General features: G+C 62.0%; 46 protein-coding genes (2 of these 46 cut by a window edge). 14 read left to right on the top strand and 32 right to left on the bottom strand.

Going from position 1 to position 57,671, the window contains the following annotated elements:
* A protein-coding gene (gene pdxJ / locus EGJ09_RS14490; protein ID WP_218176392.1) for a pyridoxine 5'-phosphate synthase crosses the window boundary here: on the top strand, nt 1–447 show its 3' portion. Its footprint begins 276 nt before the window's first position; the window shows 447 of its 723 coding nt (coding positions 277–723); its start codon lies beyond the left edge, outside the window; the stop codon is at nt 445–447.
* A 99-nt stretch (nt 448–546) separates the two neighbouring features.
* On the opposite strand, the gene cmoB is transcribed toward pdxJ, so the two are convergent.
* The 7 genes from cmoB to EGJ09_RS14455 all read right to left on the bottom strand — a co-directional run bounded on the left by cmoB (nt 547) and on the right by EGJ09_RS14455 (nt 11,436).
* Nucleotides 547–1,503, bottom strand: coding sequence for a tRNA 5-methoxyuridine(34)/uridine 5-oxyacetic acid(34) synthase CmoB (cmoB, locus tag EGJ09_RS14485; RefSeq protein ID WP_125924239.1), 957 nt, complete (start codon nt 1,501–1,503; stop codon nt 547–549).
* Complete coding sequence (gene cmoA / locus EGJ09_RS14480; RefSeq protein ID WP_046787789.1) at nt 1,500–2,243, bottom strand: carboxy-S-adenosyl-L-methionine synthase CmoA; 744 nt, start codon at nt 2,241–2,243, stop codon at nt 1,500–1,502. The genes cmoB and cmoA overlap by 4 nt, the downstream gene beginning before the upstream one ends.
* An 89-nt stretch (nt 2,244–2,332) precedes the next feature.
* Nucleotides 2,333–2,725: a protease inhibitor I42 family protein gene (locus EGJ09_RS14475; protein ID WP_046787788.1), complete on the bottom strand. Its 393-nt coding sequence runs from the start codon at nt 2,723–2,725 to the stop codon at nt 2,333–2,335.
* 108 nt (nt 2,726–2,833) lie between these two features.
* Nucleotides 2,834–5,254, bottom strand: coding sequence for an endopeptidase La (lon, locus tag EGJ09_RS14470; protein WP_046787787.1), 2,421 nt, complete (start codon nt 5,252–5,254; stop codon nt 2,834–2,836).
* Between the two features lie 134 nt (nt 5,255–5,388).
* Nucleotides 5,389–7,800, bottom strand: coding sequence for a glucose/quinate/shikimate family membrane-bound PQQ-dependent dehydrogenase (locus EGJ09_RS14465; RefSeq protein ID WP_125924238.1), 2,412 nt, complete (start codon nt 7,798–7,800; stop codon nt 5,389–5,391).
* 28 nt (nt 7,801–7,828) lie between these two features.
* Nucleotides 7,829–9,175: a carbohydrate porin gene (locus EGJ09_RS14460; protein WP_125924237.1), complete on the bottom strand. Its 1,347-nt coding sequence runs from the start codon at nt 9,173–9,175 to the stop codon at nt 7,829–7,831.
* A 215-nt stretch (nt 9,176–9,390) separates the two neighbouring features.
* The gene (locus EGJ09_RS14455) at nt 9,391–11,436 is read right to left on the bottom strand and encodes a TonB-dependent receptor (protein ID WP_125924236.1); all 2,046 of its coding nucleotides are present in this window, start codon (nt 11,434–11,436) and stop codon (nt 9,391–9,393) included.
* Between the two features lie 169 nt (nt 11,437–11,605).
* Between EGJ09_RS14455 and EGJ09_RS14450 the strand changes: the two genes are divergently transcribed.
* Nucleotides 11,606–11,827 carry a VF530 family DNA-binding protein gene (locus tag EGJ09_RS14450; RefSeq protein ID WP_046787783.1) on the top strand — a complete coding sequence of 74 codons (222 nt, stop codon included), beginning with the start codon at nt 11,606–11,608 and terminating at the stop codon, nt 11,825–11,827.
* A gap of 1 nt (nt 11,828) precedes the next feature.
* Nucleotides 11,829–12,509, top strand: a complete 681-nt coding sequence (locus EGJ09_RS14445; RefSeq protein WP_125924235.1) for a Pr6Pr family membrane protein — start codon at nt 11,829–11,831, stop codon at nt 12,507–12,509.
* Nucleotides 12,510–12,518: 9 nt separating this feature from the next.
* Here EGJ09_RS14445 and EGJ09_RS14440 read toward each other — a convergent pair whose 3' ends face one another.
* From EGJ09_RS14440 to EGJ09_RS14430, 3 genes are all read right to left on the bottom strand, one after another.
* Entirely contained in the window at nt 12,519–13,277 is a 759-nt protein-coding gene (locus EGJ09_RS14440) for a siderophore-interacting protein (protein WP_125924234.1), read from the bottom strand.
* The gene (locus EGJ09_RS14435) at nt 13,270–13,815 is read right to left on the bottom strand and encodes a PadR family transcriptional regulator (protein WP_039603315.1); all 546 of its coding nucleotides are present in this window, start codon (nt 13,813–13,815) and stop codon (nt 13,270–13,272) included. Before EGJ09_RS14435 ends, EGJ09_RS14440 begins: the two co-directional genes overlap by 8 nt.
* Nucleotides 13,816–13,904: 89 nt before the next feature.
* Nucleotides 13,905–17,042, bottom strand: a complete 3,138-nt coding sequence (locus EGJ09_RS14430) for a transglycosylase domain-containing protein (protein WP_125924233.1) — start codon at nt 17,040–17,042, stop codon at nt 13,905–13,907.
* 392 nt (nt 17,043–17,434) lie between these two features.
* Between EGJ09_RS14430 and EGJ09_RS14425 the strand changes: the two genes are divergently transcribed.
* Entirely contained in the window at nt 17,435–18,853 is a 1,419-nt protein-coding gene (locus tag EGJ09_RS14425) for an amino acid permease (RefSeq protein ID WP_115273707.1), read from the top strand.
* A gap of 114 nt (nt 18,854–18,967) precedes the next feature.
* On the opposite strand, the gene EGJ09_RS14420 is transcribed toward EGJ09_RS14425, so the two are convergent.
* Complete coding sequence (locus tag EGJ09_RS14420) at nt 18,968–20,587, bottom strand: FMN-binding glutamate synthase family protein (protein WP_046787779.1); 1,620 nt, start codon at nt 20,585–20,587, stop codon at nt 18,968–18,970.
* 101 nt (nt 20,588–20,688) lie between these two features.
* Entirely contained in the window at nt 20,689–24,963 is a 4,275-nt protein-coding gene (locus EGJ09_RS14415; protein WP_125924232.1) for a DEAD/DEAH box helicase, read from the bottom strand.
* A 115-nt stretch (nt 24,964–25,078) separates the two neighbouring features.
* Between EGJ09_RS14415 and EGJ09_RS14410 the strand changes: the two genes are divergently transcribed.
* Nucleotides 25,079–25,492: an NUDIX domain-containing protein gene (locus tag EGJ09_RS14410; RefSeq protein ID WP_125924231.1), complete on the top strand. Its 414-nt coding sequence runs from the start codon at nt 25,079–25,081 to the stop codon at nt 25,490–25,492.
* Here the strand turns inward: EGJ09_RS14410 and metR are convergent.
* A complete protein-coding gene (gene metR / locus EGJ09_RS14405; RefSeq protein WP_012313012.1) occupies nt 25,476–26,393 on the bottom strand; it encodes a transcriptional regulator MetR in 918 nt (305 codons plus the stop codon). The two genes, EGJ09_RS14410 and metR, sit on opposite strands and share 17 nt — an antisense overlap.
* 196 nt (nt 26,394–26,589) lie before the next feature.
* Here metR and EGJ09_RS14400 point away from each other — a divergent pair, with 196 nt between their 5' ends.
* The gene (locus EGJ09_RS14400) at nt 26,590–27,585 is read left to right on the top strand and encodes an alpha/beta fold hydrolase (RefSeq protein WP_119688358.1); all 996 of its coding nucleotides are present in this window, start codon (nt 26,590–26,592) and stop codon (nt 27,583–27,585) included.
* A 30-nt stretch (nt 27,586–27,615) separates the two neighbouring features.
* On the opposite strand, the gene EGJ09_RS14395 is transcribed toward EGJ09_RS14400, so the two are convergent.
* The 6 genes from EGJ09_RS14395 to EGJ09_RS14370 all read right to left on the bottom strand — a co-directional run bounded on the left by EGJ09_RS14395 (nt 27,616) and on the right by EGJ09_RS14370 (nt 34,124).
* Nucleotides 27,616–28,944 (bottom strand): sigma-54 dependent transcriptional regulator, encoded by a 1,329-nt coding sequence (locus EGJ09_RS14395; RefSeq protein WP_046787775.1) that lies wholly within the window; start codon nt 28,942–28,944, stop codon nt 27,616–27,618.
* Nucleotides 28,941–30,845: an ATP-binding protein gene (locus tag EGJ09_RS14390; protein ID WP_125924230.1), complete on the bottom strand. Its 1,905-nt coding sequence runs from the start codon at nt 30,843–30,845 to the stop codon at nt 28,941–28,943. The genes EGJ09_RS14395 and EGJ09_RS14390 overlap by 4 nt, the downstream gene beginning before the upstream one ends.
* A 69-nt stretch (nt 30,846–30,914) precedes the next feature.
* Nucleotides 30,915–31,649, bottom strand: coding sequence for an amino acid ABC transporter ATP-binding protein (locus tag EGJ09_RS14385; RefSeq protein ID WP_119688360.1), 735 nt, complete (start codon nt 31,647–31,649; stop codon nt 30,915–30,917).
* Nucleotides 31,646–32,317, bottom strand: a complete 672-nt coding sequence (locus EGJ09_RS14380; protein ID WP_012313017.1) for an amino acid ABC transporter permease — start codon at nt 32,315–32,317, stop codon at nt 31,646–31,648. Before EGJ09_RS14380 ends, EGJ09_RS14385 begins: the two co-directional genes overlap by 4 nt.
* On the bottom strand, nt 32,318–33,064 hold the full coding sequence (locus EGJ09_RS14375) for an amino acid ABC transporter permease (protein ID WP_046787772.1): 747 nt from the start codon (nt 33,062–33,064) through the stop codon (nt 32,318–32,320).
* A 142-nt stretch (nt 33,065–33,206) separates the two neighbouring features.
* Nucleotides 33,207–34,124 carry a glutamate/aspartate ABC transporter substrate-binding protein gene (locus EGJ09_RS14370; protein WP_115273713.1) on the bottom strand — a complete coding sequence of 306 codons (918 nt, stop codon included), beginning with the start codon at nt 34,122–34,124 and terminating at the stop codon, nt 33,207–33,209.
* Nucleotides 34,125–34,465: 341 nt separating this feature from the next.
* On the opposite strand from EGJ09_RS14370, the gene EGJ09_RS14365 reads away from it, so the two are divergent.
* On the top strand, nt 34,466–38,590 hold the full coding sequence (locus tag EGJ09_RS14365; RefSeq protein WP_125924229.1) for an NEL-type E3 ubiquitin ligase domain-containing protein: 4,125 nt from the start codon (nt 34,466–34,468) through the stop codon (nt 38,588–38,590).
* A 36-nt stretch (nt 38,591–38,626) separates the two neighbouring features.
* Here the strand turns inward: EGJ09_RS14365 and glpD are convergent, their stop codons facing one another.
* From glpD to EGJ09_RS14345, 4 genes are all read right to left on the bottom strand, one after another.
* Nucleotides 38,627–40,156, bottom strand: a complete 1,530-nt coding sequence (glpD, locus tag EGJ09_RS14360; protein ID WP_125924228.1) for a glycerol-3-phosphate dehydrogenase — start codon at nt 40,154–40,156, stop codon at nt 38,627–38,629.
* A 173-nt stretch (nt 40,157–40,329) separates the two neighbouring features.
* Nucleotides 40,330–41,085, bottom strand: coding sequence for a DNA-binding transcriptional repressor GlpR (glpR, locus tag EGJ09_RS14355; protein ID WP_115273715.1), 756 nt, complete (start codon nt 41,083–41,085; stop codon nt 40,330–40,332).
* 113 nt (nt 41,086–41,198) lie between these two features.
* Nucleotides 41,199–42,698 carry a glycerol kinase GlpK gene (gene glpK / locus EGJ09_RS14350; protein ID WP_046787768.1) on the bottom strand — a complete coding sequence of 500 codons (1,500 nt, stop codon included), beginning with the start codon at nt 42,696–42,698 and terminating at the stop codon, nt 41,199–41,201.
* 41 nt (nt 42,699–42,739) lie between these two features.
* Nucleotides 42,740–43,591 (bottom strand): MIP/aquaporin family protein, encoded by an 852-nt coding sequence (locus tag EGJ09_RS14345; RefSeq protein ID WP_046787767.1) that lies wholly within the window; start codon nt 43,589–43,591, stop codon nt 42,740–42,742.
* Nucleotides 43,592–43,891: 300 nt separating this feature from the next.
* Here EGJ09_RS14345 and ybaK point away from each other — a divergent pair, with 300 nt between their 5' ends.
* Complete coding sequence (ybaK, locus tag EGJ09_RS14340) at nt 43,892–44,362, top strand: Cys-tRNA(Pro) deacylase (RefSeq protein ID WP_039601812.1); 471 nt, start codon at nt 43,892–43,894, stop codon at nt 44,360–44,362.
* A gap of 38 nt (nt 44,363–44,400) precedes the next feature.
* Here the strand turns inward: ybaK and EGJ09_RS14335 are convergent, their stop codons facing one another.
* Together EGJ09_RS14335 and argF are read right to left on the bottom strand one after the other, a co-directional pair.
* The gene (locus EGJ09_RS14335; protein ID WP_046787765.1) at nt 44,401–45,510 is read right to left on the bottom strand and encodes an ABC transporter ATP-binding protein; all 1,110 of its coding nucleotides are present in this window, start codon (nt 45,508–45,510) and stop codon (nt 44,401–44,403) included.
* Nucleotides 45,507–46,427 carry an ornithine carbamoyltransferase gene (argF, locus tag EGJ09_RS14330; protein ID WP_046787764.1) on the bottom strand — a complete coding sequence of 307 codons (921 nt, stop codon included), beginning with the start codon at nt 46,425–46,427 and terminating at the stop codon, nt 45,507–45,509. The genes EGJ09_RS14335 and argF overlap by 4 nt, the downstream gene beginning before the upstream one ends.
* 362 nt (nt 46,428–46,789) lie before the next feature.
* Between argF and EGJ09_RS14325 the strand changes: the two genes are divergently transcribed.
* Together EGJ09_RS14325 and grxD are read left to right on the top strand one after the other, a co-directional pair.
* Complete coding sequence (locus EGJ09_RS14325) at nt 46,790–48,898, top strand: molybdopterin-dependent oxidoreductase (RefSeq protein ID WP_125924227.1); 2,109 nt, start codon at nt 46,790–46,792, stop codon at nt 48,896–48,898.
* Nucleotides 48,899–48,989: 91 nt separating this feature from the next.
* Complete coding sequence (gene grxD / locus EGJ09_RS14320; RefSeq protein ID WP_012313029.1) at nt 48,990–49,325, top strand: Grx4 family monothiol glutaredoxin; 336 nt, start codon at nt 48,990–48,992, stop codon at nt 49,323–49,325.
* Nucleotides 49,326–49,382: 57 nt separating this feature from the next.
* Here the strand turns inward: grxD and bfr are convergent, their stop codons facing one another.
* Together bfr and EGJ09_RS14310 are read right to left on the bottom strand one after the other, a co-directional pair.
* Nucleotides 49,383–49,856 carry a bacterioferritin gene (gene bfr, locus EGJ09_RS14315; RefSeq protein ID WP_046787762.1) on the bottom strand — a complete coding sequence of 158 codons (474 nt, stop codon included), beginning with the start codon at nt 49,854–49,856 and terminating at the stop codon, nt 49,383–49,385.
* 200 nt (nt 49,857–50,056) lie between these two features.
* Nucleotides 50,057–50,278: a bacterioferritin-associated ferredoxin gene (locus EGJ09_RS14310; protein ID WP_039601808.1), complete on the bottom strand. Its 222-nt coding sequence runs from the start codon at nt 50,276–50,278 to the stop codon at nt 50,057–50,059.
* A gap of 213 nt (nt 50,279–50,491) precedes the next feature.
* Between EGJ09_RS14310 and EGJ09_RS14305 the strand changes: the two genes are divergently transcribed.
* Nucleotides 50,492–51,094: a peroxiredoxin gene (locus EGJ09_RS14305; RefSeq protein WP_012273884.1), complete on the top strand. Its 603-nt coding sequence runs from the start codon at nt 50,492–50,494 to the stop codon at nt 51,092–51,094.
* Nucleotides 51,095–51,215: 121 nt separating this feature from the next.
* Here the strand turns inward: EGJ09_RS14305 and rnt are convergent, their stop codons facing one another.
* Entirely contained in the window at nt 51,216–51,890 is a 675-nt protein-coding gene (gene rnt / locus EGJ09_RS14300; protein WP_046787761.1) for a ribonuclease T, read from the bottom strand.
* Nucleotides 51,887–52,933 carry a dihydroorotase gene (gene pyrC, locus EGJ09_RS14295; protein ID WP_125924226.1) on the bottom strand — a complete coding sequence of 349 codons (1,047 nt, stop codon included), beginning with the start codon at nt 52,931–52,933 and terminating at the stop codon, nt 51,887–51,889. The genes rnt and pyrC overlap by 4 nt, the downstream gene beginning before the upstream one ends.
* A 130-nt stretch (nt 52,934–53,063) precedes the next feature.
* Between pyrC and EGJ09_RS14290 the strand changes: the two genes are divergently transcribed.
* Nucleotides 53,064–54,038, top strand: coding sequence for an OmpA family protein (locus EGJ09_RS14290; protein ID WP_125924225.1), 975 nt, complete (start codon nt 53,064–53,066; stop codon nt 54,036–54,038).
* 127 nt (nt 54,039–54,165) lie between these two features.
* Nucleotides 54,166–55,383, top strand: coding sequence for an argininosuccinate synthase (locus EGJ09_RS14285; protein ID WP_046787758.1), 1,218 nt, complete (start codon nt 54,166–54,168; stop codon nt 55,381–55,383).
* Between the two features lie 294 nt (nt 55,384–55,677).
* Here the strand turns inward: EGJ09_RS14285 and EGJ09_RS14280 are convergent, their stop codons facing one another.
* Entirely contained in the window at nt 55,678–56,136 is a 459-nt protein-coding gene (locus EGJ09_RS14280; protein ID WP_115273718.1) for a hypothetical protein, read from the bottom strand.
* Nucleotides 56,137–56,498: 362 nt separating this feature from the next.
* On the opposite strand from EGJ09_RS14280, the gene EGJ09_RS14275 reads away from it, so the two are divergent.
* On the top strand, nt 56,499–57,125 hold the full coding sequence (locus EGJ09_RS14275; RefSeq protein ID WP_046787756.1) for a response regulator transcription factor: 627 nt from the start codon (nt 56,499–56,501) through the stop codon (nt 57,123–57,125).
* Between the two features lie 45 nt (nt 57,126–57,170).
* Here EGJ09_RS14275 and EGJ09_RS26575 read toward each other — a convergent pair whose 3' ends face one another.
* On the bottom strand, nt 57,171–57,347 hold the full coding sequence (locus EGJ09_RS26575) for a PA3496 family putative envelope integrity protein (protein ID WP_046787755.1): 177 nt from the start codon (nt 57,345–57,347) through the stop codon (nt 57,171–57,173).
* 104 nt (nt 57,348–57,451) lie between these two features.
* Nucleotides 57,452–57,671, bottom strand: the final stretch of a protein-coding gene (gene nth, locus EGJ09_RS14270) for an endonuclease III (protein ID WP_046787754.1). It continues 419 nt past the right edge of the window; only the last 220 of its 639 coding nucleotides appear in the window; its start codon lies beyond the right edge, outside the window — the gene reads right to left on this strand; its stop codon occupies nt 57,452–57,454.

The following is a 57,671-nucleotide window of genomic DNA, read 5'->3' as shown; positions in this document are numbered from 1 at the left end:
GAAACACGCCAGGAACTGACCACCGAGGGCGGCCTCGATGTGGCTGGGCAGGAGGCACGCATCAAGGCTGCGGTAGAGCGCCTGTCGCGCACTGGCGCCGAAGTGTCGCTGTTCATTGACGCCGACGAGCGGCAGATCGAAGCCTCGCGCCGTGTGGGTGCCCCGGCCATCGAGCTGCATACCGGTCGTTATGCCGATGCCCAGACGCCGACTGAGGTGGCTGAGGAGCTCAAGCGGATCGTCGACGGCGTCGCTTTTGGCGTCGGTCAGGGGCTGATCGTCAATGCCGGGCATGGCCTGCATTACCACAATGTCGAGGCGGTGGCGGCAATCAAGGGCATCAATGAATTGAACATTGGCCACGCTTTGGTGGCCCATGCACTGTTCGTAGGTTTCAAGGCGGCGGTGGCAGAGATGAAGGCGCTGATCGTCGCAGCTTCGCGCTGATCATCTGCGCTGCGTTATGCAGGCGGCCAATCGCCGGCAAGCTTGCTCCCACAGGTACAGCGCAGGCCTCAAGAGCTGCGCAGTCCCGGTGGGGGCTTTTCATTTGCGCGCCAACAGCGTGGCGCGGCGTGGGGCGGGCAACCCCTCGATGGTCTTGCTATGGTCGTTCGGGTCGAGGAAGTCCCCCAGCGACTGGTAGCGCATCCATTCGGTGCTGCGCTGCTCCTCGACGCTGGTCACACTGACATCCACGCAGCGCACATCGCTGAAACCCGCACGGCGCAACCAGCGCTCCAGCGCCGGGACCGACGGCAGATACCAGACATTGCGCATCTGCGCGTAGCGGTCTTCAGGCACCAGTACCTGCTGCTCGTCGCCCTCGACCACTAGCGTCTCCAGTACCAGCTCACCCCCTTTGACCAGGCAGTCCTTGAGCGCCAGCAGGTGCTCGATGGGGGAGCGGCGATGGTAGAACACCCCCATGGAAAACACCGTGTCAAAACCTTCCAGGCTGGCTGGCAGTTCCTCCAGCGCAAACGGCAGGTGCCAGGCCGGCAAGTCGGGCAGGTACCGCTGCACGGCCTGGAACTGGCAGAAGAACAGCCAGTTGGGGTCAACCCCGATGACCATGTCGGCGCCTGCACCGAGCATGCGCCATTGGTAATAGCCGTTGCCGCAACCGACATCGAGCACACGCTTGCCCTGCAGGTCCAGGTGCGGAGCCACGCGCGACCACTTCCAGTCCGAGCGCCACTCAGTGTCGACATGCACGCCGAACAGGTCGAACGGCCCTTTGCGCCAGGGCGACAGGCCCATCAGGGCCTGGCGCATCTGCGCGCGGGTGGCGTCGTCGCAGTCACAGTCCAGACGCAGGCCGTCGGCCAGGTCGATTTCGCTTGGCTGCAGTGCCGGCAGGGCGTCCAGCGCACCGCGCCAGCGCTCGAGGTCGCCGTGGCCTTTCTCCAGCTTGGCTTGAAGTTGTGCTTGCAGGCCTTGCGACCATAAAGCCAGTGGGGTGCCCGCCAGGCGGCGGACGAGGGGGGACAGATCGATCATGGCAGGGCTATCAGCGAGGCGAAATTAAGGCATTGGAACCAAGGCACCACCTTGCTGAAGCCCGCCGCGCGCAGGCGCTCGGTGTGGGTGTGCAGGGTGTCGGGTTTCATCACGTTCTCGATGGCGCTGCGCTTCTGGGCGATTTCCAGTTCGCTGTAGCCATTGGCACGCTTGAAGTCCAGGTGCAGTTCATTGAGTAGGGTCTGCTCCTGGTCATCGGCGAAATGCAGTTTCTCCGAGAGGATCAGCGCGCCACCGGGCAGCAATGCCTGACGGATGCGGCCGAGCAACGCCAGGCGCTGTTCAGGGGCGATGAACTGCAGGGTGAAGTTCATCGCCACCACCGAGGCGGGCTCGAAGGGCAGGGCCAGGATGTCGGCGTCCAGTACCTGAACCGGCAGCAGTTCCTGGAACATCGAGTCCTGCGCGGTGAGGTACTGGCGGCAACGTTCGACCATGGCCGCGGAGTTGTCCACCGCGATCACCCGGCAGCCCTCGCTGCGCACATGGCGGCGCAGCGACTGGGTAACGGCGCCAAGGGACGCGCCGAGGTCATACAGGGCGGTATCGGGCTGGGCGAAGCGCGCCGCGAGCACACCAAGGTTCTCGACGATGGTCGGGTAACCGGGCACCGAGCGCTTGATCATGTCCGGGAACACGCGCACCACGTCTTCGTTGAACACGAAGTCGGGAACTTGCTCCAGAGGCTGGGCGAAAAGGCGGTCGGGTTGTTTGCTCACGGTGAATCCAGGCGGCTGACAATTGGCAGGGCCGGCATTCTAGCCAAACCGCGCCAAGGATGCATGGTCGGCTGACCAGCGCTGTGCGTTCAGTTGACCTGCACCGCGCAGTCGAAGGTCTGTACAGGCCGAACTTCCGGGGCCCAGGGCTGCTGATAGACCAGCACCAGATGGCCTTCGCCTGCGGCACGGGCTTCGAAGCGCCAGGTGGAAATGCCCGCGCTGCCGACGATGCCGGCTTCCTCGGGGGCGCTGTAGACCTCGGGGCCGAGGCTGCGCAAGATGTTCGAGGCCGGGTTCTGCACCAGCCAGCGGTAGCCGGTGGAGGGGTTGCTGGGCAGGGTCAGGGTGAGCGCCTGGCCGACCTGCATGCGCTTTGGGCATTCGCTTTCAGCGTCCAGTTCGACGGTTTGCCTGGGCTGCTGGGCGCAGGCGGTAAGCAGGACGAGGCTCAGGGGAACGAGCAGACGAGGGACAGTCATGGTAGCTCCAGAGGCTGGCGAAGGCCTGAGGATAACCGATGATAGACGGGTTTTGTGCTATCAGTGCCGCCCTCATCGCCGGCTTGCCGGCGATGAGGGCGTTGCGGGTCAGAACAGCACTTTAGCCACGTCGGCAAAGCGCTTGGCAAAGTGCACGGTCAGCCCTTCACGCAAGTACTCAGGCAATTCTTCGAAGTCCCCGCGGTTGGGCTCGGGCAGGATGAGTTCGAAAATCTTCTGCCGCCGCGCTGCGATGACCTTCTCGCGCACACCACCAATCGGCAGTACCTGGCCGGTGAGGGTCAGCTCGCCGGTCATGGCCACCCCTTTTTTCGGTGCCTGGTCACGGGCCAGCGACAGCAGTGCGCTGGCCATGGTGATACCGGCGCTCGGCCCATCCTTGGGCGTGGCGCCTTCTGGCACGTGCAGGTGAATGAAGGCTTCGTTGAAGAAAGCCGGATCACCACCAAATTGCTTGAGGTTGGAGCTGACGTAGCTGTAGGCGATCTCGGCAGATTCCTTCATCACGTCACCCAGCTTGCCGGTGAGCTTGAAGCCGCGATTGAGCGTGTGGATGCGGGTTGCCTCGATCGGCAATGTCGCGCCACCCATGCTGGTCCAGGCAAGGCCGGTAATCACGCCTTTGCCTGCCAGCACCTGTTCACTGCGGAACACGGGTATGCCGAGTGCGGCCTCCAGGTCTTTGGTGCCGATCTTGAGCTTGGCATCCGGGGCTTCGAGCAGCTTGACCACGGCCTTGCGCACCAGTTTGCCCAGCTGTTTTTCCAGCTGGCGTACGCCGGCTTCGCGGGCATAGCCCTCGATCACGGCGCGCAGGGCGCTATCGCTGATGGCCAGGCTGGTCTTGGCCACGCCGGCCTTTGCCAGCTGTTTGGGCCACAGGTGACGCTTGGCGATGGCCAGTTTCTCTTCGGTGATGTAGCCGGACAGGCGGATCACTTCCATACGGTCGAGCAGAGGGCCGGGGATCGAGTCCAGCGTGTTGGCGGTACACACGAACAGCACCTTGGACAGGTCCAGGCGCAGGTCCAGGTAATGGTCGAGGAAGTCGACGTTCTGTTCGGGGTCCAGGGTTTCCAGCAGCGCCGAGGCCGGGTCGCCCTGGTAGCTCTGGCCCATCTTGTCGATTTCGTCGAGCATGATCACCGGGTTCATCACCTCGACATCCTTCAGCGCCTGCACCAGCTTGCCTGGTTGGGCGCCGATGTAGGTGCGCCGGTGCCCCTTGATCTCGGCCTCGTCGCGCATGCCGCCGACGCTGAACCGGTAGAACGGGCGCCCAAGCGATTCGGCGATGGACTTGCCGATGCTGGTCTTGCCCACGCCTGGCGGGCCCACCAGCAGCACGATCGAACCACTGATCTCGCCCTTCCAGGCGCCCACGGCGAGGAACTCCAGGATGCGTTCCTTGATGTCATCGAGGCCCGCGTGATGCTGGTCGAGCACCTTGCGCGCATGCTTGAGGTCGAGCTTGTCCTTGCCATATACACCCCAGGGCAGCGCACTGGCCCAATCCAGGTAGTTGCGGGTGACGGCGTATTCGGGGGAGCCGGTTTCAAGAATGGCCAGCTTGGCCATTTCTTCATCGATGCGCTTTTTTGCCTGCTCTGGCAGGGTCTTGCCTTGCAGGCGCTGTTGGAACTGTTCGAGGTCGGCACTGCGGTCGTCCTTGGTCAGGCCAAGCTCCTGCTGGATGACCTTGAGCTGTTCCTTGAGGAAGAATTCGCGCTGGTGCTCGCCGATCTGCCGGTTGACCTCGGCGGAAATCTCATTCTGCAGGCGCGCAACTTCGACCTCTTTGCGCAGCATCGGCAGGACCTTTTCCATACGCTTGAGCATGGGCACGCAATCGAGCACTTCCTGCAACTGGTTGCCGGTGGCCGAGGTAAGTGCGGCGGCAAAGTCGGTCAGTGGCGATGGGTCGTTGGGACTGAAGCGGTTGAGGTAGTTCTTCAGCTCCTCGCTGTACAGCGGGTTGAGCGGCAGCAGTTCCTTGATCGCATTGATCAGGGCCATGCCGTAGGCCTTGACCTCGTCGGTCGGCTCGCTTGGCTGGCGTGGGTATTCGACTTCGACCAGATAGGGCGGGCGATGGTGCTTGAGCCAGGTGCGGATGCGTACACGGGTCAGGCCCTGGGCGACGAACTGCAGCTTGCCGTTTTCGCGGCTGGCATGGTGCACCTTGACCAGGGTGCCGTACTCCGGCAAGGCCGCAGTGTCGAAATGGCGGTGGTCTTCGGGAGGGGTGTCCATGAAGAACAGGGCCAGGCAGTGGTCCGGTGTCTTGGCCACCAGGTCGAGGGTTTCGGCCCAAGGCTCTTCGTTGACGATGACCGGCAGTACTTGTGCTGGGAAGAACGGGCGGTTGTGGATCGGAATCACGTAGACCTTGTCCGGCAATTGCTGGCCGGGCAGGGCGAGGGCGTGGCCGGTTTGGGCCTGACCATCAAGGTGTTCGATTTCGCTGTTTTCGTCGGGTTGTTCCGGAAAATCCTGCTGGTCGCTCATGGGGCACCTGCGTGAATGGCTATGGTGCTTAGATGGGGCGCGGGGGAATGGGTTTCAAGCTTCAAGCTGCAAGCTTCAAGCCGCAAGAAAAAAGCGGGACCTCACAGGCCCCGCTTTCGCTTGTAGCTTGCCGCTTAGTCGGCGAGTTTGTAAGCGATGATGTAATCGCCCATTTTGGTGCCCAGTGAGCCGTGGCCGCCGGCGACGATCAGCACGTACTGTTTGCCGTCCTTGCCGGTGTAGGTCATCGGCGTGGCCTGGCCACCCGCTGGCAGTCGGGCTTTCCACAGTTCCTTGCCGTTGTTCACGTCATAAGCACGCAGGTACTGGTCCAGAGTGCCGCTGAGGAAGCCGACACCACCAGCAGTGACGATCGAGCCGCCCATGCTCGGCACACCTACCGGCATGCCGATCGGTATCGGAGTGCTGTCACGGGTGGTGCCGTTCTTGCGCTTCCACACCACTTTATTGGTGAACAGGTCGATGGCCGCCACGTAACCCCAGGCCGGTGCCTGGCACGGAACCCCCAGCGGCGACATGAACGGATGCATGATCACAGCGTAAGGCGCACCTGTGTTGGGCTGCACGCCGCTTGTTTCGCTTTCGCGCTTGCTGCCGGCGGCAACCTGTTCACGCGGCACCATTTTCGACACGAAGGCCATGTAGTTGGGCGAGGTGAACAGCAGTTGGCGCACCGGGTCGACCGAGACGCTGCCCCAGTTGAACACACCTACGTTGCCCGGGTAGACCAGCGAGCCTTGCTCGGAGGGTGGAGTGTACTGGCCCTCATAGCGCAGTTCGCGGAACTGTATGCGGCACAGCATCTGGTCGAACGGTGTGGCACCCCACATGGCCTGTTCGGTCAGGTCCGGGCCGAGCAGATTGAGGTCGGAGCGGGCCTGGGTCGGTGCAGTGTGGTCACCCTTGACCGCACCTTGCGGTACCGGGATCTCGCGGATCGGCACGATGGGGGTACCGTCGCGGCGGTCGAGCACGTACAGGCTGCCCTGCTTGGTCGGTACGATGATCGCAGGCTTGACGCCTTCCTTGGTCTTCAGATGAACCAGGGTGGGCTGGCTGCCAACATCCATGTCCCACAGGTCGTGGTGGGTGAACTGGTAGTTCCAGCGCGCCTTGCCGGTAGCAAGGTCCAGGGCGACCACGCCTGCGCTGTACTTCTCCGCACCCGGGGTACGGTTGGCGCCATACTGGTCGGGTGTCTGGTTGCCCAGCGGCAGGTAGACCATGCCCAGGTCTTCATCGACGCTGGCCAGTGACCACATGTTGGCCGAGTTGCGGCTGTAGGTCTTGCCCGGGGCCAGTGGCTGGGTATCTTCGGGGTTGTTGCTGTCCCAGTTCCAGACCAGGCGGCCATCGTGCACGTCATAAGCGCGGATCACGCCGGAAGGCTCGTTGGTCGACTCGTTGTCGGTGACATGGCCGCCGATGATGACCAGGCTGCGGGTGACCGCCACCGGCGAGGTGGAGTAATAACCGCCGGCGGTGAACGGGCCGATACCGGTGGTCAGGTCGATCGCGCCCTGGTTGGCGAAGCCTTCGCAGACCTTGCCGTTGTCGGCATTGATGGCGATCAGGCGGGCGTCGGCGGTCGGCAGGTAGAGGCGGCGCGGGCAGGCTTGGGCCACGGCTTGGCCTGCGTCGGAGACTTTCGGCGCCGGGCTGCCGTCGCGGCTGACATAGTTGTTCTCGTCATAGTACGAAACGCCGCGGCAGGTCATGTGGGCGAAGCCCTTGAACGTACCCACCGGGGTCTTGATCTGCGGGTCGTAGCGCCAGATCTCGGCACCAGTGTCCGGGTCCAGGGCCAGCACCTTGCTGTGGGCGGTGCAGGCATAGAGCATGCCGTTGGCCTTCAGCGGGGTGTTTTCGTTGGTCAACTCGACCGGGTCGTTGTCCGTTGGCAGGTCACCGGTGCGGATGCGCCAGGCTTCTTCCAGGCGGTAGGCATTCTGCGGGGTGATCTGGCGCAGCGGCGAATAACGGTCACCATGCTCGGTGCGGCCATAGGCTTGCCAGTCGCCGTCGGGCATGGCCGGTGCGGCACTGCCCATTTCGCTGTTGTCGCGGCCCAGTTCGCCAAACACTTCGCCCGGGTGGGTGAACTGGCTGCCCAGCGCGCAAGCGCCAGAGGCGATCACGGCAATGCTGAGCAGGGCGGTATTGGCCTTGTTGCCCGGGCCGGTCAGCGGGCGGCGTGCCCAAGGCAGCAGCAGCACAACGCCGATGGCGAACCAGATGGCCAGGCGCGGTACCAGTTGCCACCAGTCCAGGCCCACTTCCAGCAGTGCCCATGCCGTGCTGGCTAGCAGCACCAGGCCGTACAGGCCCAGGGCAAGTCGGCGCTGAGCCAGCAGCAGTGCGCCCGAAGCGGCAAAGCCGATACCGGCGATCAGGTAATACAGCGACCCGCCGAGCTGGCTGAGCTTGATGCCGCCCGCCAGCAAGGCCAGGCCCATCAATAGCAGCAGTACGCCCATCAGGCGCGGTAGCCAGCGGCTTCCATTCTTGGCACCGTCAGTGCTCATCGTATGTTCTCCGTTAGGTGAAGGGTTGTCAGAAAGTGCTTTGGATCTTCAGGCCGCCGATCAGGGCGTCGTCCACCTGCGACACCCCGCCTGGATGGCGGATGTACTGCAGGTTCGGGCGCACCGTGAGCCAGTCGGCCAGGTGAATGCCGTAATAGAGTTCAGCGCTGTACTCGGTGTCCTGCACGGGCAGGAAACTCGGATTGTCGTAGTCGTCGAGGCCGGCCGCCTGGTTGGCCAGGCGGGCGTTCTTGCGGTAGGCGGGGTTGACGTGCACGCGGGCGAGGGCGAAACCGATGTCGTCCTTGGCGCGGGCATCGAAGGGGCCCTTGTATACCAGTCCTGCCTGCACATAGTTGTCGATGGCATTGGTCTTCTTGTCGTGCATTGTGGCGTTGGCGAACAGGCTCAGGCCGCGCGACTGGTCAGTGGCCAGCGAGGTAACCTGCTGCTGGGCGCCGATCCACAGGCCGTGCTTGCTCGAACTGCTACGGTAGGTGGCGCCACTGATGGCGGCCGGCTGGCCGTTGCTGTCCTTGAGAACATCCTGTGCCTTGGCATTACTGTAGTAGTACCCGGCGCGATATTCCCCTTTCAGGCCATTGACCCGCGGGCTCCACACCAGTTCGATCGGCATTACCGCACCCTGGGTACCGCTGCCGCTGAGTTTGAAACCGTTGCCGGATTCGAGGTTGGAGGGGTTCTGCTCGAACACCCCGACCTGAGCATAGAGGGCGTCGTTGATGTTGTAGCGCACACGTAGCGCCCACTGGCTGACCGGCCAGTTGTACCAGATGCCCCCGACCCAGTTGCCCACCTGCGAGCCGCAGAAGGCCAGGTTCTGGAAGTCGCAGGGGAAACTGTTGAAGTCCTCGCCTTCACCGAAGCGGCCGAATTTCACGTCCAGGGCGCCATCGAAGTATTTCTGCCTGATCCACATCTGGGTCAGCCGCCAGGTTTCACCTCGGCCCCAGACTTCCTGGGCCGAAGTGAAGCCGCCGACCCGCGGGTCGTTGATGCGGTCGTTGCTGATGTTGTCCCCGTGGCGTTCGGTGATGGTCAGCTGCAGTTCGGTGTCTTGCCAGCCCAGGATCTTTTCCAGGTCCAGGTGGCTGCCAAAGGTGAACTGGTCGCTGTAACGCGCGGTGCGGTCGTGGTCGTAACCGCCGTGCAGGTTGCTGCCCATCTCGCCGGTGTAGCCAAGGGTGAAGTCGTAGCCTTTTTCCAGCAGCTCGCTGCGGGTGCCGCCCCAGTCACCAAGCATCCACGGTGAGTCGCTGGCGAACATTTCACTGGCGCTGGTGGTGGACGAAAAACAGGCGGCCAAGGCAATCAGGGCGGTGCCGGTGTAGCGAATGTTGGGCAGTAAGAACATGAGATAGCGCTATCTTTTGATTGTCGAAAAAACGGCAAGCGCACCGATGAGCGAGCTCTTCGATGGAAATGGCGACAGGAAAGGTGAGTGAAGCGATTCAGCTTGCGGCGGGGAGGATATAGGGGAAGTTGTAAGAAAAAAAGACAAATTGTCGCAGTTGATTGTTACACCCACGGTAACAGTGCGGGAATGGGGCGCACAGCGCCCCTTGAAGATCAGAAGGTCGTGCGCAGGCCTACTTCCACACTACGCCCCGGCGCCGGTGCTATGTCCCGCAGAATCGAACTGGCGTAACGCACGGTCTGATCCGTCAGGTTCTCACCGCGCACGAACGCCAGCCACTGGCTCTGGCCGATATCGAAGCGATAACCCACACTCGCTCCCAGGGTGGTGTAACCATCGGTGCTGGTCTCATTCGCCGGCTTGCGATGCTGAGACGCGGCATGCTGCACATCAACGCGTGCCTGCCAACGGTCCAGCTCCCAGACCAGTCCGCTGTTCAGCCGCAAAGGCGCAATGCGCGGCAGCGGCTCGCCACTGTCGAGGTTCTTGGCCCGGGTGTAGTCGCCCGAAAGCTCGAGGGCGAAACTGCCGTAGCGGTTCTCGACCAACTGCCAGCGATCCTGGGCCTCGATGCCGTAGAAACGCGCCCGCACGCCCTGGTACTGGTACTCAGGGAGCCCGCCGTCGTCGTGATCGTGATCGTGATCATCGTCGCCATGGTCGTGGTCATGGCCCTCTCGCATGTTGCCCGTGCCGATCAGGCCGATGTAGTTGCGAAAATGGCTGTAGAACACCCCGACGCTGCCCTTGTGGGTGCCATTGTCGAAGCGCAATGCCAGGTCGGCGGAGATGGCTTTTTCCTTGTTCAGGCTGGCATCACCGACTTCATAAGCCCCGGTGGCGACGTGGGCGCCGTTGGCGTAAAGCTCGTAGAAGGTCGGGGCACGTTCGGTGTAACCGACGTTGGCAGCGAGCGCCCAGACCGGGTCGAGTTGGTACACCGCCCCCGAAGACAGGCTCAAGGCATTGAAGCTGCTGGCGCTGTCGGCAGCGACGAAGTTTTCGTTGCCTTTGGCATCCGGGTCGACGCGGGTGTGTTCCAGGCGCGCACCCAGGCTCAGGTCGAGGCGCTCGGTGGCCTGCCATTGCTCAAGCATGAACAACGCCAGGCTATCGGTATCGGTGTGCGGCACGAAGGCTTCTTCACCCAGTGCCGAGAATTCATTGCGGCTGACCTGGGCGCCGATCACGCCTTCCAGCGGGCCGATCGGTTGGTGCCTGGCCTCGATACGCGCCTCATAGCCCTTGTTCTTGAAGGTGGTGTGCACTTCGCCTTCTTCGATTTCGCTGTGCTCGTAATCGGTGTAACCGGCATCGACCTTGACCGAGCTGAAGGGACCCTCGAGGTCACGCAGTTCGGAGGCGAAGCCGTAGTGATCCTGCTTCATGTCCAGGCGCACGCCGGACTCGGCCACCGAGCCGTAGTTACTGTCGTAGCGGCTGTAGGACAGGCCCGCATAGCCGTGATCCCAGTGGTAGGACCCGCCCACTGCGCCGCCATCCTGGCGCCCGTCGCTGTTTTCCAGGCGGTGCTTGCTGCCGGGCTCATCAGCGTCACGCACCTTCGAGCTGCGGGCGTAGCCTGGGATGCGTAGGTCGTTGAACTGGCGGCTGTTGGCATCCAGGTGCAGGGCGAAGGTGCCGTCACCGGCTTCCAGCTTGCCGGCACTGCTGCGCGTGGTATCGGCACCGCCGTAACGCAGTTCGCCGGCACCGTGAATGCCCTCGATGGGCGCGTCGGGGATGCGGTTGTCGAAGGTATTGACCACCCCGCCGATGGCGTTGCCGCCGTAGAGCAAGGCGGCGGGGCCACGGACGATTTCGACGCGCTCGACGGTGACCGGGTCCAGTGGCACGGCATGGTCGTAAGACAGCGCCGAGGCGTCGAGAGCGCCGACGCCGTTACGCAGGATGCGGATACGGTCACCGTCCAGGCCGCGAATCACCGGGCGGCTGGCGCCTGGGCCAAACCAGGTGGAGGCGACGCCAGGCTGTTTGTTGAGGGTTTCACCCAGGCTGCCATGCTGTTGCTGCAGCAGGTCGTCGCCTTCGAGCACGGTGCTGGGGGCAGCCAGCTCGCGGTTGCCCAGTGGGTTGGCGGTGATGACCTGGGGTTCGAGTTCCACGGCCTGGCTGGGTGATGAAGCGAGCCAGAGGGCGACGGCGAGGGGAGAGAGGCGTAGGGGAGAGTACAACATGGAAAGTGACGGTCCTTGGCAGAGTCTTTTATATTGTTACTGTATAACATCACTATTTCAGCACAGAGGTTTCAGCGTTTGCCAGCGGTTTTTGTATTGACGGTGCCGCGCCCCCTTCATCACTACACTCGTGTAATGTGCGCATCTTTTTATCCGCGGGAGTACTGGCATGAGCACGGCCAACCACAACGCGCTGCACGGCAAGACCCTCGAGCAGATCCTCACCGAGCTGGTGGCGCACTACCAATGGCAGGGCCTGGCCGAGCGCGTGGATGTGCGCTGCTTCAAGAGCAACCCGACCATCAAGTCGAGCCTGACCTTCCTGCGCAAGACGCCCTGGGCCCGGGAAAAAGTCGAGCAGCTCTACGTGAAACTGCAGCGCAACGCCTGAGATGCCGCGTCATCCCTGGCTGACCCTGGCTGCAGTGCTTGGCTGGCTGGGCCTGGCTGTGCAGGTGTACCTGGTGCTGCTGGCGCGCTGGCAGGAAGCGGCGAGCCTGATCGGCGGGCTGATCAATGTGTTCGGCTATTTCACGGTGTTGACCAATACCTTGGTGGCGACGGTGCTCAGCTATGCGGCGTTCGGCAGGGAATCAGGCGCCAAGCGCTTCTTCCTGTCGCCCTCGGTAAGTTCCGCCGTGGCCGCCAGCATCGTGCTGGTGGCGCTGGCCTACAGCGTGTTGCTGCGGCATCTGTGGCAACCCGAGGGGTGGCAATGGCTGGCGGACGAACTGCTGCACGACGTGATGCCGGCACTGTACATTGCGTACTGGTGGTTCGCCGTGCCCAAGGGGCATTTGCGGCTCTGGCACTTGGGGCCGTGGGCGCTGTACCCGGCGGTGTATTTCGGCTACGCACTGTGGCGGGGGAGTGAGATCGGGGGCTACCCGTATCCGTTCATCGACGTTGCAAGCCTTGGCTACGGGCAGGTCATGCTCAATGCCTTGGGCGTACTGACGGGGTTCTGGGCAATTGCGCTGGTACTGCTTGGGCTCGATCGCTGGCGCGGGCGGCGGCTTGCTCGGCCTGTGCAGGCCCCTTCGCGGGTGAAACCGCGAAAGGACCGGGCCTGACGACGCACATCACTCGTCGTCCGCTGTCCCTTCTGCCCGCCAGTAGGCAGCCGCTTTGAGGGCATCTTCCGGCGCACCTTTCTCCAGCAGCAGCGCCTTGGCCCGCCGGGTCAGCGATTTCTCCAGTGCCACCCAGCTGTACAGCTTGCCCTCAGGCAAGTTCAACCCCTGCACCAGCGCCAGTAAATCCTCATCCCGCTTCACCCAGATGACTTCCACTTCAGCCTTGCTCGGCAGAGGTTGGCGCTCCTGCTCATCCTCGATCTGGATGACCGCCAGCACCCGCCGGCCTGCTGGCAGTTCTTCAAGGCGTCGCCCGATGGCCGCAATGGCTGTTTCGTCACCAATGAGCAGGTAGCTGTCGAAGATATCCGGGACCACCATCGAAGCCCGTGGCCCGGCAATGTTCAGCGTCTGCCCCGGTGCAGCCTGTGCAGCCCAGGTTGATGCAGGGCCATCGCCATGCAGGACGAAATCGATGTCCAGTTCATGATTGACCAGGTCGATGCGCCGCGGCGTGTATTCGCGCATGGTAGGCCGCGCGCCGCCGTCGCGGCCCATATTGCGGGCGTCGATGGCCTGTTGTTGTTCGGCTGTTTCGGCGAACAGCAGCTTGATGTGGTCGTCACTGCCCAGGCTGGTGAAGCCTTCCAGCTCGGCGCCTTTGAGGGTGATGCGGCGCATGCGTGGGGTGAGGTCGGTAACCCGCAGTACCTGCAGGCGGCGCTGGCGGATTTCGTGATTGACGCGGTGGATGGTGTCACTCATGGAGGTTCTCCGTGGCAGGGGCGGCCGGCCCGGCGGCGATGGCCTTGGCAGTGTCGTTGAGCAGGGTGCGGACCCGTTCGATTTCTTCCGCTGTCCAGCGGCCGCTGTGCATGTGCAGGGCATGGCGCAGGTTGCCGACCGCTTCGTGAATTTCTGGCGGGCGGTCGTGGCCACGCAGGGCGCGCTTGCTGACTTCAATGCGCATGCGCACGCCGTCCAGGGCCACGGCTTGATCAGCCAGGGCGGTGCGGCCGGCCTGGGTAATGGCGTAGAGGCGTTTGCTGCCTTGCACCTGGCCGCTGATCAGCTCTGCTTCCTCGAGAAAGTTGAGGGTGGGGTAGATAACCCCGGGGCTGGGCGTGTAGCTGCCATCGAACAAGTTCTCGATCTGGCGGATCAGGTCATAGCCGTGGCCAGGTTGCTCGGCCAGCAGCGACAGCATCAACAGCTTGAGGTCGCCGGGGGCGAATACCCTTGGACCGCGTTCACCCCGGCCGGGGCGGCGTTCGAAGGGGTCGTGGGCGGAATGTTCACGCATGGCAGCGAGGCTCCGTGTGTTTAGATATATCGCAAGATATTACTCAAGATATATCTAAACACAAGCGGTCAAATGCCGATGGTTATCATTTAAATTTTAGATGGGTCACTCGCAAGCATCGCAACCTGCGGCGGTTTGCACGCGTTCGGATTGCCAGGCTCAAGGTACGGCATGAGGATGGGCGCCATCCCCTTGAGCACCTGCACAGGCAGCGCCGAGGTGAACTTGAACGCCTCCGCAGAGCGCCCTGGCACGAAGGCGGTCAGCGTGCCGAAGTGGTTGTCGCCGAGGAAAAACACGAAGGTGGCGGTGCGGTTCAGCGAACGCGAGCCGATCAACCGGCCCCCGGCGCCGAAGCTTTCGATGCGGTTGTCGCCTGTACCGGTCTTGCCGCCCATCACCAGCGGGGTGCCGTCCTGCAGCTTGAAGCTGCCGGAAATACGCCGCGCCGTACCTGCGTCGACCACTTGCGACATGGCGCCTTTGAGTGCCCGGGCCACTTCCACCGGGAGAATTCGCTGGCCACGGTCGGGGTCGCTGTTCAGCCTGGTTTCGTAGGGCGTATCGGCGGCGAAGTGCAGCGTATCGATGCGCAGTGTGGGCAGGCGCACACCGTCGTTCTGAATGATGCCGACCAGCTCGGACAGAGCCGCAGGACGGTCGCCGGAGCTGCCGATGGCGGTGGCCAGCGACGGCACCAGGTGATCGAAGGGGTAACCCACGCTCTTCCAGCGCTGGTGAATATCGAGGAAGGCTTCGATTTCCACCATGGTGCGGATACGGCTGTCCCGGGCACCCTGGTGGCGGCTCTTGAACAGCCAGCCATAGACTTCCTGACGCTCGAAGCGGCTGGCGTTGACCATCTCGGTCAGCGAGGCGCTCGGGTTCCTCAGCAGGTAGCCGAGCAGCCACAGGTCCAGCGGGTGAACCTTGGCGATGTAGCCTTGGTCAGGCAGGTCATATTTGCCGGGGCCGTAGGCCTCGTACATCTCTGCCAGACGGCCATCGGTGAGCCTGTTCAGGGCGACCTTGTTTTCCTTGATATGCGCGCGAACAAATGCATTGAAGGTTTCCTGGCCAGCCGCCGGGAACAGATAGCGGTGTACTGCGGCCAGGCGCTGCGGCGTGACGCGCATGCTGTCGAGGAAGGTATCCAGGCGTTGCTGGGAGGTTTTGCGCTGGTACTTCCTCCAGAAGCGCATCAGGTAGCTGGTGCCTTCCTTGTCGGCAAAGCGTGCCAGGTATTCCTGGCGGCGCGGGTCCGAATCGTCCTTGAGCAGCGGCACGCGGTTGAATGGCTGCTGGTAGGTCACGTAGCGCACCAGGTCGCGCATCAGGCGAATGAAGGGCAGGTTGATCGACTCGCGCAGGGCTTCTTTGAGGGTCGGGTTGCGCCTGTTGTCCTCCTTGCGGAAGTTGTTGAACACGTGCATGCCGCCGCCGGTGAAGAACGCTTCGCCGGTGTTGGCCGAGTACTTGCGCTCCAGGGCTGCGTCGAGCATGGCATCCAGGCTCTGGTTCTTGCTGTTCAGCGCCAGCCATTCCAGTGACCATTGGGTGATGCGATCGAGCTCGGCGACCTCGACCTTCTTCAGCTCGGCGGCGGGCATGCCAGCGTACTTGTCGTGCAGTTCGGCGATGATCTGCAGATAGGTGGTGAGCACCCGCAGCTTGGCCGTCGAGCCCAGTTCAAGCTTGCTGCCTTCGTTGATGTCGAAGGGCTGGTCGGTGCTGTCAGTCTGTACCCGCACCCGTGAGCCATCGGCGGTGCGTTCGAACAAGGTGAAGCTGTAGCGCACTTGGTCGGTGGTCTTGCTGGTCAGCAGGCGCTCACCGATCAGGCCGATCTGCGCAGCGAATTCAGGGTCGGAGAGGTTCTTCAGGTACTGGCTGACCTGGAGCTGAAGGTCGGCCTGCAAGGTGCTCGTTGCCGAGAGGTCAAGGCGGTCCAGGTCATACAGCGGGCGGTTGAGCATGCCTGACAGGCGGTTGCGAGCCAGGCTGATGCCTTTGTTGGTGATGATCGGAACGATGGTCGGCTGTGCCACCCAGTCGCGGTACAGCGCCTTGCTGGCCAACGCTGCGTCGGCCAGGGCGCGCTCGATGATGCCGTTGGCAGCGAGCACGCGGATGTGCGAATCAGTGAGTTCGGCCAGTTCGACGCGGCCCTTGGTCAGGTAATGCGAGGGGCGGCGCTGGGCGATCATCAACGACAGCACCTGACGCAATGCCAAGCCACGTGCGGCCATGCTTTCGGGGTCTGTCGCGGTCGAGGTGAGGGCCTGGTTGACCTGGTCGAAATCGGCGCCGTACCACACACGCAGGCCTTCGGCCATGCCATGCACTTCACCATGGCCGGGCACCGCCGACAGCGGCACGCTGTTGAGGTAGTCGCGCACGATGCGCTGGCGTGCCTCGGTGGTATCAGGCCCGCCCTGGTAGGCGCGCACGCTGGCGGAAATCATCTGGCGGATCTTCTCGGCACCGGAGACCGTCAGGCCGTCCGGTGAATGGCGGTATTTTTCCAGCTGCGTGGCCAGCGTGCTGCCACCGGCGGACTGGCCGGGCAAGGCCAGGTATTTGGCCACCTGGCTGTAGGCGGCCTTGGCGAAGCGCGGCCAGTCGACTGCCGGGTTGTTTTTCGGGTCCTTCGGGTCCAGCAGGTCGCGGTTTTCGATGAACAGCAGGCTGTTGACCATCACCGGTGGGATTGCGGCGAAGTTCGGATACAGGTATTGCGGGTAGTTGTACTGGTACAGCGTGTCGCCGCGGCAATCGATGATCGACAATCCGGCCTGGATTTTCTCGATGTAGGGCGCGAACAGGCCGTGGTCCACGTAGTTCATCAAGGCAGGCGAAAACCGTACCTGCTCGCTGATCAGGTAGTCGCGCTTGAGCAGGCGCGGCAGGAACTCGCCCAGCGCGCTATAGCCCAGACGTTTGTCGAACGGCCCCTCGCCGGGGTAGACGATGGCGTCACTGGGCCCCGGCTGCAGTGAATAGGTAAGGGTGCTGGCCAGCTTGCTGAACTCGCGGGACTGCAGGTCGGACGTACGGAACTCGTCATAGGCGGCAAAGCCGATGGCGGTGATCGCCACCAGCAGGATCAGCAGGATCAGCCGCCACCAAAGCCGACGCTGACGTGGGGACTTTGGCTGCGGCGTGTCGGCCAGAGGTGTTTCGGGTGCTTCCGTTCTGGATGGTTCCGATTGCCACAGTGCGCCCATAGTCTTCAATCCGGCCAGGTATTTTCGTCTTGCTTGTCTGAAGCTTAGACGTTGAAGGCAGTAGGTGAAAAATTTGTAGAAAGTGCAGAAACCCCATGTGGGATATGCGCCTTTGGTGTGGGTTTCTTCGTACAAACAAGTTGCTAGGGTAGTGGGGTGAGCCAGGAGGCAGCGGTAGGTCAGCGGGTTTCTCTCCAAATTTTGAGTTATTTATAGTGAAAAGCCCTACAGCGAGCTTCCTATACTGCTCGGCCCCTTCGCCCTGCCGGGCCGCTCTACACCGGCACACGGGCCGGCCCACAAGGCCAGCCTGGCAAGCCAACGCCACGCCTATCGGCATGGCCGGCGCTGCACGAAGGTCAAATCCAATAACAAAATGAGGTTGTATTGCTATGCCCGTCGGTAACCACCCTGCCCATGGCGAGACCGCACAAGGCGGCCCGCTCAAGCGTGAACTGGGCGAACGGCACATCCGTCTGATGGCGCTGGGCGCCTGTATCGGCGTCGGTCTTTTCCTCGGTTCGGCCAAAGCCATTGAGATGGCCGGCCCCGCGATCATGCTTTCCTACATCATCGGTGGCCTGGCGATCCTGGTGATCATGCGTGCCCTCGGCGAGATGGCCGTGCACAACCCTGTCGCCGGTTCGTTCAGCCGCTATGCCCAGGACTACCTTGGCCCGTTGGCGGGCTTTCTGACCGGTTGGAACTACTGGTTCCTGTGGCTGGTGACCTGCGTCGCGGAAATCACCGCCGTGGCCATCTACATGGGCATCTGGTTCCCGGACGTGCCACGCTGGATCTGGGCCTTGGCGGCGCTGGGCAGCATGGGCGCGGTGAACCTGATCGCGGTCAAGGCTTTCGGCGAGTTCGAATTCTGGTTTGCCTTGATCAAGATCGTCACCATCATCGCCATGGTCCTGGGCGGCATCGGCATCATCGCCTTCGGCCTGGGCAACGACGGTGTGGCAGTCGGTATCTCCAACCTGTGGAGCAATGGCGGGTTCATGCCCAATGGCGTGACCGGTGTGCTGATGTCGCTGCAGATGGTGATGTTCGCCTACCTGGGCGTGGAAATGATCGGCCTGACTGCCGGCGAAGCCCGCAACCCGCAAAAAACCATCCCGCAGGCCATTGGCTCGGTGTTCTGGCGCATTCTGCTGTTCTACGTCGGTGCCTTGTTCGTGATCCTGTCGATCTACCCGTGGAATGAAATCGGCAGCCAGGGCAGCCCGTTCGTCATGACCTTCGAGCGCCTGGGTATCAAGACAGCAGCCGGCATCATCAATTTCGTGGTGATCACTGCCGCGCTGTCGTCCTGCAACGGCGGTATCTTCAGCACCGGGCGCATGCTCTACAGCCTGGCGCAAAATGGCCAGGCGCCAGCCGTCTTTGCCCGTACTTCGAAAAACGGCGTGCCACGTAACGCGCTGCTGCTGTCCATCGGTGCCTTGCTGCTGGGGGTGCTGGCCAACTACCTGGTGCCAGAGAAGGTGTTCGTCTGGGTGACGTCGATCGCCACCTTCGGCGCGATCTGGACCTGGGTGATGATCCTGCTGGCGCAGCTCAAGTTCCGCGCCGGGCTGTCGGCCGCCGAGCGCAAGGGCTTGAAGTACCGCATGTGGCTGTGGCCGCTCAGTTCCTACCTGGCGCTGGGCTTCCTGGTGCTGGTGGTTGGCTTGATGGCGTACTTCGAGGATACCCGTGTGGCGCTGTACATTGGCCCGGCGTTCCTGGTGCTGCTGACGGTGCTGTACTACGCGTTCCGCCTGGCGCCGAAAGAACTACAGGGTGTAGCCGGTAACGCTTCCTGATGTGAGATAGCCGGGGCCGCTTTGCGGCCCTTTCGCGACACAACAGCAGATAGCGTATCCCGGTAGGAGCGTCCTTGTGTCGCGAAAGGGCTGCGCAGCAGCCCCAGGGTTCTATCAGGCCGCCACCTCACTGTGCGGCTCGAAGCTGTCCGCCCGCGCCAGCTGCCACATCCGCGAATAGAACTGCCCGTCCACCTCGCCAGTCAGCAACTCCCCCGGCTTCAAGAACACATGCATCTGCGAGAACAGCTTGATTTCGGTAGCCGACACGCGCCGCACCAAGTGCTTGGCTTCCAGTTGCGCGGGGTGTTCCAGGCCGGCCGCTGCGAGCATTTCTGCCAGGGCGCGCAAGGTGTTGTGGTGGAAGTTCACGACCCGCTGGGCTTTGTCCGGGACCACCAGCGCACGCTGGCGCAACGGGTCTTGTGTGGCCACGCCCGTGGGGCATTTGTTGGTATGGCAACTCTGCGACTGGATGCAGCCGATGGCGAACATGAAGCCGCGAGCAGAGTTGGCCCAGTCGGCACCGATGGCCAGCACGCTGGCGATGTCGAAGGCGCTGACGATCTTGCCGCTGGCGCCGAGCTTGATCTTGTCGCGCAGGTTCAGGCCAACCAGCGTGTTGTGCACGAACAGCAGCCCTTCGCGCAGCGGCACACCGATATGGTCGGTGAACTCCACCGGTGCGGCACCGGTACCACCTTCCTTGCCATCGACCACGATGAAGTCGGGCAGTATGCCTGTTTCCAGCATGGCCTTGGCGATGCCCATGAATTCCCACGGGTGGCCCAGGCAGAACTTGAAGCCCACCGGCTTGCCGCCGGACAGCTCACGGAGACGGGCGATGAACTGCATCATCTCGATGGGTGTGGAGAACGCGCTGTGGCGGGATGGCGAGATGCAGTCCTCACCCATGAGAATGCCGCGGGTCTCGGCGATTTCCCGGGTGACCTTGTGCTTGGGCAGGATGCCGCCGTGGCCGGGCTTGGCGCCCTGGCTCATCTTGATCTCGATCATCCGCACCTGCGGGCTGCGCGCCTGGGCGGCAAAACGCTCGGGGTCGAAGCGCCCGTCCGCTGTGCGGCAGCCGAAGTAGCCGCTGCCCAGCTCCCACACCAGGTCGCCGCCGTGTTCGCGGTGGTAGGGGCTGATGCTGCCTTCGCCGGTGTCATGGTGGAAGTTGCCCAGCTTGGCACCCTGGTTGAGCGCGCGGATGGCATTGGCACTCAGCGAGCCAAAGCTCATGGCGGAAATGTTGAAGATCGATGCCGAATAGGGCTGGCTGCACTGCGGTCCGCCAATGATGATCCGGAAGCTTGAGGGGTCGGCCAGCGGGGCCGGGCGCATGGAGTGGCCGATGAACTCGAAGCCAGACTCGTACACGTCGATCAGCGTACCGAAGGGCTTGTCCGACGCTTCGTTCTTGGCCCGCGCGTACACCAGCGAGCGCTGGGCGCGGGAGAAGGGCAGGGCATCGCTGTCGGCTTCCAGCAGGTACTGGCGGATCTCCGGGCGAATGCCCTCGACCAGGTAGCGGATGTTGCCCAGTATCGGGTAGTTGCGGCGTACCGCGTGGCGTTGCTGCAGCAGGTCGAACAAACCGATCAGGCTGAGCACGGCCGTAATCAGGGTGAACGGCCACAGCCATTCATGGTTCAGGAACGGCAGGCTCGCCACGGTGAACAGAACACAGGCGGCAAACACGGCATAGCGACTGAGAAGTGACAGGCTCATACGGGGTCCTTACGATGGCGCGGTCAGGCTCAGGGCCTGGGGCAAACCCCGACCATAGCCCGGTTGCGCAGCGCTGAACATGAAAATCGGGGTATCGAAAATCATTCGCGCAGCAGTTTCTGCCGCCACCGTTGCTGCTCTTCATTCGTCGCTTGCACCAGGTAGGCGTAGCGGTTGGCAACTCGCACTGCCACCGGCACGCCATCGCGGTACAACACACGATTGCCACCGGCCGCCGGCACCTTCGCTCCGGGCAGCAGCGACCCGATCAGGTTCAGTGGGTCACTGGCACTGACCACCACCAGCGCGCCCTCCATCTCGCGCCGGCGTACCTGGCGCAGCAGCCCGACCGCTTCGGGCAGGGCGAACTGCTCCCCGGCCAAGCCGGCGATGAAGCGCCCGCCGCGAATCTCGCCGCGCGCCTCAAGCCGGTGGCAGCAGCGCAGCAGCTCACGCCAGGGTGGCAGCACATCACTCTCGCGCTCCAGCAGCCGCCAGCAGATCACGCCATAGCGTCTTAACAGGGTGCGGGCGAGGTGTTCCAACCGTTGCCCGTCGTCCACTTCGGCATTGCCCCTGCGTAACAGCGCCCAGCGCCCGGCGTGCGCCATGCTGGTGGAAATCGGCGCATGGCCGCGCCGGCTGTTGCGCGATGAGCGTTTCGCCGCCGGGGTGATAAGGCTACGCAGCCCGGTAAAGCTGTCGGCACTTGCAAGGCCCGAACCGACCAATTCCTGTAACGCCGTTTCCAGCTCGCTGGGCAACAAGTGGGCTTGCTGGGTCAGTTCGTCGAAGAACAGAGCGCCATGCGCCTGCAATACCTGATGCACACGTTGCGCACGCGGGCTTAGCTCGTCCAGAGCCGGCGCAGGTACAAGGCTGCGCCACAAGCCCAGGTGTTGACGTGGCAACAGCACCAGCGGCGTACTCGCCAGCGTACTGCTCGACACTTTGCCCGCCAGGCGGCTCCAGGCGAACTGCCCGCTACGGCACGCCTCGTCGAGCCAGTGAATGCTGTAGTCCTTGATCCGTGCCGGCAGCAGCTCTGCCTCCCAGGCGCCGGCCGCGGCTGGGAAACCCTGCAACTGCTCAAGCACCTCGGCCACAGCGTGCGGCCCACGCAATTTTTCGTCGGCCGCAAGGTGCTGCCAGTCAAACACAAAGCGCATGAAGTCCTGCAGGCTTACCGGCTCGATCTCCCGGCGCAGGCGTTTGACTGTGTAGCGATGGATACGCGCCAACAGGTGGCGTTCGCACCATTGCCGTTGCACCTCACCTGGGCTGAACTGGCCGCGCAGTACGTAGCCCTCTGCTTCCAGGCGGGCCAGTGCCTGTTCGATGGCTGCCTGCGGCTTGCCCAGTGGTGCCGCGATCTGCGCCAGGGTCAGCGGGCCGTGGCCGCTCAGGCGGGCGCGCAGCAGCTCGCTCAGTGCACTGTCCGGGTCCAGGGCCTGGTCGAAGCCGGGGAGCACGTGGAGGGCGGGCTCCAGACGTGCCTCCGGATACAGCGCTTGGAGCAGGCTCAGGCGCTCGCGGGCCAGCCACAGGTGTTCGTCGGGCAAGCGTAACGCCCGGCCCGCCTTGGCCAGTTGCCTGAGCAGCAAGCCCCAGGTCGGGTTGGCCTGGACTTCGTGCTGGCTGATGGCGCCCAGGCTCATCAAGGCTTCGTGCATTTCGTCGGCGCTGCCGGGTTGCGGCCAGGCCTCTGCCTGGACAGCGCTGATGGCATCGGCGTCCAGCGCGCCCAGGTCGTCGCCACTGTGCACCTCGTTCCAGCGTCGGTTGAGTACCGCCTGGGTTCGGCGCTCCTCCAGCGGTGCATCATCAAGGAACGCATATGGCCTGGCGTTGAGGATGGCCGAGGCCAGCGGCGAGGGGGCCGGCAGGTCGCGGCTCAGCAAGCGCACCTGGCCACTTTCCATGCGCCTCAACAGTGCCATCCAGCCCTCGCTGTCCATGGCTTCGTGCAGGCAGTCGTCGAGGGTCTGCTCGATCAGCGGGTGATCCGGGATTTGCCGTTCACCGACGATGTTTTCCAGGCAGGCGATCTGGTCGGGGAACACGGCGGCAATCAGGTCTTCGCTTTTCATGCGCTGGATCTGCGGCGCCACCTTGCGTCCCCCGACGTAGCGCGGCAAGGCCATTGCCACTGCCGCGTTCCAACGCCAGCGCACCCCGAACAAGGGCGCATCGAGCAGGGCCTGGATGAGAATGTGCTCGGCGTTGCGGCTGGACAGGTAGCGCCAGACTTCGTCCAGCTCGAAACTGTGGCTGGTCGACAGTGACAGCACGATGGCGTCCTCGCTGGCTGCCGCCTGCAATTCGAAATTGAACGTGCGGCAGAAGCGTTTGCGCAGCGCCAGGCCCCAGGCGCGGTTGATGCGGCTGCCGTAGGGCGAATGGATGATCAACTGGGTGCCACCGGACTCGTCGAAGAAGCGCTCCATCACCAGCGTGTGTTGCGAGGGCAGGGCGCCCAGCACTTCACGGGTACGCCCCAGGTAATCGAGCAGTTGGCTGGCGCAGGCCTCGTCCAGTGCATAAGTACTTTGCAGCCATGACAGCACTGGGGCGAAAGCGCCGTTACTCAGCCCCAGTTGCTCATCGATACGTGCCTGCAGGCGGGCAACGGCGGCGGACAATTCGTCACTGCGTCCCGGCGCCTCTCCTAGCCAGAACGGAATGGTCGGCGGCAGGCCGTGGGCGTCTTCGACCCTTACCCGGCCGGGTTCCACCCGCAGGATCCGATAGGACGCATTGCCCAACTGAAAGATGTCGCCAGCAATGCTCTCCACGGCAAAGTCTTCGTTGACGCTGCCGATGTTCAGCGCCTGCGGCTCCAGCAGCACAGCGTAGTCGGCGGTTTCGGGGATGGTGCCGCCGCTGGTGAGCGCGGTCAGCTGGCTACCGCGGCGCCCGCGCAAGGTGCCGCTCACCGCGTCGCGGTGCAGGTAGGCGCTGCGAATGCCTTGGCGTCCGTTGTAGCCTTCGGCGAGCATGCTTAGCAGCGCTTGGTAATGCTTGGTGTCCAGCTCGGTGTAGGGCGTTGCCTTGCGCAGGCAGTCGAACAATGCCTGTTCCTGCCACGGCTGGTTGCTGGTTTCGGCGACGATCTGCTGGGCCAGTACGTCCAGTGGCGCATGGGGTATGTGCAACTGCTCGAGCTCGCCCTGTTGCACACAGTCGAGCAGGGCCGTGCACTCGATCAGGTCATCCCGCGAGGTGGCGAACAGGCGCCCTTTGGGGATGCCTTCGACCTGGTGCCCGGAGCGGCCGACCCGCTGCAAGAACGCGGCGATGGAGCCTGGCGAGGCGATCTGGCAAACCAGGTCGACATCACCGATATCGATACCCAGCTCCAGGGAAGCCGTGGCGACCAGCACCTGCAACTGGCCGTTTTTCAGGCGCTGCTCCGCATCCAGGCGCAGCTCCTTGGCCAGGCTGCCGTGGTGTGCGGCCACGGCCTCTTTGCCAAGGCGGTCGCTGAGGTGGCGGGTGAGGCGTTCGGCCAGGCGCCGAGTGTTGACGAATACCAACGTGGTGCGGTGTTCACGGGCCAGAGCTGCCAGGCGATCGTAGACCAGGTTCCACACATCCGTGGCCATGACCGCGCCCAAGGGCACGGGGGGCACTTCAAGGGCAAGGTCGCGCTGGCGGGCGTGGCCGATATCGACGATTGCGCAAGGGCGTTGGTGGCCGGCCAGAAACGCGGCCACGCGCTCCACCGGGCGCTGGGTGGCAGACAACCCTATGCGCCGCAGCCCCCGCCCGGTGAGCGCTTGAAGGCGCTCCAGCGTCAGTGCCAGGTGGGCGCCGCGCTTGTTGCCGGCCAAGGCGTGAATCTCATCGACGATCACCGTGTGCACGCCGCTCAGGCCAGCGCGGCCCGAGGCAGAGCCCATCAGCACGTAGAGCGACTCGGGCGTGGTCACGAGGATGTGCGGGGCCAGTTTGCGCATGGCCGCGCGTTCTTTTTGCGGCGTGTCGCCGGTGCGTACGGCAGTGGTGATGCGCGGCGGCGTCAGCCCCTGGTCTAGCAGTGCCTGGCTGATGCCTTCGAGCGGCGCCTGCAGGTTCAGGCGAATGTCATTGGACAGTGCCTTGAGCGGCGAAACGTACACTACCTGGGTTTGCGCGGGCAGTTCGCCGTTGTGTTCAAGGCCCTCACGGAACAGCTCGTCGAGCACCGCGAGAAAGGCGCTCAAGGTTTTGCCCGAGCCGGTCGGCGCGGCCAGCAGCATCGATTGGCGGGCGTGAATCAACGGCCAGGCGCGGGCCTGGGCGTCGGTGACCGTGGCGAAATGGCGACGGAACCAGGTGCCGATGGCGGGGAGGAACAGCTCAAGCACCGGGTGCTGTTGGGCAGGCAGGTTCATGAGAAGGTTATGGCGGGTCGCTGGCGGATTGGCAAGGGGCCGTTCGTCTGTGAAGCCGGCTTGCCGGCGACAGGGCTCCATGGGATCCTCACGGGCTTTAAGAGTGAGCCTGACCATGCCCAACGTTATCCGCATCGCCGCTGCCCTGTTGATCGACCCACTGGGTCGAACCCTGCTGGTACGCAAACGTGGTACTCAGGCGTTCATGCAGCCTGGGGGCAAGATCGATGCGGGTGAAACGCCGCTGGACGCACTGGTGCGCGAACTGCATGAGGAATTAGGGTTGCGCATTGACCCTGCTTGGGCCATCCCGCTGGGCCGTTTCAGCGCACCGGCCGCCAACGAGCCCGGCTTTGAGGTGCAGGCCGAGCTGTTCCGGGTCGACAGCGCCGAGGCCGTGGTCCCGGCGGCGGAAATCGAGGAAGTGATCTGGCTGGCCGCTGACCAGGCACCGATGCCTGAGCTGGCGCCGCTGACCCGCGACCTGATACTGCCGCTCTACCGCAAGGCCCTCAGCGTACCGCGCTGACCCCATCGAGCGTGGCGAACGAGGTGTCCTTGGCGGTGAGCAGGAAGTCGCGCATGTAGGGAGCGTCGAGCATGTCGGTGCGTACTCCCGCATAGAGTGTGGCGAACAGGCCTTTCTCGCCCAGGCGCTTGCCCTTCACATACCCGCGCGAACTGTACTCATGCAGCGCCCAGTGCGGCATGCCACAGACTCCGCGGCCGCTGGCCACCAGTTGCATCATCATCACCGTCAGCTCCGAGGTGCGTACGGCCGCCGGCTCGATGTCGGCTGGTTCCAGGAAGCGGGTGAAGATGTCCAGCCGGTCGCGCTCCACCGGGTAGGTGATCAGCGTCTGGTCGAGCAGGTCCTGGGGCACGATGTAAGGCTTGCTGGCCAGCGGGTGCTGGTTGGCCACGGCGAGCATGGCTTCATAGGTGAACAGCGGCACGTAAGTGATGCCGGCAAGGTCCAGTGGGTCGGAGGTCACTACCAGGTCCAGGTCGCCACGGGCGAGGGCGGGCAGCGGCGCGAATGCGAAGCCCGAAGCCAGGTCCAGCTCCACTTCCGGCCAAGCATCACGGAACTGGTCGATGGTGGGCATCAGCCATTGGAAGCAGCTGTGGCATTCGATGGCCATGTGCAGGCGCCCGGCAGTACCCCCGGCCAGGCGGGCGATGTCACGTTCCGCACCACGCAGCAGCGGCAGGGTGGCATCTGCCAGTTGCAGCAAGCGCAGGCCGGCGCTGGTGAAGCGGATAGGTTTGGTCTTGCGTGCGAACAGCGGCAGGCCCAGGCGTTCTTCAAGCTCCTTGAACTGATGCGACAGCGCCGACTGGGTCAGGTGCAGACGCTCGGCAGCCTCCACCAGGCTATCGGCCTCGCGCAGGGCATGAAGGGTTTTCAGGTGGCGGATCTCCAGCACGGCTGACTCCGAGAGCATAATTTGAGTGAACAGAGAATGAGTTGAGTTTCCCTCATGTTGGTCCCGCTGTCGACTGGACCTTGCGCCGCACCACTGGGCGGGCTTCATCAAACTGTCACGGAACTGTGGCAGCGCGCCCGAACGATTTTCATCAGACTCGCGCTCTACTGGGGATCTGCATTCTGGTGTTTCTTTCATGCGGGCTTTTTTGCTTTTTTTCTTGTTCCTTGTCAGCGTGCCGGCGAGCTTCGCCGATCAGCGTTGTGACACTCAAGTACCGGTCCAACGGGCCGAAGCAGGCGATCTGAGCCTGGTTTACCAAAGTGTCGGCGCGCCACGGGACCCGGCTTTGCTGCTGGTCATGGGCTTGGGTGGGCAACTGATCCACTGGCCGGATGATGTGGTCGAGGCCTTGTGTCGACAAGGCTTTCGGGTCATTCGCTACGACAACCGTGACGTTGGCCTGTCGCGCTGGAACCAACAGCCTCCCTCGGCCAATCTCACGGTCGAGCTGTTGCGCTACAAGTTCGGCCTGCCGGTTGCCGCGCCCTATACGCTGACCGACATGGCGGGTGACGGGCTGCGCCTGATGGACACATTGGGGATTGGTCAATTCCATGTTCTGGGTGTCAGCATGGGTGGGATGATCGCCCAGCACATGGCTGCAATGGCGCCGGAGCGGGTGCGCAGCCTGACACTGGTCATGTCCAGTTCTGGCGCTGCAGGCCTGCCGGCGCCAGCCCCAGCGCTGGTGCAGTTGCTGGCCCGGCGCAGTGCGCCGACTCGGGAAGTGGCCATCGAGCAGCAGGCCGACCTGCTGGCGGCGTTGGGCAGCCCCCAGGTGCATGATGACCGGGCCGCTTTGGTACAGCAGGCCGCGCAGGCCTATGACCGGGCGTTCAACCCTGAAGGTGCCAAGCGTCAGATCATGGCGATCCTGGCCGAGCCAAGCCGGGTAGCGCTGCTCAACCAGCTGCGCGTACCGACATTGGTGGTGCATGGGACGGCTGACCCTTTGTTGCCGGTGATGCATGGGGTGCACCTGGCGGCGCATATCCGCGGTAGCCAGCTGCGGCTGATCCCGGGGTTGGCACATCGGTTCCAGGAGCCCTTCAAGGCACCGTTGCTGGGGGCCGTGCTGCCTTACCTGCAGTCACATCGCGAGGACGTGACACATATTGCCGGGTTATGAAAGTGGCGTAGGCCTTCCTCTCGCAGACGTTCAGCCCAGCCCGTACTTTTTCACTTTGTCGAACAGCGTGGTCTTGGCCATGCCCAGCTCCTGGCTGGCCTGGCTGAGGTTGCCGCCGGTGCGTTGCAGGGCATCGCTGAGCAGATTGCGCTCGAACGCCTCTACCGCTTCGGCAAAGCCCAACCCTTGGCTGGCGCCACCGCTCGGGCCTTTCTTGAACGCTGGCAGGCCCAGGGCATAGCGCTCGGCAACGTTGCGCAGTTCCCGCACATTGCCGGGCCAGTCATGGGCCATCAGGCGCGACAGGGTCTGGCTGTCCAGTGTCGGCATGTCCCGGTCGAAGCGCAGCGCCGACTGCTGCAGGAAGTGTTCGAACAGTTGCAGGATATCTTCACGGCGCTCGCGCAGTGGCGGCAACTCCAGGGTTACCACGTTGAGGCGGTAGTACAGGTCGCTGCGGAACTGCCCACTCTGGCCGAGCTGGTCGAGGTCGGCCTTGGTTGCGGCGATCACCCGGCAGTCCACCGCAATGCTCTGGTTCGAGCCCAGGCGCTCCAGGGTGCGCTCCTGCAGTACCCGCAGCAGTTTGATCTGCAGGTTGATCGGCATGCTCTCGACTTCATCGAGGAACAAGGTACCGCCATTGGCGTGCTCGATCTTGCCGATACGGCGCTTGCCTGCGCCGGTGAAAGCGTTGGCCTCGTGGCCAAAGATTTCGCTCTCGAACAGGTTTTCCGGCAGGCCGCCACAATTGAGCGCCACAAACGGTTGGTTCTGGCGCCGGCTGAAATCGTGCAGGCAACGGGCGACCAGCTCTTTGCCGGTACCGGTCTCGCCTTCGATCAGCACGTTGGCCGAGGTGTCGGCAACGTTAGCGATCAGCTCACGCAATTGCTCCATGGCGGGCGAGCGGCCGATGATGCGGCCTTCCAGGCTGCTCTGTTCGGCCAGTTGGCGGCGCAGGGCCAGCACTTCGCGCGATAGCCCGCGCTGTTCGAGCGCGCGGCGCACCACGTCGACCAGGCGTTCCGGCGAAAAGGGCTTCTCCATGAAGTCGTAGGCACCATTGCGCATGGCGCCGACGGCCATGTCGATATCGCCATGGCCGGTGATCAGTACCACCGGCAGGCTGCGGTCGCGCGCCTTGAGGCGGTTGAGCAGTTCCAGGCCGTCGATGCCCGGCAGGCGGATGTCACTGACGACGATGCCGGCGAAGTCATCACCGATCCGTTCCAGCGCCTGTTCGGCGCTACCGACACCCTCGCAGGCGATGTCTTCCAGGGCCAGCGCCTGCTGGCAGCCGAGCAGCACATGCGGGTCGTCTTCAACGATCAGGACGGTAAGAGGCGCTTGGTTCATGGGAGCTCTGCCGATTCATTAGGGGGGGACACCAGCGGCAGGGCGAGAACGAAGGCCGTTCCGCCACTGACAGGGTGCTCGACGTTGAGGCTGCCCTTGGCGGCGGCGGCAAGGCTCGCCGACAGGGTCAGGCCCAGGCCCAGGCCGTGTTCGCCCGGTTTGGTGGTGAAGAAGGGTTCGAACAGGTGCTTGCGCGCCTCGTCATCGATGCCGTGGCCATTGTCGCGTACCCGCAGGCGGTACTTGTCGCCTTGCAACTCGCCTTCCAGCCAAAGCTCAGGTGCCGGCTGGGCAGCCATGGCGTCCAGGGCATTGCCGATCAGGTTGACCAGAATCTGCTCCAGGCGGGTCTGGTCAATGGCCAGTTGCAGGTCGTCGAACTGGCTGTGCAGCTTCAGGTGGCAGCCACTGATGCGACTGGCCAGCACCTGCAAGGTGGCCTCCACGGCCTTGGCCAGCGATGCCTGGCCGCGGTCGTCACCACGCCGGGCGAACGAACGCAGGCTGGCGGTGATGCGGCCCATGCGGTCGATCAGTTCGTTCATGGTGCGCAGGTTGGTACTGGCGGTGTCCAGCGCGCCGCGTTCGAGAAAGCGCACGGTGTTGCCGGACAGTGTCCGCAGCGCCGCCAGCGGCTGGTTGAGCTCGTGGGCGATGCTGGTGGACATCTGCCCGATGGCTGCCAATTTGCCGGCCTGAACCAGTTCGTCCTGGGCGTGGCGCAGGGTTTGCTCGGCGTGACGGCGTTCACGGATCTGCCCCTTGAGCCTTTCGTTGCTGGCGCGCAGGTCGGCGGTGCGCTCGGCAATGCGCCGCTCCAGCTGGCTGTTGGCTTCTTCGAGCGCTTCGCGTGCAGCCAGGCGGGTGGCGATCACCTTGCGCCGCTCGTTCCAGGCGATACCCAGGATCGCCAGCAGGGCGAACGCCACGCCTACCAGAATGCCTTGCACCATCGACTCGCGGCGCAGGTCCTGCAGGGGAGTGAGCAGGGTGAAATGCCAGGGGGTATCCACCAGGCGCCGGGTTTGCGCCAGGTAGGCCACCTCATGCGCTTTGCCGTGGGCAGTTTCACTGTTGGCCGGGAAGGTCAGCTTCTCTACGCCATCGGCCAGCGTCTCGCGGGCCAGCGGCTGCAGCTCGTTCAGCGGCCACCAGTAATATTGCAGGCTGCGCGCCAGGCGCTCCTTGATCTGCGGGGTCATGGGGCGCACCGACTTCAGGCGCCGCGCCGGGTCGCTGGAGAGGATGATGATGCCGTTTTCGTCGCTGACGAACGCTTCCAGGCGGGCGCGTTGCCAGCGTTCTTCCAAGGTGTCCAGGCGCACCTTGATCACCGCCACGCCGATGATCTTGCCGTGTTCTTCCAGGCCATGGGCCAGGTAATAGCCGGCCTCGCCGGTGGTGCTGCCAATGCCGTAGAAACGGCCCGGCTCGCCGCGCACGGCGGTCTGGAAATAGGCGCGGAAGGACAGGTCTTCACCGAGGAACGAGTCGGCATCGCGCCAGTTGCTGGTGGCCTGTACCCGGCCATTGGTATCGAGCACGAAGATAGCCCGGCTGCGGCTGCGGCGGTTGAGGCCTTCGAGGTATTCGTTGACGGCCTGGCGTGAGCCGCCGTCTGGGTCGGTGAGCAGGTGCGAGACGCTGTCTTCCAGCTCCAGCAGGCTCGGCAGGTAGGTGTACTTGCTGATTTCACTCTCGACCGTACGCGCGTGCAACTCCAGCTGGCGCTCGCCGTTTTCACTCAGGGCGCGTATGCCATTGCTTTCGCTGATCAGGTAGCCAGCCAGGCCCAGCCCGACCATCAGCAGGATGATCAGGGGCGGCAGCAGCAATTGGCGGATCAGGCGGGATTTCACGGCAGGCTTGGCAGGGAGAAGTAGCGAGGGGTCGCATTTCATCACAGTGGCCTTGTCACGACCAGCATCCGCTGCCCGGTGGGGCCCGGGGCAGCAGATACTGTGGCCGGCTTAGTGTTGCAGGATCTTGCTGAGGAAGTGCTGAGTGCGTTGGTCGCGGGTACCCTGGTCACCGAAGAACTCTTCCTTGGTGCAGTCTTCGATGATGCAGCCTTTGTCCATGAAGATGACCCGGTTGGCGACCTTGCGGGCAAAGCCCATCTCGTGGGTCACGCACATCATGGTCATGCCTTCGTTGGCCAGCTGCACCATCACATCCAGCACCTCGCTGACCATTTCCGGGTCCAGCGCAGAGGTCGGCTCGTCGAACAGCATGACGATCGGGTCCATGGCCAGGGCGCGGGCGATCGCCACACGTTGCTGCTGGCCACCAGAGAGCTGGCCGGGGTGCTTCTTGGCATGGGCGCTGAGGCCGACCCGTTCGAGCAGGGCCAGGCCCTTCTTGGTGGCCTCCGCTTCGCTGCGGCCCAGTACCTTGCGCTGGGCGATGGTCAGGTTCTCGGTGATGGTCAGGTGCGGGAACAGCTCGAAGTGCTGGAACACCATGCCGACCCGCGAGCGCAATTTGGGCAGGTTGGTCTTGGGGTTGGCAATCGAGGTGCCATCGACCACGATGTCGCCCTTCTGGAACGGCTCCAGGGCGTTGACGCACTTGATCAGCGTGGATTTACCCGAGCCCGAAGGGCCGCACACCACCACCACTTCACCTTTCTTGACCTCGGTGCTGCAGTCGGTCAGTACCTGGAAGTCGCCGTACCACTTGTTGACGTTCTTGATGGAAATCATACGGTGATCCTTTTTTGCAGGCGCTTGACCAGCCACGAAGCGGAGAAGCTGATGAGGAAGTAGACGACCCCGGCGAAGATCAGGAACTCATGGGAGCGCCCGATGATGTCGCCGTTGGAACGTGCCGAGTTGAGGAAGTCCACCAGGCCCACGGTGTAGACCAGCGAGGTGTCCTGGAACAGGATGATGCTCTGCTGCAGCAGCAGCGGGGTCATCTTGCGGAAGGCCTGGGGCAGGATGATCAGGCGCATGGTCTGGGCGTAGTTCATGCCCAGTGCCTGTGCCGCGCCCATCTGGCCTTTGGAGATCGACTGCACGCCGGCGCGGACGATTTCGCAAAAGTACGCGGCCTCGAACATCATGAAGGCGACCACGCAGGAGGTGAAGGCACCCACCGGGGTGTCCTCGCCGGTGATCCAGCGCAGCACGAACGGCACCGCCAGATAGAACCAGGTGATCACCAGCAGCAGCGGGATCGAGCGGAAGTAGTTGACGTAGGCACCGGCGATGTTCGAGAGCAGCTTGTTCGACGACAAGCGCATCAATGCCAGGAGTGTGCCCAGCACGATACCGCCGATCACGCCCATGACCATCAGCTTGAGGGTCATGACCATACCTTCCCAGAGGGCGGGCAGGGCCGGGATGATTTCGCTGAAATCCATTTCCATTTACTTGCCCCCCACGGAAATCAGGCCAGGCACGGCGACTTTTTTCTCGACCAGGCGCATCAGCAGCATCAGGCCCATGTTCAGGGTGAAGTAGATCAGCGTGGCCAGGGTGAACGCCTCGAACAGGTTGGCGGAAAACTCAGCGGTCTGCTTGGTCTGTGCCAGCAGCTCCATCAGGCCGATCAGCGAGGCTACCGAAGAGTTCTTGAACACGTTGAGGAACTCGGAGGTGAGCGGCGGAATGATGATCCGGTACGCTTGAGGCAACAGCACGTTGTTATAGATCTGCGGCAGGCTGAAGCCCATGGCGCGGGCGGCAGCTTCCTGACCGCGCGGCAGTGCCTGGATGCCGGTGCGTACCTGTTCGCAGACGCGGGCTGCGGTGAACAGGCCCAGGCAGATGACCACGCTGATCAATGCCGAGGTGGTCGGGTTGAGGTCCTGCTTGAACCATACCTGCAGGCCCTCAGGCAGCAGGTCTGGTACCAGGAAGTACCAGATGAACAGTTGCACCAGCAGCGGCACGTTGCGGAACAGCTCCACGTAAGCGGTTGCGATACCCGATACCAGGCGGTTCGGCACGGTACGCATGACGCCAAGGAGCGAGCCCAGCAGCAGCGCGATGATCCAGGCGGAAATGGCGATGGCGATGGTCCAGCCCAGGCCGGTGATGTACCAGTCCAGATAGGTTTCGCTGCCCACGCCGGTGGACTTGAAGAACACGCCCCAGTCCCAGTTGTAATTCATCGGGATTTCCCCTCAGACGGTTGTTTCACGGGCACCTTCGAGCATCCGGGGGCGCTTGGCGCCCTCGGATGAAAGGTTAGACACTAATGAGTGGCTTGCAGCGTTGATTCGTGCGCTTGCGCACCAGGCCACTAACTGAGGATCAGGATTTCTTCTCGTCTGCGGCCTTGTCGGTCGGCTCGGCGATCAGCTTTTTCAGTTCGTCGCTCATCGGGAACTGAAGGTTCAGGCCTTTTGGCGGAATCGGCTGCTGGAACCACTTGTCGTAGCTCTTGTTGACTTCGCCCGACTTGAAATAGCCCACGATGGCATCGTCGACGGCTTTCTTGAAGGTCTCGTCGCCCTTGCGCATCATGCAGCCATAGATCTCGTAAGACTGTGGCGTTCCGGTGATCACCCAGTCCGCAGGCTTGCGCGCTTTGGCCATTTCACCGGCCAGCAGAGCGTCGTCCATCATGAAGGCCACGGCACGGTTGCTTTCAAGCATGTTGAAGGCTTCACCGTGGTCCTTGGCGGAAATCACGTTCATCTTCATCTGCTTGTCGGCGTTCATCGCCTTGAGGATGCGCTCGGAGGTGGTGCCGGCGGTGGTCACCACGTTCTTGCCGGCCAGATCCGGGAAGTCTTTATAGGACGGCTGACCATCCTTGACCTTGGTCAGCAGGCGCGTGCCGACTTCGAAGATACCCACCGAGAAGGCGACCTGCTGCTGGCGCTCGACGTTGTTGGTGGTGGAGCCGCATTCCAGGTCGACGGTGCCGTTCTGCACCAGCGGGATACGGGTTTGCGAAGTGACCAGGTTGTAACGGACCTTGATGTCAGTACCCAGTTGTTTCTTCAGGGCTTCGACCACTGCCAGCTGGATGTCATGGGAGTAACCCACGGGTTGCGGCTTGCCAGCCAGGTAGGAAAACGGAATGGAGGAGTCACGGTGCCCCAGGGTGATGGTGCCCGACTCCTTGATCTTCTTCAGGGTGCCGGTCAGCTCCTCGGCCATGGCGGGCGAAGCGATGACTGCAGCCGCGATGGCGGCCCCCAGCAATTGACGAACGATACGCATCAAATTTTCCTCGACGTGTTTGTTTTTTTTATGGAGCCGTTGGCGGACTCTTTCGTTCAACGCATGCAGCATGAAGCGTTGTGCATTCGGCTTCCAAGTGTAGAGCATGACTCGTGCCAAGCTCTCACAATGATCATAACCCCGCGAAAAGCCTGGGCATGAACCCTATATGAAGGTTTTTGCGCAAAGCCACGTGGTCGGAACGCCGAATGAGTGCCTCTATTGCGTTCGGCAATCCGAACGGTGGGCGCCTCGCAGAGTCCGTGGCGTCAGCTTTAAATAACACCCCTGCATGAAAAGCACATGTTGAGCTTGCTGCCTCATTATCAGGAGCTCATTTCGTGTCCGTCATTGCGATCCCTTCCGATTCCGTCGATGCCTTCATTGCCCGACAGCTTGCGCCCTGGCTGAGAACCGCCAATGTCGATCTTCTTCTGACCTTCCACAGGGCCCTGCGCCTTGAGCAGGACGCCGCTGAGCATGTCAAAAACAGGTTGGCGAGCATTCCCAGCCTGGAGGCCTTCGCCTCGCCGTTGCTAGAACGGGCCATGCGGGCCAAAGGCCTGGCCAACGTCGATGTGCGCAGCATGCAGGTCTGCATCGAGGACGATGTGCCCATGCCCAGCGCAGCGCCACGCCTGCATACCCCCTGGAGGACACTGCACAGTGCGCAATCCTTGTTGACGGCGGCGCTGCACAACTTTCATGAAAGCGAGACCACGCCGTCGCTCCATCGCCGAGCCTATCTGCAGGACGGCCATGGGGTACGGCTGCCGCTGGCGTTCGAGGTGTTTGCCCGCTGCTGCAGAGACTTGGATATTGGCGGGCAGTATCAACAACTGCTGCGCTCGCAACTGTTCCCCAAAAGCAGGCCCACCGCGCCGGAGGATTTTGCCCGTTTAGCGGTGGAGCGGATGTTCGAAGAAAGCCTGCGCGCCAAGCTGGACGTTGCCGTGCGTATGGTAAGGATCAAGTGCGAACTCGACGAGGAGGACTACCTGCGCTTGTTGCCCGTCTTCGCAAGCAAGCCGACCGTGCCGGCGGTGCCAGGTGTTGTTACACCTCGCCAGTTGTTTCTGTTGGGCAAGCGTATCCATGGGGCGGTCACCCTGGAGTTGCGCGAGAACGCCGAAGGGCCACTTGTGGGGGTCGTCAGCTGGATACCGCAGGACCCGTATCGGCCGGTGGCCAGGCATGCCTCCTGGGACGCCTTGTACCAATCGTTGGCCAAACGACTGCTTGCGCCGCATTACCGGTCCTTTTTCAGAAGATTCATCAGTGAACGTGACCGACCAGCCTTCACTGCCACCCTGGAGCGCCTGATCAAGGCAAGCAGCGCGCAAGTGCCAGCTGTTCTGGATGGGCGTAACTTTGCGATCGATACGCCTTTGTTCGCCTATTTACGCGGCTTGCAGGTCGACAAGATGCTTGACGATGCAAGAGTCCTGGCGGTACCCACCGGCGACCAAACTGCTATCGAGCGCCATCAGCGGCTGGAGGCTCTCGAAAGTGCGGGGCTCGATGCGCTGAACCTGGCTGCGCTGTTCATTCCGGTGTTAGGGCAGGTGATGTTCGCCGTGGCTGCAGTAGATGTGGTCAGCGAAGTCTACAAAGGTTACACCGATTGGCGGATAGGCGACCGCCAGGGGGCACTGGATCATCTGTTTGGCGTGGCGCAGAACCTTGCTGTCGGTGCCGTGGTGGGCGTCGGGGTGGCAGGTGCGGGCCGGCTGCTTGAACGGGTCCCGTTTGTCGATGCGCTCACGCCCCTGCACGAAGGCGAAGGTCGGTTGAGGTTGGCGCACCGGCCGGTTTCGGCTCACTATCTCGATGGAGGAGGGGAGCTGTTGCGCAGGTTTGGCGGGGACTTTGCGCAAGCATCTGACCAGACCGCCGAGACGGTGCTTCGCCTGACCGGACTTGAGCACAATCAATTGCGCCATCTGCACTTGCAGGAAGCGCCTGCTCCAGCCCGGCTGGTAGAGGCTTATGCACGTCACGAGTGCCTTGAACTGGATCCTGACCTGCGAGGCGCCGCTCTCGAACGGGAACTGGCAGCTCGGCAAGGGCCGCCCTCTGCTGCTGGCGCCATGCTGATCAGGGTCTTCCCAGGTCTGTCGGTGCGTTTCGCTGAAGAAATTCTTGGGCTGGCAAGCGGTGAGCAAATCAAGGCGCTGCTGGCCAGTGGCCGTGTACCGCTGGCAATGGCCGAGCGCGCACGCTGGTACTTGCAGGAAAGTCGGCTTGACCGAGCATTGATGGGGTTCGAGCACCCGGGTGCGGTCACTGCCGATACCCAGCGACTGGCTCTGGAGTTGATCGATGAACTGGCTCCCTGGCCGCAGTCGGTGCGTATCGAGCTGCGCCAGGGAGAATCGGGCGGTCGCCTATTGGCGGCAAAGGGTGGCAGCGATGCGTCGCGAATCAGATGTGTCATCCAGACCGACCAGGGTTATCACTTGAGTGATGCCACCGCGTTAGCCCCTGCCCAGGGTTATATGCCGTGCCTGCTCCTTACCCTCGAGGAAAGCCAGAAAATGGTGCTGGGGGGTGATCGGATGACGGCCCGTGAGCTGGGCGAAAGGCTTTCTCGAAAGGCCAGCGCTGATCGGCAGAAGTCAGCGAAGTTGATGGGCCTTGAACCTATCGCCGAGCGCTATCGACCGCCGCGACGAATTGCCGACGGTCGTATCGGCTATGTGCTCAGTGGCGGTGGCGAGAGCAGCCGCCAAGCGATCCGGCGTGGCATACATGATATTTTCCCTACCTTGACCGATGCGCAACTGGACGCTTACATACGCGACCTGATGCACCGCCAAATCGGGCTCTGGGACCACCTCAGCCGTCTTCAGCAGCAGTTGGAAAGCCTGCGTGGGGCGCTTGATGCCTGGCGGCGACAGCGCGTGGGCTTCATGGATGGGCTTCGACGAGAACGCATAGCCAACCAGATCCGTCGCGCCTGGCGGCGCAAGACGGCAGGCCTTGCCGGTGACGATTACGTCCTGCATCTCGATGGTGAGCAGGTGGGCAGTTTGCCGAGCCTTCCGGCAGACATCGAGTTCAGCCATGTTCGGCGTTTGACGTTGCGCAACATGCGCCTTGAGCAGGTAGATGAAGATTTTCTGCGCAGGTTCACGCATATTCGCGAGCTGGATCTGCGGGACAACGAGCTGACCACCTTGCCGGTTGGCCTTGAACGCTTTACCGAACTGCGGACCCTGCGGCTGTCGGGTAATCGGATTACCGTTGATGATGCGGGCAGTCAAAGGCTGGCAAGCCTGACGCTGCTTCGGCAACTCGATCTGAACTATAACCCGTTGGGCCAGGTGCCTGACCTCTCAGGGTTGCGCAACTTGCGTGAAGTGTCGCTGCGAGCAACCGGGCTGCAAGGCTTGCCAGACGATGGCCTGATGCCCTGGAGAGGGTTGGTGGATGTTCGCGAGAACCAGATACGCCAGGTGAACGGGCACTTGCGCAGCCTTAGCGATCGACTGCAACGAGTCTCAGTGCATGACAACCCTCTGGATGAAGGGAGTCAGGAACTGCTTGCCAGCAGCAGTGTTGCGGCCGCTCAACGTCGTCACTCCTACCAGCACGCCATCGCCGACAACACCCTGCTCGATCGTTGGGTGGGTGACGTAAACGACGATGTGCGCATCCGGCGCGCGCAGGTCTGGACAATGCTGTCCGAGGAACCCCAGTCTGCTGACCTGTTTCGCTTTCTGGCAGATTTCGCAGGCTCGGATGACTTCCTCGATCATCCGCGTTACTACCGCGCAAGGGTATGGCGGATACTCGAGCTTTGCGCGGACAACACCGATGTGCGCGAAGCCGTGTACTGGCAGACGCAAGGGCAAAGGACGTGCGAGGACCGGCTGCTATTGATCCTCAGTCAATTGGAAGTCAATACCCATATTGCCTTGCACACCGCAGGCGAAGAAGGCGCGCGGGCCGAGGCGACCTTGTTGAGGCTGGGGCGCTCGCTTTATCGCCTGGACGCTGTGGACAGTATTGCCGCTCGGCATATCCAGGAAATGCGCCAGGACCCATTTTCCGCTGTGGATGACATCGAGGTTTACCTCGCCTACCGGGTCCACTTGGCTGAAATGCTCGACCTGCCGGCGCAACCCCGGCATATGAATTACTTTGAGCACAGCGGTGTTACGCGCGCACGGATCATGCGGGCGGGCAATACCGTCATCGCCGGTGAAAACATCGACGTGTTAAGCAATGCACTGGCGCAACGAGAGTTTTGGCAAGGGTTTGTGCGCAATCTCAATCCCGAGCGCTTCGAAGCCCTGGCCGCGCCGTATCATGAACAGCTGGAAGCCTATGAGCGTCAGGCTGGCGAGTCGGGTGAGCAGCAGTACCTTGAGCACGCTGCGGTATTGATGGAAGCGCTCAATAGCGAGGAACGGGCCCTTTACCTGGCATTGGCAAAAGAGGCGTATGGGCGGGAAGCCTGAGCGTAGGGCGACCGCCATGCGGTCGCCCTACAAGGTTCAGGCGGCGTTGCTGCGTGCGTTGCCCTGTGCCAGGTAGTCAGCCAGTGCGCGCTGTTCACTCTCGCTGGTGAACAGGCCCAGCTTGGTCCTGCGCCAGAGAATATCCTGACTGCTGACGGCCCATTCGGTTTGGCGCAGGTAATCGACTTCACGGGTGAAGAGGCCACGCCCAATCGCTTGGCCCAGATCCTGCGGGCCGCTCACACCTTCCAGCAATTGCCAGGTGCGGCTGCCGTAGGTTACCGCCCAGCGCTTGGCGATGTCCGGCGCGAGCCATTGATGGCGCGCAAGCAGGTCGTCGACCAGTGCCTGAGGTGTACTCATGTCTTCACCACCTGGCAGTGTGGCGCTGGCTGTCCAGCTTTTGCCCATCTGGGTGAAGAACGGCTTGAGTTCTGCCATGGCCGATTCTGCAAGCTTGCGGTATGTGGTCAGCTTGCCGCCAAACACGGACAGCAACGGCGCCTCGCCTTGGGTCGTGGACAGCGCGAGGGTGTAGTCACGCGTGACTGCGGACGGGTTGTCCGATTCGTCGTTGCACAGCGGCCGCACGCCAGAGTAGGTGTGCAGGATATCGCTGGGGCTCAACTGATGATTGAAGTGTGCGTTGACCACTTTGAGCAGATAGTCGGTTTCCTGCCCGGTGATCGCCACCTTGGCCGGATCGCCGCTGTATTCGCGATCGGTGGTGCCGATCAGGGTGAAGCGGTCCAGGTAGGGGATGCAGAAGACAATGCGTTGGTCCTCGTTCTGCAGGATGTAGGCGTGATCCCCCTCGTACAGGCGCGGCACGATGAGGTGGCTGCCCTGGATCAAGCGTATGCCGTACGGTGCATCGAGTTTGAGGTCATCCTTGATGAACCGGGCGACCCACGGACCGGCGGCGTTGACCAAGGCACGCGCGCGAATCGTCTGCAGGCTGCCGTCGGCATGCTGCAGCTCTACCTGCCACAGGCCATCGACACGTTCTGCGCGCAGGCAGCGGGTGCGGGTATGAATGTGCGCACCTTGCTCGCGTGCAGCCATGGCATTGAGTACTACCAGGCGGGCGTCGTCTACCGCGCAGTCTGCATATTCGAAACCGCGGGTGATGGCCGGCTTGAGCGGGTAGCCCGGGCCAAAGCGCAGGCTGCGCGAGGCGCCCAGGCGCTTGCGCTTGCCCAGGTGATCGTAGAGGAACAGGCCGGCACGGATCATCCAGGCCGGGCGCAGGTGCGGGCGGTGCGGCAGCACGAAGCGCATTGGTTTGACGATGTGCGGTGCCTTGGCCAGTAGCACTTCGCGCTCGGCCAGTGCCTCGCGGACCAGGCGGAATTCATAGTGTTCCAGGTAGCGCAGGCCGCCATGGATCAGCTTGCTGCTGGCCGAGGAGGTGTGCTGGGCCAAGTCGTCCTTTTCGCAGAGGAAGACCTTGAGGCCACGCCCGGCGGCGTCGGCAGCAATGCCCACGCCGTTGATGCCACCGCCGATCACGGCAAGATCATAGCAATCGGCAAGTAGGGGCTGGGACGAAACGGGCTGGGACACGGGCAAGGCCTCCTGGGGCTGTTCACATCGAATATGAACATTAATGTTCGTTTCCGAAAATACTAGCGCAACAGAACGGCCATCGCCAGTCAGTGTTTATAGAAAAAACTGATGAGATGACAATAAAATGAACAATATCGAAAATCGCGGGCCCTTCTGGACCCGCTTGCGGTTTAAACCACCTCGAGCCGGATCTTGTACTGGTTGAGCAACTCACCCAGTGCAGGGGATGGCTGCTGGTCGGTCACCAGGCAATCGACCAGGCTGATCGAGCCCAGGCGTACCATGGCGTTACGCCCGAATTTGCTGGAGTCGGCAGCCAGGATGACCTGACGGGCGTTGGCGATGATTGCTTGGGAAACCCGTACTTCCTGGTAGTCGAAGTCCAGCAGGCTGCCGTCTTCATCGATACCGCTGATGCCGACCAAGGCGAAGTCGACCTTGAACTGGCTGATGAAATCGACGCTCGCCTGGCCAACCACGCCCCCGTCACGGCGTACTGTGCCGCCTGCGACCAATACTTCGAAATCATCCTTGGCGGCAAGGATCGCAGCAACGTGCAGGTTGTTGGTGATGACCTTCAGGTGGTTGTGGTTGAGCAGCGCCCGGGCAATCGATTCGGTGGTGGTGCCGATGTTGATGAACAGCGAGGCATGGTCAGGAATTTGCCGGGCCACGGCGTCGGCAATACGCTGTTTTTCGTCGCGCATCTGATCGGCGCGCATGGCGTAAGCAGTGTTCTCGATACTCGAATCATAGGCGGCGCCACCGTGGTAGCGGCGCAGCAGATTGAGCTCGGCGAGCTGGTTGATGTCGCGACGGATGGTTTGCGGGGTGACGACGAACAGCTGCGCCATTTCTTCGATGCTGACGTAGCCGCGTTCGCGCACCAGCTCGAGGATTTGTTGTTGGCGTGGGGGCAGATTCATGGGCGGTCCTTATGGGCTGCCGGACAAATTCTGCAATGATGCCGTAGGAAAGGGACTACGGCCAGTAGGCCGTGGGGTGACGGGGGCCGCGAAGCAGCCCCTGCCCAGGGCGATCAGGCCTCGTGATCTTCCCAGTCGCGGGTACGCTCGACGGCTTTGCGCCAGCCGGCGTACAGTTTTTCCTTCTTCGCTTCATCGAGTTGCGGGCTGAACTCGCGCTCGATGATCGCCTTGTCACGCAACTCGTCCAGGCCACTCCAGAAACCACAGGCCAGGCCCGCCAGGTAAGCGGCGCCAAGGGCAGTGGTTTCGCGCATTTTCGGGCGTTCCACACAGGTGCCGAGAATGTCGGCCTGGAATTGCATGAGGAAATTGTTGGCCACCGCGCCACCGTCGACACGCAACTCGGACAGGCGTTGGCCGCAGTCCTGCTGCATGGCGTCCAGTACGTCGCGGGTCTGGTAGGCGATCGACTCCAGCGCAGCACGGATGATGTGGTCGACTTTCACCCCGCGCGTCAGGCCGAACAGCGCGCCGCGGGCGTAAGGGTCCCAGTACGGTGCGCCCAGGCCGGTGAAGGCGGGCACAAGGTAAACCCCGTTGCTGTCCTTGACCTTGCTGGCGAAGTACTCGGTGTCCAGGGCATCGTTGACGATCTTGAGTTCGTCGCGCAGCCATTGCACGGTGGAACCACCGTTGAACACTGCGCCTTCCAGGGCATAGGCCACTTCGCCACGTGGCCCGCAGGCAATGGTGGTCAGCAGGCCGTGGGAGGAGGTTACGGCTTTGTCGCCCGTGTTCATCAGCAGGAAACAACCCGTGCCATAGGTGTTCTTGGCCTGACCGGGTTCCACGCACATCTGGCCGAACAGCGCGGACTGCTGGTCACCGGCGATACCGGCAATGGCTATGCCGCTCTTGGTGTGGCCGTAGACTTCGGAAGACGGGCGCACCTGGGGCAGCATCTGGCGCGGGATGCCGAGAATGTCGAGCATCGTTTCATCCCACTGCAGGCTGTGGATGTTGAACATCAACGTGCGCGAGGCATTGGTGTAGTCGGTGACATGCACCTTGCCGCCGGAAAACTTCCAGATAAGCCAGGTATCCACGGTACCGAACAACAGTTCGCCGCGTTCGGCCCGCTCACGTACGCCCTCTACATTGTCGAGGATCCACTTGAGCTTGGTGCCGGAGAAGTACGGATCGGTGACCAAGCCGGTGGTTTCGCGAATGTATTGTTCATGCCCGTCGCGCTTGAGTTGTGCGCAGATCTCTGTACTGCGCCGGCACTGCCAGACGATGGCGTTGTACACCGGGCGGCCGGTTTCCTTGTCCCATACCACTGTGGTTTCACGCTGGTTGGTGATGCCCAGTGCGGCGACCTGCGCATGGCTGATGCCGGCCTGTGCCAAGGCTTCGACCATGGTCGCGCTCTGTGTGGCGAAGATCTCCATCGGGTCGTGTTCGACCCAGCCGGCTTGTGGATAATGCTGGGCGAACTCGCGCTGGGAGGTGCCGACCACATTGGCGTCGCGGTCAAAGATGATGGCCCGCGAGCTGGTGGTGCCCTGGTCCAGGGCGATGATGTAGTTCTTGTCCTGGGTATCTGTCATGGTCATAGGCCTTGCAAAATGAGGAAGTCAGGGCGCCAGCATCAGTTGGCTTGAGTATCGCCCTGGCGATTGCCGTTTGTCTCTGGGTTCGCGCTTGGTGCCGTCGGCAGGTTGCGGGCGATCAAGCCACGATAGGTCGCAGCACCCAGGCAAGCGCCGAAGATCGGCGCGAACACCGGAACCAGGAAATAAGGGATATCCCGACCGCCAGTGAAGGCGATTTCGCCCCAGCCGGCCAGGAAGGTCATCAGTTTGGGCCCGAAATCGCGGGCCGGGTTCATCGCAAAGCCGGTCAGCGGGCCCATGGCGCTACCGATCACGGCGATCAACAGGCCGATCAGCAGCGGTGCCATCGCACCACGGGGCAGGCCGTTGTTGTCGTCGGTCAGGGCCATGATGACCGCCATCAGGATTGCAGTGATCACCACTTCGACCAGGAACGCCTGTGCGGTGGAAAGCGAAGGGTGTGGGTAGGTGGAGAACACCGCCGCCAGTTCCAGGCTTTCGCTACTGCCGCGCAGCATGGCATGGGTTTGTTCGAAATCGAAGAACAGGTTGCTGTACAGGGTGTAGACCAGCGCCGCGCCGCAGAAGGCGCCGCAAACCTGGGCCAGCATGTAGAACGGCAGTTTGCGTTTGTCGAAGCTTGCGAACAGGGTAAGGGCGATGCTGACGGCCGGGTTCAGGTGCGCACCTGATATACCGGCGGTGAAGTAGATCGCCATGCTCACGCCGACGCCCCAGATGATGCTGATTTCCCACAGTCCAAAGCTGGCGCCCGCGACCTTGAGGGCGGCGACGCATCCTGTGCCGAAAAAGATGAGCAGCGCCGTGCCGAGGAATTCGGCCAGGCATTGGCTGGACAGCGTAGGTTCGCGTAGAGCAGTCGTCATGTATGACCTCTTTTTTTTTGTTGTGAGGCGCTAAGCGCTCGACAGCAAAGCCCGGCGTCCATCCCCATTGACCCCGGGCGCATGTAGGAATGCACTTAAAAAGTGCACCATTTATTCAGAAACGAAAAAATATAGACAAGAAACGCTTATGTCAAAGGTCGAAAGTGAACGATCGGTCACGATATGAGCGTTGAATGCGGGCGCGAATCCCACGCTAGAGCGGCGTGTCAGCTGTGAACTGGCTGGAGTGTAGGATTTGTCCTAAAGTAGCCGCCGAATTGTCTCGGAGCGGAGCACTGCATGACCCCGGCCCTCGATCTTTTGAAAAAGGCGCGCGCGCAACATCGCGTGCACAGTTATGAACACGATCCAAAGTCGGCGTCTTATGGGCTGGAGGCGGCTGAAAAACTGGGGCTGGAACCGCAGCAGGTGTTCAAGACCTTGTTGGCCAGCAGTGAGAAGGGCGAGTTGCTGGTGGCCGTGGTGCCTGTTGTGGGGACGCTGGACCTCAAGGCGCTTGCCCATGCCGCAGGCGTGAAGAAATGCGAGATGGCCGACCCCGCGGCAGCTCAGCGTGCCACAGGTTACCTGGTGGGCGGAATCAGTCCGCTGGGGCAGAAAAAGCGTCTGCGCACCTTCATCGACGATTCGGCGCAGAACTTTGCCACCATCCATGTCAGTGCCGGGCGACGGGGGTTGGAAGTGGAACTGGCTGCTGCTGTTCTGGCCGAGCAGACCCAGGGCACCTTCGCCGGTATCGGTCGGGGTTGAGCTGCGCAGGGGCCGCCTGGCAGCCCCACGTTGCTGAATCAGGTCGCCGAGCTGTAGCGACGCACTCCGTTTTCCTGCCGTGGCAACTGCGCCGCGACACTGCCGGGTACCGGGAACAGCACCAGGTGGTCAGCTTTGACGGTAATGCCGACCTGCTCGCCAATTTGGTGATCGATATGGCTCGGGAAGATCGCTTCCAGCTGGCTGCCTGTCGGCAATTGCAGACGGTACAGTGTCGATGCGCCCAGGAAACTCTTGCCGACGATGCTTGCGCGCAGTGCGCTGTCGGCGTCAGGGACGATATCGTCAGGGCGCAGCAGCACGTCTACCGAGCTGCCGGGGGCCATGATGTAGGCGCGGTTACCCCGCAGCTCTCCGAGCTCGGTGTTGACTGACTCATGGCTGCTCATCTGGCCACGGATGAAATAACCCTGGCCGATGAAACTGGCGACGAATGGCGTCTGCGGCTCATGGTAGAGGTTGTAGGGCGTGTCCCACTGCTCCAGGCGGCCTTCCTTGAACACGCCCACATGGTCGCTGACCGCGAAGGCTTCTTCCTGGTCATGGGTAACCAGAATCGCGCTGGTACCACGGCTTTTGAGGATGTCACGGACTTCGTGGCTCAAGCGTCGGCGCAATTCGACGTCCAGGTTGGAAAACGGCTCGTCCAGCAGCAGCAATTGCGGCTCTGGGGCCAGCGCCCGGGCCAGGGCCACGCGCTGTTGCTGGCCGCCTGAGAGCTCATGCGGGTACCGCCCGCCGAGGCCACCGAGCTTGACCAGCTCGAGCATTTCTTCGACCACCTGCCCCTGGGATGGGTGCTTGGCGATGCCGAAGGCGATGTTTTGCGCCACGGTCAGGTGCGGGAACAGCGCATAGTCCTGGAACACCATGCCTATGCGGCGCTTCTCCGGGGACAGGGTGAAACCGGCGCGGGAAATGACTTCGCCCGCGAGCTGGATCTCACCTTCGTGTACCGGCTCGAAGCCGGCGATGGCGCGCAGGGTGGTGGTCTTGCCGCAACCCGACGAACCCAGCAGGCAACCGATGTCGCCTGCGTTCAGGTGCAGGTTGAGGTTCTGGACGATGCGCTGGTCGCCGTAGCCGCAGGCGAGGTTGCGCAGGTTGAGCAGTAGGGGTTGACTCATGCGTGGTGGTAAGCCGGTTCGACAAGGAATTCGAGAAGGGCCTTCTGTGCATGCAGGCGGTTTTCAGCCTGGTCCCACGCGACCGAACGGGGGTCGTCGAGCAGGTCATGGCTGATTTCCTCGCCGCGGTGGGCGGGCAGGCAGTGCATGAACAGGGCATCGGGTGCCGCCAGGTCAAGCAGTTCGCGGGTGACCTGGTAAGGCGCGAAATGCGCCAGGCGCCGTGCAGTTTCCTCTTCTTGGCCCATGGAAGTCCAGACATCGGTAGTCACCAGATGCGCGCCACGTACGGCTTCACGCGGATCGCGGATGATCTGCACGCGGTCTGCGCCCAGTGCCATGAAGCGTGGGTCAGGGTCATAACCTTCCGGGCAGGCGATGCGCAGCTGGAAATCGAACTGCCGGGCAGCCTCGATGTACGAGTTGCACATATTGAAACCATCGCCGATCCAGGCCACGGTCTTGCCCTGGATAGCGCCACGGTGCTCGTGGAACGTCTGCATGTCGGCCAGCAATTGGCAGGGGTGCGACTCATCGGAAAGGCCATTGATCAGCGGTACGCGTGAATTGGCAGCGAACTCGGTGAGGGTGCTGTGCGCGTGGGTGCGGATCATCACCGCATCGACCATGCTCGACAGCACGATGGCGCTGTCGCTGATCGGTTCGCCCCGGCCCAGCTGTGTGTCGCGTGGCGACAGGAAGATAGCCTGGCCACCGAGCTGGATCATGCCGGCTTCGAACGACACCCGGGTCCGGGTGGAGGATTTTTCGAAGATCATGCCCAGGACACGGTTTTTCAGCGGTTCGAACAGCACGCCGCGCTTGCGCAGGTCCTTCAGCTCGATGCCTCGGCGGATCACACCGAGCAATTCGTCGGTGGTGAAATCCAGCAGGGAGAGAAAGTGCCTAGCGCTCATGATTGACTACCTTATCTGCAACGGTATGCAGGTCGACCGTATGGTTTTTTTGACAACGGGAGTGACCTGCGGCGTAAGCCGCACGGGGCGGACGAAATAGGGAAAGGCGCAATACTATAATTAAATGTCGCCTAAAACCAAGAGGGGGAACAGCGGCTCTGTTGCAAAGGGTGTCGTTACCCCTTGAGCCTGCGCTGTTTTTTATTTGCTACAGAGGTTGTACACGGCTTGCTGGCAATTTGGCAAATGGCTGTCGCAAATCGTGCGCCTGATGTCGGGAGATTCACGCTGCGAAGCGCGCTGGCAGGGTGCAAGGGCAGGGGGCATAGTCGGTTTTCAACAATTGCAAGGCAGAGGCAGCCATGACCAAGACCCTGCATCACCGTGCCTGTCACCTGTGTGAGGCGATCTGCGGGCTGAACATCGAAGTCAGCCATGAAAGCGACGGGAGCGCGCGCATCAGTGCAATCAAGGGCGACCCCCTGGACCCGTTCAGCCGTGGCCACATCTGCCCCAAGGCCGTGGCTTTGCAGGATATCCAGGATGACCCGGACCGCCTGCGCCAACCGCACCTACGGGTGGGGGAGCGATGGCAGGCCATCAGCTGGGAGGAGGCTTTTGCCCTGGCCGCCGATAAGCTGTGGTCGATACAGCAGGCACATGGGCGTAACGCGGTGGCGGTTTACCAGGGTAACCCGAGCGTGCACAACTACGGCTTGATGACCCACAGCAATTACTTCCTGGGGCTGCTCAAGACACGTAACCGTTTTTCCGCCACCTCTGTGGACCAGTTGCCTCAGCACCTGACCAGCTACCTGATGTATGGCCACGGCCTGCTGTTGCCGATCCCGGACATCGATCACACCGATTTCATGCTGATCCTCGGTGGCAATCCTTTGGCCTCCAATGGCAGCATCATGACCGTGCCGGATGTGGAAAAGCGCCTCAAGGCCTTGAAAGCGAGAGGCGGGCAACTGGTTGTGGTGGACCCGCGGCGCAGTGAAACTGCCGCCATGGCCGACCGGCACCTGTTCGTGCGCCCCGGCGGCGATGCGGCGCTGCTGTGCGGTTTGCTCAATACCCTCTTCGATGAAGGCCTGGCGCGTGGTTCGCACCTGCCGGTCAATGGCCTGGAGCAGGTGCGCACGGCGATCAAGCCGTTCACCGCCGAGGCCATGAGCGCCCAGTGCGGCATCGACGCTGCCAGCATTCGCCAGTTGGCACGGGATTTCGCCGCTGCCGACAAGGCGGTCTGCTATGGCCGCATGGGCGTGTCGACACAGGCTTTCGGCACCTTGTGCCACTGGCTGGTGCAAGTCATCAATCTGGTAACCGGCAACCTGGATCGTCGAGGCGGTGCGCTGTGCACCGAGCCTGCCGTGGACCTGGTGGCGAGCACCTCGGGCGGGCATTTCAATGCCTGGCAGAGCCGCGTGTCAGGGTTGCCCGAATACGGTGGTGAACTGCCCGTGGCCGCCCTGGCCGAGGAAATGCTCACGCCCGGCGAGGGGCAGGTGCGGGCCCTGGTGACCGTCGCCGGTAACCCGGTGCTGTCCACCCCCAATGGCAGGCAGTTGGATGCGGCGCTGCAGGGGCTGGAGTTCATGCTCAGCATCGACCTTTACATCAACGAGACGACCCGCCACGCCGACCTGATCCTGCCGTCTACTTCGGCACTGGAAAACGACCATTACGACAGCACCTTCAACCTGCTGGCTGTGCGTAATGTCACCCGCTTCAACCGGGCCATACTGGCCAAGCCTGCAGGCGCCTTGCACGACTGGGAAATTTTCGTTGGCCTGGCGCAAGCCTTTGCCAAGCGTGCAGAACTGGAACTGAAACCGACCATGGCACCTGCGCAGATGATCGACCTGGCGTTGCGCAAGGGCCGCTATGGCGACGAAAGTCCCCGCAAGCTTTCGCTTGAAACGCTTGATCAATACCCTCATGGCCTCGATCTGGGCCCCTTGGGCGCTAATCTGCGAGGGCGCCTGGCGACTGCCAGCAACGCCGTGGAGGCGGCGCCCCAGATTGTGCTGGAGGACTTGCGCCGGTTGGCCGAATGCGTACCGGCAGTAGCGGGTGATTTGCTGCTTATCGGGCGTCGCCATGTACGCAGCAACAACTCGTGGATGCACAACTACCATCGCCTGGTCAAAGGCAAGCCACGCCATCAGTTGTTGATGCATCCGCAGGACATGCGCCAGCGGCAGTTGGAGGATGGCCAGCGGGTACGCATCCGTTCGCGCACCGGTGACCTGGAAGTCGAGGTGCAGGCCTGTGAGGACATCAAGCCTGGTGTGGTCAGCCTGCCGCATGGCTTTGGTCATGGCCGCCAGGGCGTCAACCTGCAGATCGCCCAGGCGCAACCCGGCATCAGTGCCAATGACCTGACCGATGAGCGTCTGCGTGACGCTGTCTCCGGGAATGCGGCGCTCAATGGCGTACCCGTGCACGTGAGCGCCGCCTGAGCACCGGCAAGGCCGAGCATTAGGCTCAGGTTTCCGATACAATGCGTCACCGTGCCGACCATCGAGTCGGAAAGTTCAGACGAGGTGTTCCATGGATATCATCGAAACGATCAAAGAGCAGATTGCCAACAACACCATTCTGCTTTACATGAAGGGCTCGCCGAATGCCCCGCAATGCGGGTTCTCGGCCAAGGCATCGCAAGCTGTGATGGGTTGTGGCGAAAAGTTTGCTTACGTGGATATCCTGCAGAACCCGGAAATCCGCGCCAACCTGCCTAAATACGCCAACTGGCCGACCTTCCCGCAACTGTGGGTAGCTGGCGAGCTGGTCGGCGGTAGCGACATCATGCTGGAGATGTTCGAGAACGGTGAGTTGCAGACACTGATCAAGGACGCCGCTGCCAAGGCCAAGGCTTCCGAAGCCTGATCTTTCGGCAAGCATAAAAAAACCCGCTCATGGCGGGTTTTTTTATGGGGCCGGAATTTACTCTTCGCCCATCTGCGACTGCAGGTAGTTCTCGATGGTGATCTTGTCGATCAGGCTCAATTGAGTTTCCAGCCAGTCAATGTGTTCTTCCTCGGATTCGAGGATGTCTTCAAGCAGTTCACGCGAGCCGAAGTCACCGACGGTTTCGCAGTGGGCGATGGCGGCTTTGAGATCGACCAGGCCTTTCTGCTCGATCTTCAGATCGCATTCGAGCATTTCCTTGGTGTGCTCGCCGATCAGCAGCTTGCCAAGGTCCTGTACGTTCGGGATGCCTTCGAGGAAGAGAATACGCTTGATCAACTTGTCAGCGTGTTTCATCTCATCGATGGATTCCTTGTACTCGTGCTTGCCGAGCTTGTTCAGGCCCCAATCTTCGTACATGCGTGCGTGCAGGAAGTACTGGTTGATCGCGACCAGCTCGTTTCCGAGGATCTTGTTGAGATGCTGGATGACGCTTACGTCGCCTTTCATTGCGGGTTCCTGCCCTGAGAAGTGTGCCGATACAGGGAAGTTTGAGCCTGATACTTAGGGCTGTCAAACCTAAGTTCTTGAATAATAAGTGAAAATTAATAGGAATAAGAATGTTTGTGAACCGCGTTGGGGTGCTAACTTATTGAATTGTAGGCATAAAAAAACCGGACACGAGGTCCGGTTCTTCGAATTGGGCGATATCAGGCGGCAGTAAATTCCACCGGATAGGGCAGGGCAGCTTGCTGGCTCACCTGAAGCTCGGTCAGGGTCTCGCGGACTACCTGCTTGGCCAGGCACGCGCATTTGCCACATTGGCTGGCGACATTGGTCGCGGCTCTGACGTCCTTGTAGCTGCAGCATCCTTCATAGATCGCATCGCGGATCTGTCCGTCGGTCACGCCGACACAAAGACACACATACATAAAGTCGGACCATCGCTGGTTGAGTCGATGGGTGGAGAGTAATGGTAATGAGAATGCTTGTCAAAACACTTTCTGTAAGTGCCGTGCTTGAGCGACCGGCGGTTGGATTCGGCCTGTCACCGGAAGCCGTGTATGATGGTCGGCCTTTGTTGGATGTCGGGCAAGCCCGCCTTGGCCTGGCAAACGGTTCTTCACCCTCATCAGGAGATTGCAATGAGCGTACTCGTTGGCAAAAAAGCCCCCGACTTCACCGTCCCGGCTGTACTGGGCAATGGCGAAATCGTCGACAGCTTCAACCTGGCCTCGGCCATCAAGGGCAAGTACGGCCTGGTGTTCTTCTACCCACTGGACTTCACCTTCGTATGCCCGTCCGAGCTGATCGCCCTGGACAACCGCATTCCGGACTTCCAGGCCCGCAACGTTGAAGTGATCGGCGTTTCGATCGACTCGCACTTCACCCACAACGCCTGGCGTAACACCCCGGTCAACAATGGCGGTATCGGCCAGGTCAAATACACCCTGGCAGCCGACATGACCCACGAAATCTGCAAGGCCTACGACGTCGAGTCCGAAGGCGGCGTGGCTTTCCGTGGTGCCTTCCTGATCGACACCAACGGCGTTGTCCGTTCGCAGATCATCAATGACCTGCCGCTGGGTCGTAACATGGACGAGCTGCTGCGCCTGGTCGATGCCCTGCAATTCCACGAAGAGCACGGTGAAGTCTGCCCGGCCAACTGGAAGAAAGGCGACAAGGGCATGAACGCTTCGCCAGAAGGCGTTGCTGCTTACCTGAGCGAGAACGCTGGCAAGCTGTAATTGCCGAGCGCATAAAAAAACCGGCCTTCGTGGCCGGTTTTTTTTGCTGCAAGCTTCAAGCGAAAAGCAGAGCGCATGCGGGCTGCTCTTTCTTGCAGCGTGCAGCTTGCCGCTCTGTGCCTCAATCGTTGAAATCGCGCCAGCCGCCCATCTCTTTCCAGCGGTTGACGATGCCGCAGAAGAGTTCGGCTGTCTTCTCGGTGTCGTAACGTGCCGAGTGTGCCTCACGGCCGTCGAAGTCGATGTCCGCGCTCTGGCAGGCCCTTGCGAGCACGGTCTGGCCGTACGCCAGGCCAGCCAGGGTGGCGGTGTCGAAGCTGGAGAACGGGTGGAACGGGTTGCGCTTCAGATCGTTGCGCGTCACCGCCGCATTCAGGAAACCCAGGTCGAAGCTGCTGTTGTGGCCGACCAGGATCGCCCGCTTGCAGCCGTTGGCCTTCAGTGCCTTGCGCACGCCGCGGAAGATGTCGGTCAGCGCGCTTTCCTCGCTCACCGCCATGCGCAGCGGGTGGTCCAGCTTGATGCCGGTGAACTCCAGTGCGGCAGCCTCGATATTGGCCCCCTCGAACGGCTCCACACGGTAGAAGTAGGTGTGCTCCGGGAACAGGAAGCCCTTCTCGTCCATACCGATGGTCACCGCGGCGATTTCCAGCAGGGCATCGGTGGCGCTGTTGAAACCGCCGGTTTCGACATCCACCACTACCGGCAGGTAGCCACGGAAGCGCTCGGCCATCGGGTGGCGTGAACCGCTGCTGGCCTGGCCGTCCTGCTCGTCTTCGTAGAGGTCTTCGCTCACGCGTTGTCCTCCAGCAGGCGCCAACGCAGTTTTTCACCGGCGCGCAGCGGGATCACGGTCTGCTCGCCAAACGGCAGGCTGTCCGGGGCAGTCCATTCTTCACGGACCAGGGTAATCGTGTCGGTATTTGCCGGCAGGCCGTAGAAGGCCGGACCATGCAGGCTGGCGAAACCTTCCAGTTTGTCCAGCGCATTACGCTGTTCGAAGGCTTCGGCGTACATCTCGATGGCCGCATAGGCGGTGTAGCAACCGGCACAACCGCAGGCAGCTTCCTTGGCGTGGCGGGCGTGGGGTGCCGAGTCGGTGCCGAGGAAGAACTTAGGGTTGCCACTGGTGGCCGCGTCCAGCAGCGCCACCTGGTGGGTGTTGCGCTTGAGAATCGGCAGGCAGTAGAAATGTGGCCGAATGCCGCCAACCAGCATGTGGTTGCGGTTGTACAAAAGATGCTGTGCGGTGATGGTCGCACCGACGTTGGCAGGCGCCTCGGTGACGAATTGCGCTGCATCGGCGGTGGTGATGTGTTCGAACACCACTTTCAGCGTGGGGAAGCGCTCGACCAGGCGACGCATGTGTTCGTCGATGAAGCGTTTTTCGCGGTCGAACACGTCGATCTCGCTGCGGGTCACTTCACCATGCACCAGCAACGGCATGCCGACTTCAGCCAGCGCTTCGATGGCCGGGAAGATATTCTCGATGCTGGTCACCCCGGAATCGGAGTTGGTGGTGGCGCCGGCCGGATACAGCTTGGCGGCGTACACGATGCCGCTGGCCTTGGCCGCGCGGATGTCCTCGGGGCTGGTGCGGTCGGTGAGGTACAGCACCATCAACGGCTCGAAGCGGCTACCGGCCGGACGGGCACTGAGGATGCGCTCACGGTAGGCCCCGGCTTCGTCGGCATTGCGTACCGGAGGAACCAGGTTGGGCATGATGATGGCACGGGCGAAAGTACGCGCCACATCGCCAACGGTATGGGGCAGGACGGCACCATCGCGCAGATGGATGTGCCAGTCGTCGGGACGCAGGAGGGTCAGGCGATCGGACATTGGGGATTCCAGGCGGGTCGAACTCAGGCGCCAATGCTACCGGAAAACCCTCGCCCGAGCACGGCTATCAAGTTTTCCGGCAAGCGTCCGATAGCCTGCCTGTAAGCCGTCAGAATTAGTGGAGCCTCCCGTGCGCCAGCGTTACCTAGCCCTGTTGACCCTGTTCGCCAGCCTGCCGGCCGGTGCATTGACCTTCCAGACCCGCATGGAAAACATCGCCTGGAAAGTCGAGGGTGATCAGTTCGAATGCCGCCTGATTCAGCCGATCGATGGTTTCGGCAGTGGTGAGTTCGTGCGCCGGGCGGGGGAGCAGCCGGTGTTCCAGCTGCGTTCTGGCAGTAATGTGCTGGGGGCCGGTTCCGCTACGCTGCTGGCGGCTGCGGCCCCTTGGCAGCCGGGCCGTGGCGATATCAACCTGGGAGCGGTGCGGCTGGTGCGCACTGGGGTGCTGTTCAGTTCATCCCAAGGCCAGGCCAGCCGCTTGATCAATGGCCTGCTCGATGGCCGCAGTACGGTGGTGCGAAGCTATACCGGGGAGGCGGGGCGGCCGATCGAAGTGCGTGTGCTGCCGGTGAGCTTTGCCAAGGCGTGGAGTGATTATCAGGCGTGTGCCGGCAAGATGTTGGCGATGAACTATGACCAGGTGCGCCAGACGCAGGTGGGGTTCCCTGGAGGGGGCATCGACCTGGATGCCGCGGCGCGGGCGCGACTGGATGTGGTCCTGGATTACTTGAAGGCCGATCAGACGGTCAACCATATCGAGCTCAATGGCCACTCCGACAACAGCGGCAATCGCTTGACCAACCGTGATACCTCACGGCGCCGTGCGTTGGCGGTTGCTGATTACTTCAAGGCCCATGGGGTACCGGAGGAGCAGATCACCGTCCGCTTCCATGGCGAACGTTATCCGTTGGTGAAGAACAACAGCGCCGCAAACCGAGCACGCAACCGGCGCGTCAATATCGAACTGGATCGTGTCACGCCGGCCGAGAAACCTGCGGCCCAACCTGTCCAGCATCCGGCCCCAGCGACGGCCCCCGCTACGGCGCCTGCGCCAGGCCCCGCCAGCGCTGCTCCTGTGCCGCCTGCTGCGAAACCTTCCTGACGCTGCAGGGCGTCGCCCCTTTGACAGTTCCTGTCGCTTTGTCGTCAGAAGCTGTCGCCCCACTGTAAATTTATCCGCAACGCCGGTAGAATCGACCCCTTTCCGTACAACCCCGTGGAGTGATGGCATGGCGGACGTAAAAAAGGTCGTACTGGCGTATTCCGGCGGCCTTGATACTTCGGTGATTCTCAAGTGGCTGCAGGATACCTACGACTGCGAAGTGGTGACGTTCACCGCTGACCTGGGTCAGGGCGAAGAAGTCGAGCCGGCTCGCGCCAAAGCCCAGGCAATGGGCGTCAAAGAGATCTATATCGACGACCTGCGCGAAGAGTTCGTGCGTGACTTCGTCTTCCCCATGTTCCGCGCCAACACCGTCTACGAAGGCGAGTACCTGCTGGGTACTTCCATCGCACGTCCGCTGATCGCCAAGCGCCTGATCGAAATCGCCAACGAAACCGGCGCTGACGCCATTTCCCACGGCGCCACCGGCAAAGGCAACGACCAGGTCCGTTTCGAGCTGGGTGCCTATGCACTCAAGCCGGGCGTCAAGGTCATCGCCCCATGGCGCGAGTGGGACCTGCTGTCCCGCGAGAAGCTGATGGACTACGCCGAGAAGCACGGTATCCCGATCGAGCGCCACGGCAAGAAGAAGTCGCCGTACTCGATGGACGCCAACCTGCTGCATATCTCTTACGAAGGCGGTGTTCTGGAAGATACCTGGACCGAGCACGAAGAAGACATGTGGCGCTGGAGCGTCTCGCCGGAGAATGCTCCGGACCAGGCGACCTACCTCGAACTGACCTACCGCAATGGTGACATCGTCGCCATCGATGGCGTCGAGAAGAGCCCGGCCACTGTCCTGGCCGACCTGAACCGCATTGGCGGTGCCAATGGTATCGGCCGTCTGGACATCGTCGAAAACCGTTACGTGGGCATGAAGTCGCGCGGCTGCTACGAGACTCCGGGCGGTACCATCATGCTCAAGGCTCACCGTGCCATCGAGTCGATCACTCTCGACCGCGAAGTCGCTCACCTGAAAGACGAGCTGATGCCCAAGTACGCCAGCCTGATCTACACCGGCTACTGGTGGAGCCCGGAGCGTCTGATGCTTCAGCAGATGATCGATGCTTCGCAGGTCAACGTGAACGGTGTTGTGCGCCTGAAGCTGTACAAGGGCAATGTCACCGTGGTCGGCCGCAAGTCCGACGACTCGCTGTTCGATGCCAACATCGCGACTTTCGAAGAAGATGGCGGCGCCTACAACCAGGCCGATGCTGCGGGCTTCATCAAGCTCAATGCACTGCGCATGCGTATCGCTGCCAACAAAGGCCGCGCGTTGCTCTAAGGCTTCAAACGTATTGCATGAACCCCGGCTTCGGGCTAATGCCAGTCAGTTAGCTTCATTAGGGCTGCTACGCAGCCCATCGCCGGCAAGCCAGCTCCTACAGGTACAGCGCAGGCCGCAAGTACTGCGCGGCCCCTGTGGGAGCTGGCTTGCCGGCGATGGGCCGCAAAGCGGCCCCATATGCTTAACTGACTGGCATTCGGCCCCGGCCGGGGTTTTTGTATGCACTTCCCAATACCCACCTGCCCGACAATCCGTGAAGAAGTTTTCCTCGGCTGCAAGATCGTGTACCGCTCAATTTCTCAGGTGTGTCGCGTTTTCCGGTAACTCACAGACCGACACGCGAAAACACTGCTGTTTGTCCAGATTGCAGTATATCCAGGTGCCCCCTGTAACTTGAGGTTGTGCAAGCGTCCTCAGTACATGTTGCTCGATCATTCTTTGCGCATCAGGGCCCGAGAGCATGACCGTTACAGGTTCTGCTTCGAAAGTTGTCGGTTGCGGCGTACTGGTTGCACCGTCAACGGAAGTACTTTCGGGCTTGTAAAGTGATTTGTAATTGAAGTTGAGTGTCAGGAAAAATAGCCCCGTCAGAAAAAACGGAAAGCCCACTAAAAACCAGGTATAGAGACTCTGACTTTTTTCGCTGAGAAACGGAAGTGTTGCCAGTGCAGAGGCCTCGATGATGCCTGCAAAGATGGCGATGATCGTCATTGGGGCGGTGGGTTGGGCGGTGGGTTGGTTTGCAGCCATGATGTTGGCCTCCTGCGTTTTTGCAATCAATACCCTACCGAGCCGCTCAACCAAATTATGCACCGTTTCCGGGGGGGGAAATTGATCCCGGCATTTCGGAATGTCTGAAACAGGTTTTTATTTTGATGTTGGATTGATTGTTGAATTATGCAGGTTTTCATCTCTGTTTCGAGGAAGAATGCGCTTCTGCGGCTAAACAGGTATTCCTATTGGATGATTAGTTGTGCTTTGTAGGAAAATTCCTAAACCGACGTAAGGTTCATCTATTCATGTGTTTGCGCGGAGAATTGGCGCGCCATAATGCGTGCTGCTCGGTTATGGTGGCGCGTCGTCAAAGCAAATAATGAATGAATGGATATCGCATGAATAAAGTCCTTATCGTGGATGATCATCCTGTCATACGCTTGGCAGTGCGCATGCTGATGGAGCGGCATGGATACGATGTGGTCGCGGAAACCGACAACGGCGTGGCAGCTTTGCAGCTAACCAGGAAGCACCTGCCCGATATCGTGGTGCTGGATATCGGCATTCCCAAGCTCGACGGGTTGGAGGTCATTGCCCGCATGGCCTCGGCAAGCCCGGGCAGCCGGGTGCTGGTGCTTACCTCGCAGGCGCCCGGGCATTTCTCGATGCGTTGCATGCAGGCGGGGGCTTCAGGGTATGTGTGCAAGCAACAGGAGCTCACCGAACTGCTCAGTGCGATCAAGGCCGTGCTGTCTGGTTACAGCTATTTTCCCAACCAGGCATTGCACAAGTCGCGCGGCCGGGTTGGGGGAGCCAGCGAGACGGAGATGGTCGATCGCCTGTCGGCACGGGAAATGATGGTGCTTCAGCAACTGGCCCGGGGCAGGTCCAACAAGGAGATAGCCGACAGCATGTTCCTCAGCAACAAGACGGTCAGTACCTACAAGACCCGTTTGCTGCTCAAGCTCAATGCTCACTCGCTGGTGGACTTGATCGAATTGGCCCGGCGCCATGGCCTGACGTGACCCTGAATACAGATAGCCTCCTTGAGGGAGGCTTTCTCGGTGTCGTTACAGGTCGTAGTCGAAATCGGCGAGTTGCCGTTGCAGGCGCCGCTCTTCGAGGAGGTTGTCAATGGTGCGACGCTTGCTCAGGTTGGTCTTTGCGGTTTCAACCAGAGGTTCGGCGTCGTCTTCAGCTGTGACAAAGTCTTCTTCGATCGACAGTTCGTCTTTATCGGTACTCATGAGTCGCTCCAAGCCAAGGGGCCATTGGCCGTCCTTATAGCGAGAAAGCGAAGTTTGGTAAAAAAGATTTTTTCAATCGGGACGTGCATGAAGTCGCTATCGAATCAATCGTCCGACGTCTTCTGCTTGAACTCGCACAGGTCTTCGATCCGGCAACTGCCGCAACGTGGCTTGCGTGCCTGGCACACGTAACGCCCGTGCAGGATGAGCCAGTGATGGGCATCGAGCAGATAATCCTTGGGTACGAACTTGAGCAGTTTTTTCTCGACTTCCAGCACGGTCTTGCCCGGCGCGATACCGGTGCGATTGCTGACCCTGAAAATA

It is taken from the genome of Pseudomonas sp. p106, assembly GCF_003936645.1.
Classification (GTDB): Bacteria; Pseudomonadota; Gammaproteobacteria; order Pseudomonadales; family Pseudomonadaceae; genus Aquipseudomonas; species Aquipseudomonas putida_E.
The sequence above is the reverse complement of the archived record's forward strand: the minus strand, read 5'-3'. Positions and strand labels throughout refer to the sequence as shown.

Bases quoted from the DNA above. Each gene is read 5' to 3' on its own strand.
- EGJ09_RS14395 (WP_046787775.1), bottom strand. From the start codon at position 28,944: ATGAACCAAGCGCCTCTTACCGTCCTGATCGTTGAAGACGACCCGCAT.
- EGJ09_RS14455 (WP_125924236.1), bottom strand. From the start codon at position 11,436: ATGTTGTACTCTCCCCTACGCCTCTCTCCCCTCGCCGTCGCCCTCTGG.
- EGJ09_RS14440 (WP_125924234.1), bottom strand. From the start codon at position 13,277: ATGAGTGACACCATCCACCGCGTCAATCACGAAATCCGCCAGCGCCGC.
- EGJ09_RS14390 (WP_125924230.1), bottom strand. From the start codon at position 30,845: ATGAAATGCGACCCCTCGCTACTTCTCCCTGCCAAGCCTGCCGTGAAA.
- glpK (WP_046787768.1), bottom strand. From the start codon at position 42,698: ATGACAGATACCCAGGACAAGAACTACATCATCGCCCTGGACCAGGGC.
- EGJ09_RS14445 (WP_125924235.1), top strand. From the start codon at position 11,829: ATGCCGCGTCATCCCTGGCTGACCCTGGCTGCAGTGCTTGGCTGGCTG.
- EGJ09_RS14285 (WP_046787758.1), top strand. From the start codon at position 54,166: ATGGCGGACGTAAAAAAGGTCGTACTGGCGTATTCCGGCGGCCTTGAT.
- cmoB (WP_125924239.1), bottom strand. From the start codon at position 1,503: ATGATCGATCTGTCCCCCCTCGTCCGCCGCCTGGCGGGCACCCCACTG.
- EGJ09_RS14465 (WP_125924238.1), bottom strand. From the start codon at position 7,800: ATGAGCACTGACGGTGCCAAGAATGGAAGCCGCTGGCTACCGCGCCTG.
- bfr (WP_046787762.1), bottom strand. From the start codon at position 49,856: ATGAAAGGCGACGTAAGCGTCATCCAGCATCTCAACAAGATCCTCGGA.
- EGJ09_RS14310 (WP_039601808.1), bottom strand. From the start codon at position 50,278: ATGTATGTGTGTCTTTGTGTCGGCGTGACCGACGGACAGATCCGCGAT.
- EGJ09_RS14475 (WP_046787788.1), bottom strand. From the start codon at position 2,725: ATGACTGTCCCTCGTCTGCTCGTTCCCCTGAGCCTCGTCCTGCTTACC.
- glpR (WP_115273715.1), bottom strand. From the start codon at position 41,085: ATGAATCTGCCCCCACGCCAACAACAAATCCTCGAGCTGGTGCGCGAA.
- EGJ09_RS14335 (WP_046787765.1), bottom strand. From the start codon at position 45,510: ATGAGTCAACCCCTACTGCTCAACCTGCGCAACCTCGCCTGCGGCTAC.
- EGJ09_RS14450 (WP_046787783.1), top strand. From the start codon at position 11,606: ATGAGCACGGCCAACCACAACGCGCTGCACGGCAAGACCCTCGAGCAG.
- EGJ09_RS26575 (WP_046787755.1), bottom strand. From the start codon at position 57,347: ATGAGTACCGATAAAGACGAACTGTCGATCGAAGAAGACTTTGTCACA.
- EGJ09_RS14425 (WP_115273707.1), top strand. From the start codon at position 17,435: ATGCCCGTCGGTAACCACCCTGCCCATGGCGAGACCGCACAAGGCGGC.
- EGJ09_RS14325 (WP_125924227.1), top strand. From the start codon at position 46,790: ATGACCAAGACCCTGCATCACCGTGCCTGTCACCTGTGTGAGGCGATC.
- ybaK (WP_039601812.1), top strand. From the start codon at position 43,892: ATGACCCCGGCCCTCGATCTTTTGAAAAAGGCGCGCGCGCAACATCGC.
- EGJ09_RS14460 (WP_125924237.1), bottom strand. From the start codon at position 9,175: ATGTTCTTACTGCCCAACATTCGCTACACCGGCACCGCCCTGATTGCC.
- pyrC (WP_125924226.1), bottom strand. From the start codon at position 52,933: ATGTCCGATCGCCTGACCCTCCTGCGTCCCGACGACTGGCACATCCAT.
- EGJ09_RS14380 (WP_012313017.1), bottom strand. From the start codon at position 32,317: ATGGAAATGGATTTCAGCGAAATCATCCCGGCCCTGCCCGCCCTCTGG.
- EGJ09_RS14400 (WP_119688358.1), top strand. From the start codon at position 26,590: ATGCGGGCTTTTTTGCTTTTTTTCTTGTTCCTTGTCAGCGTGCCGGCG.
- EGJ09_RS14280 (WP_115273718.1), bottom strand. From the start codon at position 56,136: ATGGCTGCAAACCAACCCACCGCCCAACCCACCGCCCCAATGACGATC.
- EGJ09_RS14430 (WP_125924233.1), bottom strand. From the start codon at position 17,042: ATGGGCGCACTGTGGCAATCGGAACCATCCAGAACGGAAGCACCCGAA.
- EGJ09_RS14420 (WP_046787779.1), bottom strand. From the start codon at position 20,587: ATGAGCCTGTCACTTCTCAGTCGCTATGCCGTGTTTGCCGCCTGTGTT.
- grxD (WP_012313029.1), top strand. From the start codon at position 48,990: ATGGATATCATCGAAACGATCAAAGAGCAGATTGCCAACAACACCATT.
- EGJ09_RS14375 (WP_046787772.1), bottom strand. From the start codon at position 33,064: ATGAATTACAACTGGGACTGGGGCGTGTTCTTCAAGTCCACCGGCGTG.
- argF (WP_046787764.1), bottom strand. From the start codon at position 46,427: ATGAGCGCTAGGCACTTTCTCTCCCTGCTGGATTTCACCACCGACGAA.
- EGJ09_RS14305 (WP_012273884.1), top strand. From the start codon at position 50,492: ATGAGCGTACTCGTTGGCAAAAAAGCCCCCGACTTCACCGTCCCGGCT.
- lon (WP_046787787.1), bottom strand. From the start codon at position 5,254: ATGAGCGACCAGCAGGATTTTCCGGAACAACCCGACGAAAACAGCGAA.
- EGJ09_RS14410 (WP_125924231.1), top strand. From the start codon at position 25,079: ATGCCCAACGTTATCCGCATCGCCGCTGCCCTGTTGATCGACCCACTG.
- EGJ09_RS14385 (WP_119688360.1), bottom strand. From the start codon at position 31,649: ATGATTTCCATCAAGAACGTCAACAAGTGGTACGGCGACTTCCAGGTA.
- EGJ09_RS14275 (WP_046787756.1), top strand. From the start codon at position 56,499: ATGAATAAAGTCCTTATCGTGGATGATCATCCTGTCATACGCTTGGCA.
- EGJ09_RS14370 (WP_115273713.1), bottom strand. From the start codon at position 34,124: ATGCGTATCGTTCGTCAATTGCTGGGGGCCGCCATCGCGGCTGCAGTC.
- EGJ09_RS14345 (WP_046787767.1), bottom strand. From the start codon at position 43,591: ATGACGACTGCTCTACGCGAACCTACGCTGTCCAGCCAATGCCTGGCC.
- EGJ09_RS14415 (WP_125924232.1), bottom strand. From the start codon at position 24,963: ATGAACCTGCCTGCCCAACAGCACCCGGTGCTTGAGCTGTTCCTCCCC.
- EGJ09_RS14435 (WP_039603315.1), bottom strand. From the start codon at position 13,815: ATGCGTGAACATTCCGCCCACGACCCCTTCGAACGCCGCCCCGGCCGG.